The sequence below is a fragment of the Aquimarina aggregata genome (assembly GCF_001632745.1).
In the GTDB taxonomy this organism is placed as follows: domain Bacteria; phylum Bacteroidota; class Bacteroidia; order Flavobacteriales; family Flavobacteriaceae; genus Aquimarina; species Aquimarina aggregata.
Window position 1 is genome coordinate 115,344 of record NZ_LQRT01000004.1, and the last position, 57,671, is coordinate 173,014.

The window sequence follows — 57,671 nt, forward strand, 5'->3', positions numbered from 1 at the left end:
GATTTTTTTTATTCTTTAGATAAAACTACTAACGAAAAAAATGTAATTGTATCCCATGCAGGACCATTAAGAGCTTTGTTATCGCACCTTCAAGAGGTTCACCTTAAAGATTCTTTTGATATCAAAATCGAATATGGTCAAGTCATTGAACTTGATGTCAAGTAGTAGTATTTATCATCTAAAAATTAACCGCGCCTTTTTTATGAATTTTGTTTTTGTTCTTGAACTCGTCTCTATTTAGTATTTTTATTGAAATGATTAACGCTATGCGCAATATTACATATCTCTTTTTAATTGCTTTATTATTTAATTCTTGTAAAAAGACAATTAAAGAAGCTGATGCATTAACTATTCAACCACTCGCCACTCAAAAATTAGAATACGCGTCTGGTTTTACAATCAAAAACCTTGAGGGTTATAAAGAAATTGTAGTTTCTACACCTTGGCCAGAAGCAGAAAAAAAACTTAAATATATTCTATATCCGAAAGGAACTCAAAAACCATTTCAATCAGACAGTATTATCTTTATAGAAGTACCTGTAGAAAGAGTTGTAGTTACTTCGACTACAGATATTCCTATGCTCGAATATTTGAATCAAGAACAAAAACTAGTTGGATTTCCTCATACTGATTATATTTCCTCAGAAAAAACACGCGCATTAATTGATCAAGGTAAAATCAAAGAACTGGGTAAAGAGTATAACCTTAACACAGAAGTTGTTTTAGAGTTATCTCCAGAACTTGTTATTGGATTCTCTGCAACAGGTGACACCAAGGCCTATGATTTGATTCAAAAAACCGGTATCCCAGTAGTCATGAACGGTTCCTGGATGGAAGAACATCCTTTAGGAAGAGCTGAATGGATAAAGTTTGTGGCAGCTTTTTTTGGGAAAGAAGTTTTAGCAGAAGATATATTCCAAAATATTAAAAAAGATTATTTGGAAGCCGTAACTCTTGCAAAAAACACCAAGAATAAGCCTACTGTTTTATCAGGTAATATGTTTAAAGATGTGTGGTATGTACCTGGCGGAAATAGCTATTTTGCAAAATTCCTAAAAGATGCCAATACAAATTACCTTTGGTCTGATATAAACAAAACCGGAAGCATTACCTTAAGTTTTGAAAGTGTTCTGGAAAAAGCACAAAATGCGAATTTATGGATTCGTGCAGGAAGAGCCAAGTCACTTTCTGAACTTAAAGAAAAAAATCATCAATATGCTTTATTTGATGCGTTTAAAAATAAAACCGTATATTCTTCTGCAATAAAAACCGGTGCTACCGGAGGAACAATATATTATGAATTAGGTCCTATGCGACCCGACTTAATTCTCAAAGATATTATCCAAATTGCACACCCCGAAGTTTTAATAGATTACGAACCTTATTTTTTAGAAAAACTAAATTAATTGACCCCAAATAAATCATACAAAAAGGTATTCATTGGTATAATTGCCCTACTATTACTGTGCTTTATTGCCAATATAAGCTTAGGCTCTGTTTTTATCCCTTGGTTAGATACTTTAAGTAGTTTAATAGGTGCTTCTGTAGAAAAAGAATCATGGAGACATATTGTTATAGCATATCGATTACCAAAAGCTTTAACCGCTATAATTGTAGGTAGTGGACTAGGTGTTTCTGGATTAATGATGCAAACTTTATTCAGAAACCCATTAGCCGGCCCATTTGTATTAGGCATAAGTTCTGGAGCAACACTGGGAGTTGCCTTGTTAATATTAGGAAGTACTTTTACTGGTATAGCAGTTTCTTCGTTTTTAACATCAAAATGGGGATTGATTATTGCAGCAAGTTTAGGAAGCGTTATCGTTTTGTTTGCCGTTATGATTGTATCTGTTAGAGTTAAAGATACTATGGCTATCCTTATTATAGGTCTTATGTTTGGTAGTATAACCACAGCCATAGTAAGTGTACTCTCCTACTTTGCTCCTGCAGATTTATTGCAACAATATGTCTTTTGGGGTTTTGGAAGTTTAGGTAATTTATCTTGGTTTGAAGTACTTATATTTTTTGGCATCTCTTTATTTGGCTTGCTTCTGGCTATTGCTTCTATAAAGCCGTTAAATACGTTATTATTAGGTGAAAACTATGCTCGCAGTTTAGGGTTAAATATTAAAACTAGTAGATTTTTAATTATAATAGCAACTGGTTTACTTGCCGGCAGTAGTACGGCTTTTGCTGGTCCAATTGCATTTATTGGATTAGCTGTTCCCCATCTAACTAGGCAACTATTTCATACTTCGGATCATAAAACCTTGATTCCGGCGGTTATATTAATTGGCAGTATTATCATGTTAATTTGTGACAGTATTGCTCAATTACCATCAAGCGAATACACCCTCCCAATTAATGCAATCACATCTCTTATAGGGGCTCCGGTTGTAATTTGGCTTTTAGTAAGAAAGCGTAAAATGCTTTTTTAATTTCTTTTTTTTACTCAATTATAAATTTGAAATATATCATTCTTGTCCAAAAGAACTATCTTTAGTTTAATTTAAAGAATTATGACTGCATCTGTATATCTTGAAGGAATTAAAAAACAATTTAATTACTATAAATCATTAGGTGAGAAAACCATAAACCAACTTCCTGACGAGAAATTATTCTGGCAATACAATGATGAGAGTAATAGTATTGGCATAATTGTAAAACATTTATGGGGAAACATGAAGTCTCGTTGGACAGATTTCTTAATATCAGATGGGGAAAAAGAATGGAGACAAAGAGATGCAGAATTTGACAGTGATATTAGGACAAAAGAAGAACTTTTTCTTAAATGGAATGAAGGCTGGAGTTGTCTTTTTGAAGCGCTCAATAGTATAAATGACTCTAACTTTAATCAACCTGTTTACATTAGAAATATTGAACATAGCATAACTGAAGCTATTAATAGACAATTAGCTCATTATGCGTATCATATCGGTCAAATTGTATTTCTAGGAAAAATGAGTAATGGAACGAAATGGGAAAGTTTGTCTATCCCGAAAGGACAATCATCAGACTTTAATAAAAAACGTTTTGCAACTCCAAAACATAAAGCCCATTATACAGATAAATTAATGGACGATACTTCTAATTAATTACTAGGTTAAAGAATTTATATTTGATTATGCCTAATCTATAATTGTACACTATAGTCAATAACTCCTTAAGGTTTGTTAATAACTATGGTTTTTTGAATACCGAAATCCTTATAGATTACAATTATATTTGCGTAACTGTACATAATGAATCACACATGAAATGACCCGCTACAGTACTATATAAAACAATATAAATGCGTTGCGGTGAATTACATCTGAAAACTAATAAACAATAAAGAAATACAGATGAAATTTATAGTATCTAGTTCTTACTTACTAAAACAATTACAAGTATTAGGTGGAGTAATTAGTAATAGTAACACCTTACCTATTTTAGATAACTTCTTATTTGAATTAGATAATAATACGTTAGCAGTATCTGCTTCGGATTTAGAAACTACAATGTCTGCCAAATTAGAAGTCGAATCTTCTGATCAAGGAATCATTGCTGTACCTGCTAAATTATTATTAGAAACGTTAAAGACATTCCCTGAGCAACCACTTACCTTTGTGGCAGGAGACAACAACACCGTAGAGATAAGCTCTAATCATGGTAAATATGCTTTAGCGTATGCCGATGGAGAAGAATTTCCGAAAGCTGTAGAATTAGAAGATCCTAGTGCTACTACACTTTTAGGAGACGTTTTAGCTACTGCTGTAAGTAAAACTATTTTTGCAACCGGTAATGACGATTTAAGACCAGTAATGAGTGGTGTGTTTTTCCAATTCTCGACAGAAGGATTAACTTTCGTGGCTACAGATGCACATAAATTAGTTAAATATACTCGAGGTGACATAAAAGCATCTCAATCTTCAGAATTTATTATGCCCAAAAAACCGTTAAACTTACTTAAAGGAATTTTAGCAGGTAGTGATAGTGAGGTATTAATAGAATATAATGAATCAAATGCTAAATTCACTTTTGATGAGACACAATTGATTTGTAGATTAATTGATGGAAAATATCCAAACTACGAAGCTGTAATACCAAAAGAGAATCCAAACAAGTTAACAATTGCTCGTACACAATTTTTAAACTCTGTTCGTCGAGTTTCTATTTTCTCTAATAAAACAACACATCAGATTCGTTTAAAAATTGCTGGTGCAGAATTAAATATATCTGCAGAAGATATTGATTACTCTAATAAAGCAGAAGAACGTTTAACTTGTGACTACCAAGGCGATGATATGCAAATTGGATTTAATTCACGTTTCTTAAGTGAAATGCTTAATAACCTTAATGCAGATGATGTACAATTAGAAATGTCTTTACCAAACAGAGCCGGTATTCTTACACCTGTAGATGGATTGGATGAAGGAGAACATGTTACTATGTTAGTAATGCCTGTGATGCTTAATAGTTAAAATATAACAAAGATTAAATTGTTAAAAACCAATCATACTATATGATTGGTTTTTTTAGTAATAGAATTTACGACAACTAAACTTTGATAGTACTACTGAAGAAATAGAGTGATTTTTAGTTCATTTATATTACAAATATTTAAATTAGATTATTTAACTTATTATACAAAATCATGAATACTAAAATTTTAATCCTTCTTTTATGTTCTATTACATTAGGGTTTACAACAAATACTAATGAAAATGATGAATACACTTATTTACTTACTATTAGTTCGACAACAGATCAAATTGAAAATTTTAACTTAAAAATAATTAGCAAAACTACTCACAACTCAAAATCAAAAGAAACACTATTAGAAAACATCAAAACACCATTTGAGAAAAAACTTGATGTAGGAAGTTATGAAATAATTATACTCACAAATAAACCCGACAATTCTATTAAAGGCGTGGTTTCTGTCATGCTAAATGGAGAAAAATGGGGGTGGTCACAAAACTATAACAAAGAAAGCAAACTAATAAAATTACATGCAGGGCCTAATGGTGAAACCGGAACGGTTACTGACTAATCTGTACACAAATATCAATTTTTTAATATTTATCTTTCAACTATAAAATATTAAACTTAAGGATAATATAGTCTTAATAAATGATCCAAATTCCTGCAATAGACAATTACAGCCTTTCTGCTAAAGTATATTTAGGAAACAAAACTTTACAAAAAAATAAGGTTTTAATTATTAATTCAGCAACAGCAGTACACAAAAATTTATATCACCACTACGCAACTTATATGTCTAAACATGGTTACAATGTTGTGACCTATGATTATAGAGGAATTGCAGATTCGAGGCCTAAAAAACTAAAAGGATTTAAAACTTCATTTATTGATTGGGGTGAAAAAGACTTTTCTGGAGTAATTGATTTTGTAAAACAAGAATTTCCGAATGATTGTATTGTTACTCTTGGACATAGTATTGGCGGTACTATAATTGGTATGACTCCTAAAAACACCGAAATAAGAGGTATTATAACAATTGCCGCACAAACTGCATATTATAAGGATTGGTCAAAAGAACAAAAAAAGAAAATATACTTTTTATGGCATGTTATTTTCCCGCTAGTCACAAAAGTAATAGGTTACTTTCCGGGTAAAAGATTAGGGCTACTAGAAGATGTTCCCAAAGGAGTTGTAGATCAATGGCATACCAGAAGAAAACATACAAATATGAAACAACAAATGGAAGCTATGGGTGTACAATTCTTTTATAATACATATTCTTCAAAGCTTCTAACTCTCGGTATAGAAGATGATCCTATAGGTACAAAAATTGCTATTAAAAGAGTACATGATTTATTTGTAAGATCTGACAAAAAACTAGAAATCATACCAGTAAGTAGTGTTCCTACTAACAAAATAGGGCATTTTGGTTTTTTTAGCAGAAAATTTCAAGATACGCTTTGGAAAAAAACCTTACTATGGTTTGATGCAATAAAATAACTTTTGCAAACAATCGTTAGCTTTTACTAATTAACCCTACTAACAGTAGCGTGTAGTATTATGTAATTATCTCTAGGATAACAATAATACTTAAACTAAACTAGTACTCTAGAATAAGCTACTTATGAAAAAAATTTCCAGAAGAACCTTCAATTCTAATTTTATAAAAGGAATGGGAGGTATTATAATGGCTAGTCACATTCCTATGGCCTGCGGTATGAGTACCTATTCTAATTCAAAGAAAAAACTAGGAATTGCATTAGTGGGTTTAGGTACGTACAGCACGCATGAATTAGCTCCGTCATTGTTAGAAACAGAATATTGTGAACTAACAGCTATTGTTACAGGAACTCCTGAAAAAGAAAAACTATGGGCAGCTAAGTACGACATTCCCAAAGAGAACATATATAATTATGAAAATTTTGATACTATAGCTACTAATGATGCAGTTGATATTATATATGTAGTATTACCAAATGCCATGCATGCAGATTTTTGTATTAGAGCGGCAAATGCAGGAAAACATGTCATTTGTGAAAAACCCATGGCCGTTTCTGTAGAAGAATGTGAATCTATTATTGATGCTTGTGCAAAAGCTAATGTAAAACTTAGCGTTGGTTATCGTTTACACTCAGAACCATATACACAAGAAGTAAAACGTATCGTAAAAGAAAAAACTTTTGGTAAGGTTAATTATATATCCGCCGAAGCTGCTTACTTATCTAGAGGAAACTGGGATCAATGGAGGTTTAATAAAAAACTTTCTGGGGGTGGTGCATTAATGAATATGGGAGTATATGCTATACAAGGATTAATCTACGGCACAAGTGAGTTACCAATATCAGTAACCGCACAAGAGTTTAGTACAATGCCAGAAAATTTCAAAGATACTGATGAGACCATAACTGCTCAATTTGAATTTCCTAGCGGGACTATTGGCAACTTATTTACCTCGCATAATGCTAAAGCTGATCGACTTTATGCCTCTTGCGAAAAAGGTTGGTATGAACTGGATACCGCTTACACTTACGGGCCATTACACGGGAGAACCTCTGAAGGAACTGAAATAAAATTTCCGCATAAAAGACAACAAGCTTTACAAATGGATGATTTTGCAAAACATATCCTGCACGACACTCCAAATAAAGTACCCGGTAGTATGGGACTTCGTGATATTAAAATCGTAAAATCTATTTATAAATCTATAGAAGAAGGTGGAAAAAAGATCGCTATAAGATTGTAATAATTATTCTTAGCCTCCTTATCCATTTATTAAAACACGTAACATAACTTTAATTATATTTTAAACACAAAAACATGAATATTACTTTAGAACAAGCTCTAAAAATTACTGAAGCTGCAAAACAAAAAGCCGAGGCTTTAGATACAAAAATGAATATTGCAATTGTAGACTCTGGAGCTAACCTTATATCTTTTATTCGTATGGATCAAGCATGGTTAGGTTCAACAGATATTGCTATCAAAAAAGCAAAAACCGCTAGATATTTTGATATGAATACTGGAGCTATAGGAGAATTATCTCAACCAGGAAAACCACTTTACAATATTGAACATTCTAATAATGGTCTTATTACATTTCCTGGAGGTGTACCTATTAAAAATGATACAGGAGAAATAATAGGTGCTATTGGCGTAAGCGGAAGTACCGTAGAAAATGATCATGCAGTAGCAGAAGCTGGAGCATTAACATTATAATACTTTTTTTAGTAGAACAATGCCGATTGTTGTTATATTGTATCACAACAATCGGCATTTATTTATGAAAAAAATCGTAAGCCATATTTGGCCTCTGACCAAAAGAAAAACATCCAAAATAAATGGCCCTCTAGAGGTTACCTGGATTAATGGAAAAAAAGTACTTGATAGTCAAAATGCTAATTATTCTTACGGGGCATTGCAAAAAGTCTTAGAATATGGGCTTTTACAAATTGAAATGCAACAGGTTAATGAACTATTGATTTTAGGCCTCGGAGGTGGGTCAGTTATTAAATCTCTTCAAAATAGATTCAATTATCAAGGTAAAATCACTGCTGTAGAAATTGACGATACGATCATCCAAATCGCAAAGGACGAATTTGATATCAAAGAAAATAAACAATTACGTATAATTCATAGTGATGCTATACAATATGTTAACCATTGTAAAAAGTGTTATGATCTAATTATAGTAGATATTTTTATTGATCATACAGTTCCCGAATCCTTTTATGATCAAAAATTCTGGAGTTCTCTAAACCAACTAGTAAAATTAGGAGGTTATATTATTTTTAATGCAGGTATTTTTCTCGAAGATACTTCGAAAATAGCTCCAATAAAATCTATTTTAGAACCAAACACAATCTGTAAACAACATAATAAAGTAGAGGGTGTAAACACATTATTAATTGGAAATAAAGTAATGTAACCAATAGTGTAAAAATTATAATTTTGAAAACGTAACATCAATACAAATGACTTCACAAGAGTTAAAACAATGCCATGACAGAATTAAACCTTATATTCATAGAACAGCAGTGCTTACTTCTAGTTTACTAAATGAAATCTCTGGGGCTGATTTGTTTTTTAAATGCGAAAATTTTCAACGCATGGGAGCTTTCAAAATGCGAGGAGCTGCCAATGGTATTTCACAATTAACCGCTCTTCAAAAAGAAAAAGGTGTCGTAACACATTCATCAGGTAATTTTGCGCAAGCATTATCGCTTGCTGCCAAAAGCCTTGGTGTAAAAGCATATATCGTTATGCCTTCTAATGCACCGCAAGTAAAAAAAGACGCTGTAAAAGGTTATGGTGGTCAAATTATAGAATGCCCTCCTACCCTTCAGGATCGAGAAGAAACCGCTACAAAAATTCAAAATGAGAGAGGAGCTACTTTCATACATCCATCAGATGATCTTGATGTAATAATAGGTCAAGGAACAGCAGCACTAGAGTTGTTAGAAGATCACCCTGATTTGGATTATATTTTTACTCCTGTTGGAGGAGGCGGACTTATTGCCGGAACAGCCTTGGCTGCTCATTATTATGGAAATAATTGTAAAGTAATCGGAGGAGAACCATTTGAAGTTGATGATGCCTATCGTTCTTTGTTAAGTGGTAAAATCGAAACAAATACCACTACCGACACTATCGCAGATGGCTTGAAAACGCAATTAGGTGTTATTAATTTTCCTATTATACAAAAGCATGTTTCAGAAATCATTCGTGTTGAAGAACAAGAAATTATTGATGCTATGGGGCTTATATGGGAGCGTATGAAAATTATAATAGAACCTTCTTGCGCTGTGCCTTTTGCTGCATTACTTAAAGAAAAAGAAAAGTTTAAGCACAAAAAAATGGGTATTATCCTCTCTGGAGGAAATGTAGATTTGGGAAATTTACCTTTTTAAAAAAAGAGCACAAAACAGGGTACATAAAAATTTATTACCTAAGTAAGATCACTAGATATATCATGCATTTTGTCTTAACACCTATCGAGTAAAAATCTAATTTTAGATGATTTGATAATATGTTTGTAATCTATGAAACAACTGTTGTATCGATATCCAGATTCCCAGTTCGATGGCACTTTCGGGTTTCATATATGGTGTTATTTCTATCAAAATAGTTTTATTTACTTCTGCCGGGCTGGTAGACATTGCTTTTGCCAAAATAACAGCAGCGGCTTCTTCTTTGGTGAGACATGTATTTTCTTCGAAATCTGATAAAATACTTTTACAAACTTTAGACTCTTTAGGAGTGCATTGTTTCGCTATATTTTTAACTTTATCCAAAGTCATAAGACCTATTTCTGGTGTTAATCTTGTAACAATTACTTCTGCTTCTTTTGCCAATGTTATATTATTAATCGTAATAAAATAGACCAGACTAGTTAAATATTTGACTCTAATTCCCAATTCACTTTTAACAGGATCAAGATTATCTTTTAAGACAGTGGTCAAAGCTTTAATCACTCGTTTACTTTTTATTTTTTCTAAAATTGGAAACGTATATCCTGTATGCTTTTTAAGATATAATGCACTTTGTGTATAATTATCAGGAACCCCTTTTGTCCATTTTTTTTCTAATAATACTGCTTTCGGGGCAAATTTAAGGATACGCAAATAGGTCCAAAAATTATCTTTCTGTATTGGTGAAGAGATCAGTCCATCAAAATCAATTTCATCTCTTCTATGTTTACCTGGATGCCAACCTGTGGCAGAAAGTAATTTACCCACATCTTTAAGCGAGGAGTTCTCTAACTCAATCCCTACAGCATCCATAAATTTATTAAGAAATCCCATTAAAGCCACAGACAATACTATTTCCTCAATTTCTTCCTTAGAAATATGAGTATTTAATAGTATTAATTCTTTTTTAGTAATCTTGACAGGAACTTCGGATATCCCTTTTGCTAATTCTACAATAGCATTTTCTAATACTGTATATTTTCGTTTTCCAGAAATCACTTCCGGATCTAGCCCTCTACGAAGTGCAAAAGAACAGGTATGAGCAGAACAATATTGGCATTCTGCTACTCTACTTGAAGTATACATAGCAAGCCCTTTTAATGCTTTCAAAGGTTTATTTTTCCATAAAGAATGTGGCAAATTTAACAAATTCGGAACTAGTAAATTATATGTTCTGAATCCTGTAGGCCATATTTCCATAATCGGATCGGCATTAGGAATAACACCTATTAATTCGTTTACCAATGACAACATTGGACTATACTTTTTTTGTAAAACTTCAAAATCAATAGCAAGGGGCTCTAATTGTTGAGCTAGTGTATATATCATTACGAGGGAGTTTGGTTAATTATTCTTACAATTTAAAAAACCTTTGTGTTATTTCTAAATTATTAACAATAAGATCACATAACATAAAATGAGCTCAACAATATGAAATTTAACAATTTGCGATAACAAAAACTAATTGATTAGTAGAAAAACTAACTGATTAGTTGTTTAACTAAAAGATTAGTAGTATGTTTGTTTAATAAAATCAATACTATGCAAAAGTTAGCTAAGAGAGAAGAACAGATTATGCAAAGTTTGTGGAAGTTAGAGAAGGCTTTTATTAAAGAAATTATTGAAGAGCTTACAGAGCCAAAACCTCATTATAATACAACCGCGACAATTGTAAAAATCCTTGAAGAAAAAGGGTTTATTAATCATGTAGCTTATGGCAATAGTTTTCAATATTACCCTCTTGTATCTAAAGATGAATATCAAAAAGAAGTATTAGGAGATGTAGTTCATAATTATTTTGATAACTCACCATTAGCCTTGGTTAAATTTTTTGCTAAAGAAGAGAAAATAAACTCAGAAGAATTAGAAGAAATCATCAAACTGATCAAAAACAAGAAATAATGAATTATCTTATACATAGCTCGGCTTTGATAGGATTATCCTATATGGTCTATACACTTTTTCTTTCTAAAGAAACTTTTTATCATCTAAATAGATGGGTGTTATTATCCTTAATAGTTCTCTCACTAACATTACCCTTTATAAGTATTCCTGAGAACTTATCTTTTAAGTCACTAAATCATTCAGAACGTATACTGCCACCCACAAAAAATATAACAACAACAAATCCATCTATAACAGATAATTTAGAACCAATTTTAGATGATACTGTTACAAAAGACACTACAACCACAAGTAGCGCGAGCATTGATTTTGATTGGAGATCGATTATAAAATATATCTATATTCTAGGTATTTTAGTTTTTGGGATCCATTTCTTGATACAACTAGGTGTTTTACTGTATCGAATGATAAAATATCCTACCGTAGAAGTTGATAACTATAAAATTATTGAAACTAATAAAAAACATGCCCCCTACTCTTTTTGGAATCGAATATTTATGAATCCAAGTCAATATGCTCCTGATACTTATCTGCAAATTTTAAAACACGAACAAGTACATATAAAAGGTAAACATAGTATTGATATGTTATTGGTAGAATTACTTGTCATGTTGCAGTGGTTCAATCCATTTGCGTGGCTTTACCGCAAAGCAATTGACAATAACTTAGAATATCTTACCGACAATAACATGCTCAACATCGGTGAAGATCCCGAAGTATATCAAATGAACCTTTTAAAAGTCTCGACTCCCGATATGCCTACTGGCTTGGCAACAAGTTACAATCAATCATTTCTCAAAAAACGAATAATCATGATGAATTCAAAAAAATCAACAACAAAATCTGGGTGGAAATACCTAATCATTATTCCACTACTTGCTATTACAGTACTCTCTTTTAATCCCGTACAACCTAAACAAACTCTTAGCAGTACAATTGAAGGAAATGTGAATACCCAAGTACAAACACAAGTAAAAATTCTAAATCAAAATGATTTTACAAAAGGAGTTTGGGATGCAGAAGTTGGTGGAGGAAAGCTCTGTATAATGTTTAGAAATGCAGAACCTTTAAAACGTAGTTTTTGGTCCACTACCAGATGTTATGACCCTTCATTTTTCGCTAATTTTCCAAAAGGAGACAAACAGCAACTTGCTATCACAAAAGATGCCGGAACTTTAACATTTGTAGGAGAATTCGACAATACTCTAGGAGATGGTAGATATACCTTTACTCCAAATACAGCATTTATACAATCATTAAAAAAACACGGTTTGACTGTAGAAGAAAATGATCTTATTCATTGTTTTCTTACCGGTTTTGATACAGCTTATCTTGATTATCTAAAAAAAGAAAAATTGGATATCAATCAAGATGATTTTGAGGATATTATTCACAAATCTCTTCCTTTAGACAAATTAAAAATGTATCGAAAAGAGCTTGAAAAAATTGGGTATCAAGACTACACAATGGAAGAAATTAGTAAACTCAATTTATTTAATGTAGACATTTCCTATATAAAATTTATTAATAGTATTACTAATGACAAACAACCGTTAAAAACCATTACTAAAGCTAAAATTCATAATTTATCTAAAGAATTTGTAAACGCTTACAAAAAGAAAGGATTTAATTCAATAGGGCTTAAAGAATACATGAATTTAAGTATTCACAAAGTAACTCCTGAATATATGGATTCTTTCAAAAAAGCAGGATACACTGACGTTTCTATTAAAGAAGTAAAAAACCTAAAAATACATAATGTAACTCCAGAATTTATTGACAGTTTTAAAAAGATAGGCTATCCAAATATATCACTAAAGGATGCCAAGAAACTTAAAATACATAATGTTACACCAGCACTTATAAAATCGTATAAAAAAACTGGTCAAACCAATATCACACTACAAGAAGCTATTAAACTAAAAATTCATGATATCAATCCCTCACATGTAAAGGCTATCAAAAAGAATTCAAAAAACAAAAACGGGTATCAAGATCAAAAATCTAGTTCTACCAATAGTATGGGGTCAGGAGACTTAAATGATGATCAACAAAACCCAAACGAGTTTATTAAACGTTTTAAAGCATTAGGATATGAAAATGCATCAATAGATGAAATTATTGCCTTAAAAATACACAATGTAACTCCTGAATTTATAAAAAAGTATAATGATGCAGGATACAAAAACATACCTCTAGACGAGGTGGTTGGTTTAAAAATACATAACGTAACGCCAGAGTTTATTAATTCATTCAAAAAAGCGGGATATAAAAATATTTCTTTGGATGATGCTCGTTCTTTAAAAATCCATAATGTTACCCCTGATTTTGCAGCTGCCTATAAAAAACTTGGGTATACAAACATTTCTTTAGACGACGTCAGAAAACTCAAAATACATAATGTTACTCCTGAGTACATTAAGAAGTTTCAAAAAACACAATTTAGCAACCTTTCTTTAAATGAAATAACTTCATTTAAAATCCATAATGTAACTTCTGAATTTGTAAAATCTTTTAAAGACTTAGGGTTTACAAACGTTACAGCAGATCAAGCAAGAAGCTTAAAAATTCATGGAGTTACCCCAGAATTTGTAAAAAAACTAAAAGACGAGGACCCTAATATTTCATTAGATCAAGCCATTAGAATCAAAATTCATTTTTAAAAACAGTTTATCAGTAGCCAAAACACATTCAATCAATCAAAAAACGAAAAAGATCATTAGCTCATTTGTTAATGATCTTTTTTATTTGAAAATAGTTTTTATTAGATATCCTCATAAAATTAACAATAAACTCATTACTTCACCAAACCACACTACTGATTGTTAGTTAATTATGAATTATTATTTGTATCTTATACACTTAATTAATTATATATGAATTGCATTAAAAACAATTCTGGTAACACAAAAAACACTATACTCATGAAATTTAATTCTTTCCTAAGAATAGTAATGTCTATTCTTATCACTAGCCTAAGCTTTGGGGAGATGATTGCACAACCCAATGCCCCTTCTGGAAAAAAATGGCAAGCTGTAAATGAACTCACAGACGATTTTAATTCGTTTAATAGTAGTAAATGGCAAAAAGGACATCCCTATTGGGCAGGGAGATCCCCTAGCCAGTTTAATAACAATAACCTATCCTGGCAAAATGGAAATTTAAGGCTAAAAGGAACCTTACGATACCCAAACAGACAAGGGGATTTTATATGGACTGCATGTCTGACCTCTAAAGCTAAAAGTTTCAAAAAAGGCATGTATGCCGAGGCTCGAATCAAAAATGCCGATATGGCTATTGTATCATCTTTTTGGATGCAAGGAAATTATAGTGAGATTGATGTCATCGAAAATTGGGGTGAAGTTAAAAACAACCAATGGAGATACCTTGACTACACCATGGAAATGAACACCCATTATTATCCTAAACCATGCGGATGGCCATGTGATAAAAAAACACCAAAACATGCAACTAATCCAGGAAATGTAGGCAATTCTGCTGAATATGCAGTTTATGGCGTTTGGTGGGTGGATAGTCGTAATATACGATGGTATCGAGACGGTGTGCAAGTTGCAAGCGTTACATTATCTCATGATTTTAATGAAGATATGTACATGTTTTTTGATATGGAAGCCTTTACCTGGGGACCAGGTCTTCCTTCAAATAATGACCTAAACAACGGAAACAAAAACACAGCTTTTTATGACTGGGTTCGCACATACCGCCTTGTTAATGGTGATTCTCCAGGTGGAGGTGGTGGTTCATTATCAGCACTGAAAGGAAACAATGGTAAATATGTAAGTTCTGAAAATGGAACAAAACCTATGAATTGTAATCGAAATAGTATTGGAGCTTGGGAGAAATTTGATATTTCTGTTGTGGGTTCTACTAACGGAAACGATATTGTAACCCTTAAAGGTAATAATGGTAAATATGTAAGTTCCGAAAATGGAAGTAAACCCATAACATGTAATAGAAATAGTGCATTAGGTTGGGAAAAATTTGAACTCATAAACCACGGTAACAACGTTTATAGCTTTAAGGGAAACAACGGAAAGTACATAAGCTCTGTAAATGGTAACGGTGCAATGACGTGTAACAAAACAAACATTGGTGATCAGGAAAAGTTTGCCATTCAATTTGGTTTATCAAAAACATTTGCAAATGATACTAATGCAGGATTCACAATGTCACCAAATCCAAGTTTAGGAAAACAAGTCACCTTAAACTTAGGGCAAGCCGAAGAAACAAGTGCTTTATCGATCTATGATATTCAAGGAAGAGAACTAATCAATACTACTTTTAAAGGCTCACAATATCAAATTGATAAAAGTGTCCTAAGGTCCAGAGGGCTATATTTGATTAAAGTTAAAAATTCGTCTGGAGAATATTTAAAAAAACTAATTCATTAATAGTATAGTTATTTCTAAAACATAGTAAAGGCTGTTAACTCCCATATTAACAGCCTTTATCCTTCTTTCATTTAACACTCAAAAAACTTTGGAAATTTAAGTTTCCAAAGCTTAATCTTTATACTCTTGGTAAATCTCCTTCTCCTTTTAGTGGTAAATTTGATGCTCCCATTAAATATGAATCTATATGATGAGCCGCTTGTCTACCTTCTGCAATAGCCCAAACGATTAATGATTGTCCTCTTCGTGTATCACCTGCGGCAAAAACTCCTTTCACATTAGTTGCATAATCATTTTCTGTTGCTTTGATATTTGTTCTTGCATCCATTTCAATTCCCAATTGCTCTGCAATTGTAGGTTCTGAACCTGTAAACCCTAAAGCTAATAATGCAAGTTCGCATTTCCATTCTTTTTCTGTATTAGGAATTTCTTTTAAGGTAAATCTTCCATTTTCTTTTACCCATTCTACCTCAGAAGTAATCAATCCTTTTAAATTTCCATCTTTATCCCCTAAAAATTCTTTGGTCGAGATGCTCCAGTTACGCTCAACCCCTTCTTGATGAGAAGAACTTGTACGTAAGCGCATTGGCCAGAAAGGCCACGGCTGATTAGCCGGACGCTCTGTAGTACCTTTACCCATTATCTCAAAATTAGTTACAGAAGACGCTCCATGACGCACAGAAGTACCAATACAATCAGACCCTGTATCTCCTCCTCCAATAACAATTACATTTTTATCTGTGGCTAAAATTTCTTCTCCTAAATCTTTGATACCATCAACTCTTCTGTTGTTTTGTGGCAGAAAATCCATGGCTTGCACAACGCCTTTTAAATCTGACCCTTTAACTGGTAAATTACGGCGTACTGTAGCTCCTGTACACAACGCAATAGCATCAAAATCTTCTTTTAACTGATCAGCAAGGATATCTTTTCCTATTGCAGTATTCGTTTTAAATACAATACCTTCTTCTTCTAAAACTGTAATTCGGCGATCAATGACATTCTTTTCCATTTTAAAATCGGGGATACCATATCGCAATAATCCTCCTACTTTTTCGTCTCTTTCAAAAACAGTTACCAAATGACCCGCTCTATTTAATTGTTGAGCCGTTGCTAAACCTGCCGGACCTGAACCGATAACAGCTACAGTTTTTCCTGTTCTTTCTTTAGGAGGGTTTGCCTTTACCCATCCATTTTTAAATGCCTCTTCTACAATATTTTTTTCAATATTCTCTATGGTTACCGGGTCTTCATTAATTCCTAACACACATGCTTCTTCGCAAGGTGCTGGGCACAATCGTCCGGTAAACTCAGGAAAATTATTTGTAGAATGTAGTATGTTAGTCGCTTTTTCCCATTTACCACGATAAACAGCATCATTAAAATCCGGTATTAAATTTCCTAATGGACAACCGCTATGGCAAAATGGAATACCACAATCCATGCAACGTGCGCCTTGATCTTTAAGTTTTTTCTCTGGCATGGCCACAGTAAACTCCTTATAACCTTTTACGCGATCCTTAACAGGTTCGTACTGTTCGATCTCTCTTTCAAATTCTAAAAATCCAGTTATCTTTCCCATGTTTACTATCGTTTATGCTTGTGCTAATTTTTCTTCTTCTAATCTCTTTAGTGCTTGCTTATATTCTTCTGGGAATATTTTTATGAATTTTGACACTTCTTTTTCCCAATTTTCAAGAATTCGTTGCGCTAATGGACTTAATGTAGCATTATAATGATTCTCTATTAGTGTTTTTAGCTCTTCAATATCCTGTTGTTCAACAACTGGATCAAGATTTAAGGCTTCCTTATTGCAATGTGCTTCAAAGGTCTTTTTATCATCGTAGATATATGCTATTCCTCCTGACATACCTGCTCCAAAATTTCTACCAACTTCTCCCAATATAACTGCAACTCCACCTGTCATATATTCACAACCATGGTCTCCTATTCCTTCTACAACTGCTTTAGCTCCAGAGTTACGTACACAAAAACGTTCTCCCGCTTTACCATTAATATATACTTCACCGGCAGTAGCACCATAAAGAGTAACATTACCAGTAATTACATTTTCTTCTGGAATAATAGTAGCTTCTTCCGGAACTTTAATTATTAATTTTGCTCCAGAAAGTCCTTTTCCTAAGTAATCGTTGGTGTTACCATTTACAACCATAGTTAATCCTTTTGTTGCAAATGCTCCAAAACTTTGTCCGGCTGCCCCTGTAAAGTTTAATTTCAATGTATTATCTGGTAATCCCTGGGCTCCATATATTTTTGAAATTTCATTACTTAAAATAGCTCCTACTGCTCTATCGGTATTGCAGATATCGAAATCTATTGTTGTTTTTTCTTTTCTAAACAATGCAGGATGCGCTTGTTCTATAATTTCAAAATCTATTGATTTTCCAAGTCCATGATCTTGTGTTTCTGTATTATAAATAGCTACACCTTCTGGCGCTTCTACTTGGTGTAAAATAGGCGTAAGATCGATACCTGCAGCTTTATAATGTGCAATAGCTTTATTATGATCTAATTTATTTACTTGCCCCACCATCTCATCAACAGTTCTAAATCCTAATTGTGCCATAATCTCACGTAATTCTTGAGCGACAAAATACATGTAGTTTACCACGTGTTCTGGTTTACCTTTGAATTTCTTACGTAGTTCAGGGTTTTGTGTAGCAATACCTACCGGACATGTATTTAAATGACATACCCTCATCATTACACAACCTGAAGCCACTAAAGGTGCAGTGGCAAAACCGAATTCTTCTGCTCCTAATAGACAAGCTACAGCAACATCTCTTCCTGTTTTTAACTGCCCATCACACTCTAACACAATACGACTACGTAGATTATTACCCACCAAAGTTTGTTGTGCTTCTGCAATTCCTAACTCCCATGGCAGTCCTGCATGTTTTAATGAAGTTAATGGGGATGCTCCTGTACCTCCATCAAAACCAGAAATTAATACCACATCTGCTTTTGCTTTTGCCACACCAGCAGCAACAGTTCCCACACCCACTTCTGAAACAAGTTTTACATTGATTCTAGCATCTCTGTTAGCAGATTTTAAATCATATATTAATTGTGATAAATCCTCGATTGAATAAATATCATGATGTGGCGGTGGCGAAATCAATCCTACATATGGAGTAGAGTTTCTTGTCTTTGCTATTTCTGGGTTTACTTTTGGTCCTGGCAACTGCCCCCCTTCTCCAGGTTTAGCCCCTTGTGCCATTTTTATTTGTATTTCGGCAGCACTGGTTAAATAATTTGAAGACACTCCAAATCGTCCCGAAGCAACTTGTTTTATTGCGCTATTTTTCCAATCTCCATTTACATCTTTATAAAAACGAAGTGGATTCTCCCCTCCTTCTCCAGAATTACTTTTACCGCCAATACGATTCATAGCAACAGCTAGATTTTCATGAGCTTCTTTACTAATGGACCCATAAGACATTGCTCCCGTTTTAAAACGTTTTACAATCTCTGTCCACGGTTCTACCTCATCAATTGAAATTGGATCATAGTTAGAAAATTCTAACAATCCACGAATTGTCATTAAACTCTTTGATTGTTCATTAATCAATTCGGCATATTCTTTATATGTATTAGGGTCATTATCTCGAACTGACTTTTGCAATTTTGCAACTGACAATGGATTAAATTGATGCTTTTCTCCATTACGTCTCCAGCGATACTGTCCTCCTATTTCTAATTCTAAATCTGCTGCTACTTCTTGCTCTACGTATGCTTTTTTATGACGTTTAGCAATCTCTTTCTCTAATTCATATAATCCAATACCTTCAATTCGTGTTGCTGTATTGGGAAAGTATTGATCCACAACTTTGGTATTAATCCCTATACATTCAAAAAGCTGTGAACTTCTATATGAATTTAAGGTAGAAATCCCAATCTTATTCATCACCTTAAGCACACCTTTACCAACGGCTTTATTATAATTTTTAATAGCTTCGTCGACCGTTATCCCTGTGATATTATTTTCTTGGATCTCTTCCCCAATAATTTCATTTACCATATAAGGATTTATTGCACTAGCTCCGTATCCAAACAATAAAGCAAAGTGATGAACCTCTCTTGGTTCTGCAGATTCTATGATAATACTTACTCTAGAACGTTTTCCTAGTTTTTGCAATCCACTGTTTACATATGAACATGCCAATAATGCAGGAATTGGTCCTCTATGCTTACTTACATTTCTATCAGACAGTATAACTACATTAGTTCCCTTATCGATAGCATCAGACACATTGTGAAGTAAAGTTTCTAATGCATCTTCAAGACCATTTAGTCCTCTGTTTACATTATAAAGTATAGGAATAGAACTAACTTTAAATCCTTTATCAGTATATGTCTTTATTTTATCAAGATCTTCCTTAGAGATTACAGGATTTTGAATTTTTAATTTATTACAATGTTTTTCATTAATATCAAAAATATTATGATCAGCTCCTAATGTTAAACTTATATCTGTAATTAACTCTTCACGAATACCATCTAATGGAGGGTTAGTAACTTGAGCAAATAATTGTTTGAAGTAATTATATATTAATTGAGGACGCTCAGAAAGAACCGCTATAGGCGTATCAGATCCCATCGATCCTATTGGTTCTTTACCTAATTGTCCCATTGGGGCAATAATTGTATCTATATCTTCTTGCGTGTAACCAAAAACAGCTTTACGTTTTGTTACTGTTTCTTCACCTAAAAACAATGGGCAATCGTTATACGGAATATCTTTTAAATGAACTAAATTATTATCTAGCCATTCTCTGTATGGATGTTTAGAAGCAATTTTTTCTTTAATTTCTTCATCATTAATAATTCGCCCTTCACTCATATCAACCAAGAACATTTTTCCTGGTTCTAATCTACCATGATATTCTATATTACTAGGTTCAAGATCTACAACTCCAGTTTCTGAAGACATGATCACATATCCATTTTTAGTAACACTATATCTAGAAGGTCGTAACCCATTTCTATCTAGTACGGCTCCTATATAATTTCCATCTGTAAAAGGAATAGAAGCTGGGCCATCCCATGGTTCCATAGCACAAGAGTTGTATTCGTAGAAAGCTTTTTTTGCTTCAGACATGTCTGGGTTTTTTTCCCAAGCTTCTGGAACCATCATCATCATAACTTCTGGTAGCGATCTTCCTGTCATTAACAACAATTCTACGACCATATCCATAGAAGCAGAATCTGACTTACCTTTTAACACTACAGGTAATATGTTTTTAATATCCTCTCCAAACCAATCGCTCTCTAAGAGTTCTTCTCTGGATCTCATTCTTGTCACGTTACCGCGCAACGTATTGATTTCACCATTATGACACATATATCTAAAAGGTTGTGCTAAATCCCAAGTCGGAAACGTATTGGTTGAGAATCGCTGATGCACTAGAGCTAGCCTTGTCACCACCTTTGGATCCATAAGATCGGTATAATATAATTTAATATCCTCTGGCATTAAAAGCCCTTTAAATATTAAAGTCTTTGTAGACAAACTTGGTAAATAGAAAAATTTACTTTCAGAAAGTTTAGAACCATATATAGTATGTTCTGTAACTTTTCTTGCCGTGAATAGTTTTAAATTGAAATCAAAATAGCTTTGCTCATCACTTGATTTACCAATAAAAATTTGTTTAATAAATGGTTCTGTCGTTACAGCTATCTCTCCCAAATGAATATGGTCTACAGGAACATCTCTCCAACCCAATAACTCTAATCCTTGATCGACAATATTTTTTTCAAAAGTATCGATGCAAAATTTTCTTTGGTTTTCTTTTTTAGGAAGGAATACATTACTTACTGCATACTCTCCTGCCTCAGGCAAATCAAAATCACAGTTTTCTACAAAAAAATCATGAGGAATGTCTATTAGGATACCTGCTCCATCTCCTGTCTTACCATCTGCACTTACTGCACCACGATGTTCTAGTTTTTCAAGAATTTCTAATGCTTTGTGTATAATGTCATTTGATTTTTTCCCTTCTAAACTACATATAAATCCAGCACCACATGCGTCGTGTTCGAATTCTGGTAGATACATTCCTTGTTTCTTCATAATATTTTCCGATCTAATTGTGAACTATTCTTGAATTTTGATGTTTCAAGAGTTTGAAATTAACAAATCATTAAGGAATGAAAAAGAAAACAGAACCATTCTACTTCACTTTTTTGAGCTACATAAAAAAAGTGCCACTTATATAAAATAATCACAAAATAATGATCTCTGATTACGAATTTGATAACGCGGTTTTTGTTAAATAACCTCAATAAAATTAGGGTTTCACCAAAATTATAGCCTTTTGATAACCAATTACTTCAAATGAAAACGTTTTCGTATTTATCATCTACTAATCAAGTATGAAATCTTCAATTTTAAATAGAAAAATTACATACCCCCAATTTTTTAGGGGGTAAATATTATAAAATGATAAAAATTACGTCTTTACCCTATAAAATTTGGATGTAAAATATAATTTCACATATTTTTGACCTGAATTTAACATTAATTTTAACTTTTATTCTATATGAAAAAAATAGAAGCAGTCATCAGAAGGTCTAAATATCGAGTTGTAAAAGAAGCTCTTCACGATAAAGGAATAACATTCTTTTCATATTGGGATGTAACTGGTGTAGGAAACGAACAAAAGGGAAGTGTATACAGAGGAGTATCATACAGCACAACAGATATCCAAAGACGATATTTATCTATAGTAGTCAATGATGATTTTGAAGAAGCTGCTATTTCTGCTATTCTAGAAGCAGGAAAGACTGGAGAAGTTGGTGATGGAAAAATCTTTGTTTCGGATGTAAATGAAGCTTATAGAATTCGTACTTCAGAAAAAGGTGGAGGCACCTTAAATTAAGTCTTTATTATCATTAACCCAACTGAAAACAAAAAATAACTTTAATAGTATTTAAACAATGGAAATGTTAACTATAAACAATGTATGGATGATGGTGTGTACAGCACTAGTTTTTTTCATGCACTTAGGATTTTCTTTTTTAGAAATAGGATTAACTCGTCAAAAAAACACAATTAATATTTTATTTAAAAATGTCTTTATTATCTGCGTAGGTCTTTTACTCTATTGCTTAGTAGGATTTAATTTAATGTACCCAGGTTTTGAAGAAGGTGCTGCTGGATTTTTAGGTTTTGCAGGATTTGGATTAGATTCTCCATTAACTGCTGAAGGAGCACTTGACCTTACGTATAACGAAGGGTATACCTATTGGACAGATTTCTTATTTCAAGGAATGTTTGCCGCTACAGCAGCAACAATAGTTTCTGGAGCTGTTGCAGAACGTATTAAACTTGGATCATTTATGATATTCACTATCATATATGTAGGTTTAGTATATCCAATTGTTGGTTCTTGGCAATGGGGAGGTGGATTCTTATCTACATTCAAGATTGGTGAGACTGAAGGTTTTTATGACTTTGCCGGTTCTACGCTAGTACATTCTGTAGGAGGATGGGCAGCTTTAGTTGCGGTATATTTATTAGGATCGAGAATAGGTAAGTTTAGTTCTGACGGAAAGCCACAAGCTATCCCCGGGCACAACATACCTCTAGCAGCAGCAGGTGTGCTTATTCTTTGGTTAGGATGGTTTGGATTTAATGGTGGTTCTGTTCTTTCTGCAGATGCAGCAGGTACTTCTCTTACTTTAGTTACAACATCTTTAGCAGCAGCAGCAGGAGGTGTAGTTGCATTTCTTGTGTCTACCTTATTATATAAGAACTATGACTTAACTATGTTCTTAAATGGTATCCTTGGAGGACTAGTAGGTATAACAGCTGGTGCAGATCAAATGAGTCCAACAGATGCGGTATTAATAGGTGCAATTGCAGGAGCAATTATCGTTTTTGGTGTTGCCTTAATCGATAAATTAAAATTAGATGATCCTGTTGGAGCTATTGCAGTGCATTTAATATGTGGTATCTGGGGAACTTTAGCTGTAGGTATTTTTGGAGCTAAAGCAGGTTTCGATCAATTTTTAATACAAGGAGTAGGTGTATTATCGGCTGGAGTATTTTGTGTAGCAACTTCTTTTATCATCATCTTTGCACTTAAGAAAACTATCGGCATTAGAGTTTCTGAAAAAGAAGAAATTGATGGTTTAGATGGACATGAGCATGGTATGGATGCTTATCCAGATTTTAGAATTAATCAACACTAGATTAGATAGAGATTTATTTTTTATCTAGATAGATAGTATAAACCCGGGAGATCAATGATCTCCCGGGTTATTTTTATTTGATGATCTGTATTGATAAAGGGTATGATGGTGGTTCTCCATTACTGGCTTTAATTGCATTAAGTATTGGAAAAACAAAACATAACAAAGCGATAAGCATCAATCCTAATATACCAACGCCAAACAGTAATATTAAAGGCACACATACTATTGCATAAATAAACATACTAATCTGAAAATTCATAATAGATTTACCATGCTCATCCATAGCTAACACTTTTTCTCTTTGCGTTAGCCACAGTAGTAAAGGAACAATAAATCCTCCAAAGCCTGTTACAATATCTAATAACTGTGATAAATGGGTAATAACCAATACTGATTTGTCCTGTCTCATAATTTCTATACGTTTTTGATTGATTGATGAATTGCTAATATTATTAGCATATATCTATATGACGAAAGAATCTATATTTTGTTACAGCATAAAAAAATACATCCTAAAAATTAATTTAGGATGTATATTTAATAATCTAATGTCTTTTGTTTATTTTTTAATTTATTATTAATTTTTGAGTAGATAATCCATCCTCACTATCTATTCTAATCAAATAAATGCCTTTTCCTAATGATAAACTTTGCGCTGATACTATATTAACACCGGGCTTAAGTTCTTTTTGCCCCACTTTTCTTCCAAGAACACTATAAAAAGTCGCGTTAATATTACCTTTTACGTAATCATTGATATAAATTGAAAATCTAGATTTTGCAGGGTTAGGGTGAATTCTTGTATTCAATAAACTATTTTCGCTTTCATCTCCTAATATTGGTGTTACAGACTCTAATGCCGAAATTAAACTTTCAGCTGTAGCCGATTGTCCACAAGAACCCTCATAAATTTTCACATTTGAAAATATAGAAGTATTACCAGAACCTGCATCATTATCATTAATAAAAACTAACTGATTCATATTACCAGTATAAAAATTACCAACAGGAATTGTATATTTCTTTGTACCACTTGTATAATCATCATAATTTGTTACTCCATAATTCTGAGTACCATGTACTTTGAAATAACGATTTGCTGTTAATGCATTGTCATCATCAAAACCAACGGCATGAATCTCTCCTTCAGCACTACTACTAAAATCAAATTCAAGTACTGTGTTTGCTGTCACGTTATAATTAAGTGTTATATATTTCCAAGTGTTATTTGATAATGACAATCCCGAACCACCACTTACAACTGATGAATTATTACCTGAAGAATCCTGATTAGCATACGCATTAATTTGAAAATCGTTAAAGTTTAACGTTGGACAACTTGGATCTGGATTTCCTGTTCCGTTTTGAATAGCAACGGCATCTATAGCGATATCACTTTGCCAGCCTTGTCCACCATCACCAGTTACTGCATTAAATCGTAATTGCACGCTTGCTTCACCTGCATAAGAAGAAAGATCTACATCTGCAGCATTCCAATCTGAACCTTGCGCTCCCGTTCTATTAAATACAGATACCCAATTTCCTGTATTATTCGTTCTTGCTTCTACAGCAAGACTTTCTATTGCACTACCAACCATGTGATATTGAAATGTTAATTTTGGTGACGTTAAACTTCCAAAATCTAAACAAGGTGAGTTTAAAATTGCACGCTTATTAGGATAACCTGTTCCGTTTCCAGAAGCTTCTACATAAAGATAAGTTGAACCATCATTAGCTGCACTTGGACCTGTACCATTAGAAGGTGTTCCCCCAGAGTTTCTTGTCCAGTTAATATCATCTCCCGAAGTAGCTTGTTTCCATTGACCAAGATTACTTTCAAAACTTTCACTAAAAGGAAAAGAAGAAACATCACCGGTACACTCATCTGTTGGTGGATTACCTCCTCCATCAAGCCCCATAGCATCCCAAAATGCAGGAATAGTCGCTCTTTCTCCAGAATTAGAACCTCCTGATCCTGTACATCCCCCATAGGCATGAACTCCAATGGCATTTCCTGTAGCGGTATCAATTATAGGGCTACCAGAGTTTCCTCCTGTTGTATCTGTTCTATATCGCACAAAAGTATTTGTAACTGAACTAAGAGGTCCGGTATGGATTTGTTGTGTTTGATTATCAATACCAGTATCTGTACCAAAACCTGTTATTGTGATATTGTTCCCTGGTGCGCTTTGCACTACATTAAACGATTTACCTTGTGCTTGAATAGGTGTTTGGCCTGTTAAAGAATTTGCACTTGCTGTAAAAACTGCCCAGTCATTTGCTTGACTTGGTTGATTTGTATAAGGAGTCACAAAATTTCCTATTGGATATTGATCTTCTGGTCCAGGATGTACGATAGTTCGGTCAGGATTAGATTTAGGCACATTAAACTCTATAATCTCTGCTCTACTACTTACGCAATGTCCTGCAGTTACTAATTTACCATTGGTGATAATCCACCCAGTACACCCAATTGGAACTATTCTTCCAATTGCTGCATCGTTTGAATCTACTCTATCATCTACTGATCCACATTGAGATTTAATCTGAAGAGAAGGATCTCCAACTGCTAGTTCCATAACATCTAACCCAATAGCGGTTTCACCTGGAGCAATTGACAATTCTAAAATAACACTATCCCCGTTAAAGTAGGCACTAGAGTTTTTCCAATCTTTAATATTAGAGGTAGTTAGTATCTGTTTTGCACCATCAAGTTTGGAAGTAATAGTCAAGGTACTATTTACACCTAAATTAACATCTTTAAAGAATAAACGTAGCCAAATTGCATCTTTCTCTGAAATGGTTTTGGTTATAACCTGAGCACTACTTTTTCCAATGTTATCTCCTGCTCTCAATGTTAAGCTTGAAGCTTTAATATGCTGAGGCAAGCCTCCTGTTTGCCCCCAATTAAGTAATGGCAAACACATGAAAGCCATGAGCATAAGTACTCCAAATCTTCGAAAGGAATAACGGCCCTTAAATTTTGTTAAGTTTTTTGAGTTTGTGTTGTAAAAATTCATACGAATAAGATTAAAATTTATTGGTTAAGACATTAAATTCGTTAGTTAATTGAATGGTCATAACTTTTGTTACAACTATCTTGTATTCCATATTACGAACTAATTATCCAATATTTTAATCAGATAGAAAGGAAAATTTTTCTCTTATTTTTTTTCTTCCAGATGATATGGAAGATAGTAATGCAGTGCACACTATTGGAATTGAGTTACAATATAAGAAAGAAAAACAACTCTTCAAAAAAGATATCTTCCAAAATTTATAGTAATTATATTAATGTCTATTTTTGCACTTCATTGCATAAAAAATGATCACACAAGATACTATAGTAGCATTAGCTACACCTTCTGGAGCTGGAGCAATTGCCGTAATCCGAATTTCTGGTAAAGATGCTATTACTATATGCGCTCCCCTATTTAAATCCATTCATGATAAAGATCTCAGTGTTCAAAAAAGTCACACAATTCATCTTGGACATATTATTGATGGAAACAGAATATTAGACGAGGTATTAGTATCTATTTTTAAAGGAACTAGTTCATATACGGGAGAACCTACTATAGAAATTTCATGTCATGGTTCTACTTATATACAACAGGAAATTATTCAACTTTTACTTCGTAAAGGATGCAGAATGGCCAATGCGGGAGAATTTACTTTACGTTCTTTTATTAATGGCAAATTAGACTTATCTCAAGCCGAGGCTGTAGCCGATCTTATTGCATCAGACTCTGAAGCTTCACACCAAATTGCAATGCAACAAATGCGAGGTGGATTTTCTAATGAAATCCAAAAACTGCGAGAAGAATTACTCAATTTTGCTTCACTTATAGAATTAGAACTTGATTTTGCCGAAGAAGATGTTGAGTTTGCAGATCGAACTCAATTCAAAAGTTTAATTTCAAGAATTATAGATGTATTAAAACGTCTTATCGATTCTTTTGCCGTTGGAAACGTTATCAAAAATGGAATACCTGTAGCTATTGTTGGAGAACCTAATGTTGGTAAATCTACTTTGCTAAATGCTTTACTTAATGAAGAGCGCGCTATTGTTTCTGATATTGCAGGAACAACACGTGATACTATAGAAGATGAAATCAATATCGGCGGTATTGGATTTAGATTTATAGATACTGCTGGGATTAGAGACACTAAAGATGTAGTTGAATCGATTGGTATCAAAAAAACTTTTGAGAAAATTGAACAGGCTCAAGTAGTTATTTATTTAATAGATAGTTATAACCTGACTACAGAAAGTTTACTAGAAATAAAAACTGAAATTGGTAAAATTAAAAATCAACACCCGCAAAAACCTTTGATTATTGTTGCCAATAAAGTAGACAAATTAAATGATTCTCAAATTAATGTATTAACTACTGAAATTGAAAATATTCATTTGCTCTCTGCTAAGAAAAATATAGGAATTGATGACTTACAAAACAAACTCTTAGAATTTGTAAATACTGGTGCTTTACGTAATAATGATACGATAGTAACGAATACTCGACATTATGACGCTTTACTAAAGGCCTTAGAAGAAATTCAAAAAGTACAATATGGCTTAGACTCTGGATTATCAGGAGACCTAATGGCTATCGATATTAGACAAGCCCTATATCACTTTGGTGAAATTACTGGTGAAATTACGAGTGATGATTTACTAGGCAACATCTTTGCTAATTTTTGTATTGGGAAATAGATTTCACCCCGAGTACTTTTCGGATTTTAATTATCCAAAACAACAAACTCGCTTCTTCGATTAAGCGCATGTTCATCTTTAGAACATTCAACCCTATTACCACATTTATTGATCAATATTGTTTCGCCATACCCTCTACTTTTTACTCTTGATGAGTCGATACCTTTACTAATTATGTAATTAGCTGTCGACTTGGCTCTGCGTTGAGAAAGTTTCATATTATAACTATCTTTTCCCTTACTATCTGTATGAGATCCTATTTCAATCCTAATACTTTGGTTTTCTTTCATAAATGCTACAATCTTATCCAATTCTTTAGCTGTATTACCAATAACTAATGCTTTATTTGAAGCAAAATATATCGGTTCTAAATTCAATAATTTGGCTAAATCCGTCCCTTTCTCAGGAAGATTGCTTTTCAGATTTAAGATTTGTTCTTTCTTTGGTTCATCTCTGGAAAAAGAAATTTTTTGAACCTTTGTATCGAAATCTTTCTTGGCTAAAGTAATTTCATAAGCTTGATCAGCGCAATCTAGTTCTAACGAAAAAACTCCTTTAAAATCTGTCAATCCCTTATAAATAATTTCCTGCTCCTGGTTCTTAATCTCGACTTTCGTTTCTGGAATTACATTTCCCGATTTTTGATCCTTTACTATTCCTTTAAAACTCCCTTTGCAAATAGTAACCAAAGGTTTGGTTTCTTCAAACGAATAAATATCATCGCTTCCTTTCCCCCCAGATCGGTTGGAAGCAAAAAACCCCTTCTTACTTCTGTCATCAATAATAAAAGTAACATCATCGGCAGCACTGTTAACCGGTTCTCCTAGGTTATATACATTTTTATCTCGGTCGTTAAGGCCTATTGCAAAAACATCAAACCCTCCTAGCCCTAAATGCCCATCTGAGGCAAAATACAATATTCCAGATTTACTCATAAAAGGAAAAGAATCTCTTCCTTCTGTATTAATTCCAGGTCCCAAATTTTGTAAATTTCCAAAGGTTCCATCTTTATTAATCTCTACAACATATAGATCCGACATACCGTATCCTCCCGGCATATCCGAAGCAAAGTATAATTTCGTTCCATCAGCATTCAATGATGGGTGCGCAACAGAATATTGGTTATTATTAAAAGGAAGCTCCTTTATTGAATTCCATTCAAATTCCTGATTTAAAGATGCCTTGTAAATTTTTAAGTGGCTCACTCCCAAAGAATCTTTACCTAATTTTGCACCTGAAAGGTTATTTCTTGTAAAATATACCATCTTTCCATCTTTTGAGAAAGAAGAGGTAGATTCGTGAAATTTAGAATTTAAAGTCTCCGGTAATTTCAGAGAATAGTTTAATTCCAGGGAATCACTATTTGTAAACTTGTATAGATTCAGATAAGGCTGGTTTGTCCATGTATTTTTTTTAACCGAACTCTTATTACTTCTTGAAGAGGAAAAAACAATTTCTTCTTTATAAAATGAAGGTGCAAAATCTACCCCCAAAGAATTTTGAGAAATATTCTTTATACTATACCTACCCGATTGCAATGCTATTTTGTCCAGGTAATCCGGTTGTTCGATAAGTCTTTTTACACGTGAATCTTCACTACTAATTGACTTCAAAAGAACCATCAGGCTATCTGATGCCTTATATCTCTTCATAAATTTATATGATTGTGCAGTTCTAAAATAATATTCTGCTGAGATATTAAATGATTCCTCTGTTTGATCTTCTAGTGTTGAAACATCCTTAGCTTTAGTTTTTATTTCTTCTTGTCTTTTCCACATCTTATCATACCATCTGGCAGCATCTTTTAGATTAGAAGTATAATAATAACAATCTCCAAGCCTTTTGTATATTTCAAAGCTACCGTTTCCTTTTTTAATTATTTTTTTATAGGAATCTATAGCTTCAGAATAGGCAAAATTATTAAACAAATCATGAGCTTTTTTAGTAGATTTTTGTTGTGCATTAATTTGAAATACAGAACCTATCAAAGCTATCAAGAATATATATGTAATGAATGGTTTCATAGTTTTAGTGTAAAATTTAGCATTAAAAGAACCTTGGGTATACAACTTTTTCGCGTTTCTTGAAAATCTCATAACGCAGTATAAATTCATATGAACCTGAATTAAATTCTGTATTTCCTAACCCGGTTGTTTCCCAATCATAAGCAAACCCTAACATAAGGTTATCCGCAATCTGAAAACCTACCAATGCACTCAAAGCCGAACTCCATCTATAAGCTAATCCTAAAGTTAGTTTTTCTCTATAAAGAAAATTAGCTGACACATCTACTTGTAAAGGAGCACCTCCAACTACTTTAAATAATGTTGCAGGTTTAAATTTTAGGTTTTCATTAAGCTCAAAAACATATCCTGAAATTAGATAATAATTAATTCTTTCGGTTGCTAAAAAAGATGAAGCCAGATTTTCATTAGAAGATTCATTAAAATGTTTTGTCTGAAGCAAATTTGGGGCTGATATCCCTAAATAAAATTTCTCTGTATGATAATAAATTCCTACCCCAACATTAGGAGAAAATTTATTATCAATATTGGTATCCAAAAGAATATCTGAATTCGTAAATCTATTTAACTCATCAAAATTAACATCCAATAAGTGCCCGCCTGCCTTTATTCCCAAAGCCAATTGACCTTCTTCTGAAGTGTTTAAAGTATAGGAAAAATCAATATCAATATAGGTTTCCTGCGTAGGACCTATCTTATCATTAACAATAGAAAACCCCAATCCAACTTTTTCACTTGGACCAATAGGAGAATGTATGTTAAGTGTTTGTGTAACTGGAGCTCCGCCAATACCTACCCATTGATTTCTGTACAACCCAGTAATACTAATAGCATCTCTTGAGCCTGCATAGGCAGGATTTACACTTAGAGTGTTGTACATGTATTGTGTGTATTGAGCATCTTGTTGTGCTAAGATCTCTTTGGTTGTTATAATTAGTAAAAGAACTAGGATATATATCTTATTCATCTTAAAATATGGGGTTGTTATTTTGATATGGGAGTTTACTTTGCTCTCCATAGATTCTTTATTTATCGATTGATGTATAAATAATCCGATTTCTTCTTGGTTTCGCCTGTTGGCACTTTGTAGATAAGGGTATAAAAATAGGTCCCTACCGGAAGTTGTCGTTCTGTATTGACCGTAGCTCTACCGTTTGATTCACCTCTGAAGAATCTTCCATTTATGCCATAACCTTTTGTTTCATATACTACAACTCCCCATCTATTAAATATTTTCAATTCATTATCAGGGAAATTTTGAATATTTCTTATCACTAATACATCATGATCTCCATCACCATTTGGTGTCACTACATTGAATACCTCTACTCCATCTTCTGCATTGGGATCAGCATTATTTGCTTCTTCATTATCCGGAGTACCATCATTGTCGTCGTCATTCATCTCATCTTGATCAGGAATTCCATCTCCGTCTGTATCGCAAACATTAGAGACATCTGGGACACAAGGATCAAAAGGATCTGGATCAATGCAGTCGTCTACTCCATCATTATCATTGTCCACAAAAGGGACTATGCTTACTGTTTCAGCCAAACTACTTAAAGTCAAATCACAACCGGTCGTTGGATTGTTGACATTGGTCAGGTTTAATGTCGTATCTGAAGTTACTGAGTTAATTGTTACATCGACAGTACCATCTACTCCAATAATAGCCGTTCCGTTTTCTGCTCCTGTATAAGTTACTACATCTCCTGTAGTTCCTATGATCGTAAACACTGCATCTTCCATAAAACATATTGGACTATTACCAATCAAAGTAGCCGGTAATGGTAAATCATTGACTGTAACCGTTATCGCTGCGGTGTTTTCACATCCATTGCTATCTATTCCTGTAACAGTATACGTTGTTGTTATAGTAGGCACAAAGGCAACACCATCTGTAACACGATTGTTCCAAGTGTATGTAGCAGCTCCTCCTCCGGATAAGGTTACACTTTCTCCTGAACATACCTCAGTAACTGAAGCATTTGCCGTTACGGTGGGTAAAGTATTTACTATAGCCGTTTCACTAACACCGCTTAAGGGCAAGTCACAACCCGTAGTTGGATTATTAACATTGGTTAGGTTTAAAGTCGTATCAGATGTTACTCCGTTAATCGTAACATCTACGGTGCCACCTGCTCCAATCGTTGCTGTTCCTGTTGCAGCGCCAGTATAGGTAACTACATCGCCTGCGGTTCCACTAATCGTAAAAACTGCATCTTCTCCTGAACATACCGGAGTATTCGAACTGATCGTAGCAGCAATTGGTAAGGCATCTACAATGACCGTTTCACTAACTCCACTTAATGGCAAGTCACAACCGGTAGTTGGATTATTGACATTAGTTAGGTTTAAAGTCGTATCAGATGTCACTCCGTTAACCGTTACATCTACGGTGCCTCCTGCTCCGATGGTAGCGGTTCCACTTGCAGCTCCGGAATAGGTAACGATGTCTCCTGCGGTTCCACTAATCGTAAAAACTGCATCTTCTCCTGAACAAACAGGTGTGTTCGAACTGATCGTAGATACAATCGGTAAGGCATCTACAATGACCGTTTCACTAACACCGCTTAAGGGCAAGTCACAACCGGTAGTTGGATTATTGACATTGGTTAGGTTTAAAGTCGTATCAGATGTCACTCCGTTAACCGTTACATCTAGAGTTCCTCCTGCTCCGATGGTTGCTGTTCCTGTCGTAGCGCCAGTATAGGTAACTACATCGCCTGCGGTTCCACTAATCGTAAAAACTGCATCTTCTCCTGAACAAACAGGTGTATTCGAACTGATCGTAGCAGCAATCGGTAAGGCATCTACAATGACCGTTTCACTAACTCCACTTAATGGCAAGTCACAACCCGTAGTTGGATTATTAACATTGGTTAGGTTTAAAGTCGTATCAGATGTTACTCCGTTAATCGTTACATCTACAGTGCCTCCTGCTCCGATGGTTGCTGTTCCTGTTGCAGCGCCAGTATAGGTAACGATGTCTCCTGCGGTTCCACTAATCGTAAAAACTGCATCTTCTCCTGAACAAACAGGTGTGTTCGAGCTGATCGTAGCAGCAATCGGTAAAGCATCTACCGTCAAAGTAACTATTGTCGCTGTACTTTCGCATCCAATTGTTTGCGTAACATATACCATTGTTACACCGGTGGATACCGTATCGAACCCTAATTCAACAGCCGTTGGAGCAGCTGGGTTAGCTGTAGTAATGAGAGAAGTTAATGTAGCGTCACTATACCATTGTAGTGATGTACCTGTAGCAGTAGGTGGTGTAATGGTATCTCCAATGCAATAAGTGTTCGAGTTAAAAGTAACCGATGGGGCTGCTGGAGGTGTACAAGTTCCATCTATAGTTACCGTAAAAGGAACTGGTACAGAAATACAACTTGTACTTGAATTAATAACGGTTATTGTTCCATTATAAGTACCTGAAGGAGCTCCTGCCGGAACTGTTAATATAATAGGAGAAATGGGTAACGAAGTTGGTGTAGTAATATCGGTAAACCCGGCTGTATTTGCAACTTCATCATAATCCAAGGTATATTGATCAGGAGTATTAGTTATAGAAATATAGGGTAAATTAGCGGTTGTTACTCCTGAACTTACAGTAGGACTAGTTCCCAATGTAATAGTAGGGCCACTCAAATTTACTAATGTTGTTGGTCCGGGTATTGTATTTGATTGACAACTAGTAGCGTCCGAAATAGAGATATTAGTATAATTACCTGGTCCTAAACTTGTTATTTGAATTCCACTAGCTGAAGCTGTTAAAGATTGTGTCGGTTGAGGGGTTCCGTTAAAAGAAAAATTAACGTTATAGGTTCCCGAAACTACACCCGTAATTACAATTGTTCCATCCGGAGTAATACAATTAGTAGGATTGATATGAGTTCCTTCTGTGATCACTGCTCCTCCCGGATCACTAATAATAACAGGCCCTACTGTATTCGAATCACAACCATTTAATGTAACGATGATATCGGTATAAGATCCTGCATCTAGCCCTGTAATTTGATATGCTCCACTGATATCTGAAGTAAAGCTTCCGTGATTTACAGAAACTCCATCATCCTCATAGTTCAGGTCATCATACAGTGTTGAAGACTGTAACCCACTCAAGGTAATAAATCCATTCACTCCTCCACAGGTTGTGGGGTTTGTTGGCACAGCTGAACTAATTGAAACTCCATTAACGATTATTGTGAATGTTTCAGGCAAACTTTCACATTCGATAGAGTTTGAATTTTTTATGGTAAAAGTTCCCGTATACGTTCCTATAGGAATACTAGAAGGTATAGCGATAGTTATTGGGCTAGTAAAATTAGTGTCTTCTAAAATGTCAATAAACCCGGCTGTATTGGCATCCGCTTCAAAATCTATACTATAATTACTAGGTGGGCCGTTGGCAGCAACCAAATATTCTAAATCTACAGAAGTTTCTCCTTCACATACTTCTAACGAATTTGATGTTAGTGATATTTCTGGTAATACGTTAACTATAATATTAATAGGAGGAGATAAAACCGTTTCGCATAGGATTCCTCCAGTTTTTTGAGCTTTAACCGAAACACTTGTTACGGATGTTGACAGTGCAAAAGTTGTCAAGTTTAATGCAGAACCATCCCCTAAAGCAGCAGGACCGATACCATTACCAGCTTGATCCACTAACTCATAAATCACTAGATTTTCTGTTCCAGAAATATTGAAGTTAATAGTTTCTCCCTCACAAATAACAGTAGTTGAAGTAGCACTAAATGTTTGATTGATTGGTAACCTACAAACTATTGTTGGCCCCGTAACTAAAATACTTTCGCACAATACACCATTTTGAACTGTAACACCTACTACTCCCCCTGCGTACAAAACATCAAATCCAGCACTTACCGCATCTAATCCAGTAATGGTCCAAAGACCACCAGAAGCCAAGGCTGTAAAACCTGTTATTTCAGTATCGTCGATATAAAGTTGAATAATACTTCCATCTGGGGCAGTTGTGGTACCAGAAACACTCGAGTCTCCTTCTTCAAGTGGGGTTGCGTCAACTGTAATTGCATCAGTTGTTTGACTTAGCACCTCTACTTCATTAGAAAGGGCACTTTCTAATTCCCCAGTATTAGTTACCGTTGCAGCCAGAAAATTACCAACTGGTACAGAAATACTACCTACTGTCCAACTTCCGTTTGCTGTAACAGTTGTCATACCAATTGGTGTTCCTATCGTAACAGGAGGCGTTGCAGATATGTACAAATTAAGAGTAGCTCCACTTTCTGCTGAAATACCACTAATCTCGTTAATGATACCGGTTGAAGTACAATATTCTCCTTCAATAATCGGTGTTAAAGATTGTGTTTGAACATTAACTGTACCAGATTCTTGAGGACACTCTCCTACTTCCTGATTAAATGCAGAAATCACATCTCCGTTCATTAAGCCGGAAATACCCGAGATCGTCCAATTTGTTCCAATAGTAGTGGTAGTAAAAGAAGATGCTATCCCATTAATATACAATATGATTGTGGTTGTACCCGATGGTGTAGCATCTAACGTTCCAGATATAACTGTTGTATTTTCTAGTATAGGCGTGGCTGTTATAGTAGGAATTTGGGAAGAGGATGTACCTGAAATACAAATAAAAGGAGATGGATCGGATTCGCAATTCCCCGATTCTTGAACTGTAAAATAATACGTTCCGGACAAAGGAGTACCACAATTACCTCCCTGATTACAATTTGAAGTATTGAAATTACCATTACAACTAAATGCAAAGTCTCCAGTAGTTCCATTCTCAACTGCATCTCCAACGAATCCTGTAACAGTATTATAGAATCTAATGGTCGCTCCAGTTGGTAATCCAGTAACTACAATTCTTCTATTCGTATCCGCACAAAAGATATTGGCGGTTGTTGGTGTTGCAGAGCACGTTGCTCCGACAGTAATTAAGTTGCACGTATCGTAGGATTCGGATTTTTCTGTTGTTCCAGTTGCGGTTGCCACAGCTTCGGTTACCAGAGCAGTAGCAGTAAAAACCTGACCAGCAACAAACGGTGTTAATCCTGAAAGTGACCAAGTTCCCCCTGAAACAGTCGCTGTACTAACTTCAGCAATACCATCTCTATAAACTGTAATAGCAGCCCCATCGACTTCTGTTGACGTTCCGGAAACCGCAGTCGATCCCACTGCTAACGGGCCTGTAATAGTTGGACAATCAGCTCTTGAAGGTAAACCATTATTTATATCATCGAGATCTGTTGGAGGAAAAATATCTATCAAATCCTCGAACAAATCATCATCAATACCTGCCTGATCATCAATCCCTCCGATATCCGATATACCATTATTTCCAATAGCTTCATTCGGATTTATAATTGTAGTACCTACCATTCGTAAGGGTGTACCGGTCGTTACACCTGGAAAAGCAGCTGTAATATCAGCAAATGGAATATAAAAGTCATAGAAATAATCGTCATCTCCACAGATTTCTGAAAAAGCAATGGATTTTTGCGCAAAATCATCAAAAGGTCTATCTATGGTAGCATCACCTATTTCTGTAGGCGAAGTAGTTCCATCTACATCATACAATCCCACACCAAAATTAGTTAGCAACACAAGTTCAATTTCAAAACCAGGATTACCAGCGACGGCATTGGGATCAGCATTTATGCCGGTAAAACCGAATTTCTGATCTACATCTATGAGTATTGTGTATCCTTTGGAATTATTAGCTGTTCCTCCTAATCTAAAGCGGAACATTAAATTTTGGTTACCGTCAAAATGCGTGTATATCGTATGGTTATTATCGGATTTTACTAAATCGGTAAATCCGCAAGATGGTCCGGGTTGTAGATCGCTATCGGGTTCGAAAGCTCCAGCTGACGGAAGCGGAGTGTAAGCAATCTCGCTTTCGGCCTCATCATTACTCATGAAACCTAAAGAAGATGTAGAAGTATATCCATTTCCATCGGGGTCAAGTACTATCTGCCCTGTTCCGGCTGGATCATAAATGAGTCCTTTAGTTTGAGCTTGTACGTTTTGGGTAAAAACCAAAAGAAGAAAAAATATTATATAAATTTTATACAACGGTTTGACGATGGTAGATTTGTTCATGAACAAATGGTGAGGTTAGGACTTAATGTTAGCAAACTTGAAATGAATTTAACATTTGCTTAGCAAAATAAAGCAAAAAAGATTCATTTTACAAGCAAAATTATCGACAAAAAACCAAAAAACTCGATTAAGTAAGGTTTTACCTTACTTTGTTTAACATACTAATGAGATATCATCATCTTATCAAAAGAAAACAAAATCTAGCACCTCCATTTCACCTCCAACTCTCCTACCCCTTTATTTAAAAAGGTGTATTACATATTGTATTGGGGAAATAGGTTCCTTTTAGCAGGTTTTTGTTTTCCTTGTGTTTTACTTCTTTTAGATAAGTTTTAATTTCTCAATTCTGAAGGACACAAGATCTTCATCATCATCTTCGATATATTCTGAATAAGTAATTTCAAAACTCTTGTCCTTAAACCTATCTGATTTAAGATCGAATTTTCTAATAACATTAGGAGATACTTCCTCAAATACGATAATCTCTTCGTTATCCATTACAAATTGATAGTATCCGTCATAGTATTTCTTAAATACTCCAGACTCTACATTTTGATTAATAATTGAGCCATTCATGTTTGTTAATTTTCGTAATTCAGTTTACAAGGTTTAAATAAAGATTTCACTACTTTTTATCTGATTTTCCCATAAATTTTACGGTATCTTTCCAATACACCCACTCGATTTTTCTCAACTTATGTGGTTCAGCAAGCAAAAATGGTTTTGTATAATCACTACACAAAAAAAATTACATTAAAGAACCATATTGATTTGTTTTCTAACTCTTATATTTTGTAATAGTAATTTTTTAAAATAGAGTCCATTTCTTTTTCTCCCTTACTAATTTGTACTGCTAATTGCCATAGTTCTTCATCTAGTAACCCAATTAATGGTTGCTTTACTTTTGATATGTACTTAAAAGCTTTTAGTAATTTTTTATCCCAAGACTTATGATATCTTAATAAGTCATCAGGATACACAATTTTTCTTTTTGTTCCTTCGTCGATACCTCTAAAAGGATTATCAATATTTAAATAGCCATAATCATCTGTTAATTGTTCTCCAGGATGAATATCCCGAATAGCTAGTTCAAAATTATAAGCTGTAGTGAGACAATTGGCATTAAAGCTATGATTTACAAAGCGTCCATTATCCCAACATAACACCTGATTCCCCAAATTATTTTTATAGGCGTAAGTTTCTAAAATATTCTTATATACAGGTTCTAATACTTCATATTGATCTGGAGTGAACTCACGATCAAACTTATCTAATATCCAAGTAATCGTTCCAATGGGAATTATTTTTTTAGCAACTACACCGTAACCAATTTCATTGCTTATAAACCGTATTTCTGTATCGGGGTGTATCATCGTTTAAATTTTAATTTCTTTTCGATAGCTTCAATCATAATATTAGCTATATCCAATCCGGTAGCATTTTCTATTCCTTCTAGTCCTGGTGATGAATTCACTTCTAATAATAAGGGTCCTTTATTGGATCGAATAATGTCAACACCAGCTACTGGAAGATTCAAAATCTTAGCCGCCTTAATCGCTAGTTTACGCTCTTCGGTAGTTATTTTGATTTTAGAGGCCGATCCACCTTGATGAATATTAGCTCTAAATTCTCCTTTTGCAGCTTGTCTTTGCATGGATGCTACTACTTTTCCGTTTACCACGAAACATCGAATGTCCTGTCCATTAGCTTCTTTTATAAATTCCTGTACAAGAATATTAGTTTGTACACTTTTAAAAGCGTTAATAACACTTTCTGCAGCCTTATTTGTTTCTGCCAGTACGACTCCTTTTCCTTGAGTACTTTCTAAAAGTTTAATGATTAATGGAGCACCATTTACCATTTTTATTAAATCTTTTGTATCTAAAGGCGATTTTGCAAATCCAGTTATGGGAATATGGATATCATGTTTGGCAAAAAGCTGGGTTGCCAATAGTTTATCTCTGGATTGGGTAATCGCTTCTGCTGTATTCAAGCAAAAGGCTCCCATAGAATCAAATTGTCTTATTAAGGCGCACGCATAAAATGTCATTGAGGGTCGTATCCTAGGGATAATAGCATCAAACTCATCAATGATGTTCCCTCCGCGGTACCGTATTTCAGGTTCTGTAGCATCTAATTTCATATAAGCTTGCTCTACATTTAGAAATACCATTTCGTGACCTTTGGCTATACCTGCTTCAACGATACGTTTATTACTGTACAATTCTGGATTACTAGCCAGTAATGCAATCTTTAGTCCTGATTTTTCTTTAAAAAAGGGTCTATACTTTGTTAGAATTTCTTCATTTGTAAAATTTTGCTGTGCAAAACTAATAGATGGGTTTACAATGTATCTATTCATAAGGGCTTCACGTCCTAATAACATTCTAAATTCCATTGCGTCACGATTCGCAAGTGTAAGTTCAATATCAAAGGTTGTATCACCCAGATTCACAGGTGTTTTGATTACAAAACGCTGCTCGGAAATACCTGATGAACTTTTTACTATACGTTTATCGTGTATTTTAGTTTCACATCGAATCACGATACTTCTATTATCCTGAATAGGGTTTACCTCAAAACGTACCCATTCTTCGGTTCCTTTATGAATAAGTTTAATATTATTTGCTTGTATAGAAGAGGTTTTTGCTCCAGAATCCACACGTGCCTTTATTGCGGGTATTCCAAACTCTCCGAATACACACCATTCTTCACTTCCTATTATTTTTAGGTCGTTATTTATTAAAGTTTTTACCACTTGATTTGTTTTCTTATATATTTAGTTCCTGAGAGCTCTCGTAAAAGAGTTCATCAGTATCTTGGTATAGTAATTTTGACTCAAAGTTCTTTTCTATAATCCTTTATAAAAATTGCATCAGCAATTTGTACCGCGTATGCTTCTGTATTTATTTTTATTACACAGTAAATATTTCTCTGTGGTCTTTAAAACTTTTAAACTCTACCATATATCCATTGGGATCTTTCACAAAAAAGGAAAGGTGCTCTCCAACCTTCTTTTCAAAAAACGTTACTTCGGTAGTTACATCAAGATCCATAGAGAAGAGTCTAGAATACAATTTACCCCAACTATGGATATCTATGATCACGCCAAAGTGAAAAGAAGGTAATACATGATCTCCCAAACGGTAATTTTTGAAATCAAAGTTAAAATCTCCTACTTTGGTAAAAGTGATCTGATTTCCGTACAAATTGATATCTATCCAACCATCTGTAGATCTTCCTAATTTAGCACCTAGTTTATAGGTATAGAAATCTTTTGTTTTTTCTATATCCTCACAGGGAAGGGCCAAATGAAATTCTGCATTTTTCATTATTCTAAAGTTTTACGATTATTCCATTTCTGGTTCCTCTGGTAAATCAGTTTCTTCACCTTGGTCATCTTCATCTTCATGGCTTTCCATTGCACTAACCAGGCGTTTACTAACTTTAACCAAGTACAGGGTATCTTCTGTTTTTACTTCTACACATTCTACGATTTCGTTTTGTGCATTTCTAAACGTAATGATATTTTGATCATCATATCCATCAGGATATTCGTTTACCAATAGATCTAAAATAGTATTGTTTAATTTTTTATAATCAACAATTACTCTTTTCAAATTTGCGTTTCGTTCTGTTTTCATTTTGTTTACATATCTAATAAATAGGCAAATATTAATGGTGCCACAATGGTTGCATCACTTTCTATGATAAACTTTGGAGTATCTACATCCAGTTTACCCCAAGTGATTTTTTCATTAGGTACTGCTCCGCTGTAAGATCCATAGCTTGTGGTTGAGTCACTTATCTGACAGAAATAATTCCAGAACGGGGTATCTGTCCTTTCTAAATCTTGATATAACATTGGTACGACACAAATAGGAAAATCTCCTGCAATACCGCCTCCAATTTGGAAGAAACCTATTCCATCCTTAGAGTTTTTGGTATACCAGTCTGCAAGAAAGGTCATATACTCGATACCGGATTTCATTGTACTTGCTTTGAGTTCTCCTTTCACTACATAGCTAGCAAAAATGTTACCCATTGTACTATCTTCCCATCCTGGAACTACCAATGGTAAATTTGCTTTTGCAGCAGCATACACCCAACTATCTTGAATATCTATCTCGTAGTATTGTTCTAAAACTCCAGACAATAACATCTTATACATAAATTCATGTGGAAAATATCGCTCTCCCGCTTCTTCAGCATCTTTCCAAATCTTAAAAATATGTTCTTGTAATCTTCTAAAAGCTTCTTCTTCTGGTATACAAGTATCGGTTACACGATTTAATCCTTGCTCTAATAAACCCCACTCCTGTTGTGGTGTTAAATCTCGATAATTTGGCACTCTTTTATAATGGCTATGCGCCACCAGATTCATAATATCCTCTTCGAGGTTAGCTCCAGTACATGAAACAATATTCACTTTCTCCTTACGAATCATTTCTGCAAAAATTTTTCCCAATTCGGCAGTACTCATCGCTCCAGCAAGAGATACCAGCATTTTTGAATCCTTTTCTATTTGGGTTTCATATGCTTTGGCAGCATCTACTACGGAAGCTGCATTAAAATGTAGGTAATACTTTTCTAAAAATTGAGATATAGCTCCTTTATCCTTCATATTCATCATCTGTAAATTTTAGGGAGTTATTTTTATCATTTCCTTTAAGAACAAATAAATTTTCATTCTCATCATCAACATCTTGTTCTTCAAATTTGTAACTCAACATTTTATAATATAATTTGGCTGCAGCAAAATCTGAGGATTTATCATCTTTATTTGGACATAATTCTACAATATCAAATCCTACTACATTTTTCTCTTCAAATATTTTCTTAAGAAATTCAAGGGTTTCATACCATAACAACCCGCCAGGTTCTGGGGTTCCTGTTGAAGGTAAAATAGAAGGATCTAAAGCGTCCAGATCAAAAGTGATATAGACATTATCTGTCATTAGCTCGATAGCATTATCCATCCAATAATCATCTGTTGCCATTTCATGAGCAAAAAACACTTGGTCTTTATTCATTACTAAATTTTCTGAAGCATCCATACTCCGAACACCTACTTGAACAAGGTTGGTATTTTGATTAGCTTCATATAACGCGCAAGCATGATTGTACTTAGAACCTTCATATTCTTTTCTTAGATCCGCATGGGCATCTATATGCACTACTGTTAAATCCTTAAAACACTCATCAAAAGCACGTATAGCTCCTATAGAAATGGAATGTTCACCTCCTACCAGAGTCACAAATTTGTTACGTTTTATATTAGACTTGACAATAGCATGTACGCTTGTAACCATAGCTTCTGGAGAATCATTTTCATTAACAGCTTCTGTAAGGTAAATACCTTGCTTATATACTTCGCTATTGGTTTCTATATCATATAACTCCATATTCTCTGAAGCATGTAAAAATGCTTCAGGGCCTTTGTCTGCTCCTTTCCCCCAAGTGCTAGTTCCATCATACGGAACAGGTATTAATACTACTTTTGATTTGTCATAGCCAGCAAATCGTTCTGGAATTCCGGCATATGTTTTCTGAGTTTCCATTTTAACAATGTTTGGATTTAATAAATTAATTAGGATTTATAAATGTTTCTTTTTGTGAATATTCTACAACTTCTTCTTTTGTTATTTTTTGATATCCAAGAATGGATAATAATTGTTCTGAAGTTTGTTGCGGTGCAAAAACTTCTGTAGTTAAATTTCCATTCTCGTCACGATCTATCAAAATATGTTTAGGTTGTGGGATCAAGCAATGTTGTAATCCACCAAAACCACCAATAGTTTCTTGATATGCTCCAGTATTGAAAAACCCGATATACAACGGTTTATCTTTTTTATATTTAGGTAGATAAATGGCATTCATATGTTGTTCGGAGTTATAATAATCATCACTATCACAGGTTAATCCTCCGAGTAACACTCGTTCATACTCATCTTGCCATCTATTTACAGGAAGCATTACAAAACGCTTATTTATTGCCCAAGTATCTGGAATTGTTGTGATAAAGGACGAATTGATCATATTCCATTTTTCACGATCATTTTGCTGTTTTTGATATAGTACTTCATAAATAGCACCACCACTTTCGCCAACTGTAAAACTTCCAAACTCTGTAAAGATATTAGGAACATCTACTCGTGCTTCTTCACAGGCAATCTGAATTTGATTTACGATTTCATTAATCATATACTGATAATCATAATCAAATGCCAAAGAATTTTTTATGGGGAATCCACCCCCAATATTTAAGCTATCCAGCGACGGGCATATTTTCTTAAGACTTATATAAACCTTTAAACATTTTAATAATTCATTCCAATAGTAAGCGGTATCACGAATACCTGTATTAATAAAAAAGTGAAGCATTTTTAATTTCACTTTCGGGTTATTCTTGATTTGGTTATTATAAAAAGACACAATATTTCGATACCCTATTCCTAACCTAGAAGTATAAAACTCAAACTTTGGTTCCTCTTCTGAGGCAATGCGGATCCCTACTTGAAAGTCTTCATTGATTACGTTGCTTAATAAATCTAACTCCTCATAATTATCAATTATTGGAATACAATTACGATGGCCTTTATTAATTAATCGAGCTATGTTTTGGATATACTGGTCTCTTTTAAAACCATTGCAGATCACATATGCATTACTACTGATTTTGCCTTGGGTCTTTAAGTTTTCTACGATATCAATATCAAAAGCCGAAGATGTTTCTATATGAATATCATTTTTTAACGCTTCGTTTAACACGTGTCGAAAGTGAGAACTTTTAGTACAATAACAATAGCTATAATCACCAGCATAATTATTCGCTTTAATGGCACTCTTGAACCAGTATTTTGCTCGGTTAATGTTTTCAGATATTTTTGGTAGATAGGTGAATTTTAGAGGTGCTCCATATTGAGCAATCAGCTCCATAAGATTAATACCATGAAACTGTAATTGATTATCCTCTAGTTTAAACTCTTCTTGAGGAAAATGAAAGGTTTGGTCGATAAGATCGATGTATTTTGTTTTCATCTGTTTTATTTTTGTTTTGCAGATAAAAATCACCATTGCATGCACGGACCAGAGTAGTCCTGCGATCAATAGATCATTCCATTATAAGGGATTTAAAAAATCAGAAATAGATAAAATAAATGGTTAAATCATTTACATAAATTATTTCATATTCGAATAATGGAAATAGTATAGGGAACGAATGACATTCGTTCAAAAAATTGAAGTGCAATTGTATACTTTTTGGAAGTCAGCCTGAGAATTCGGTTCCTCATCCCTGAGGCAGCTTTTGGAGTAGACTTCTTTATGCTCCTAAGCCCGAATCTGAAAAACGTTTTCATTTATGTAGGCAATGCGTCCTTAGTGGACTCATTATTTGTTATATTCAAATGTAATAAAAAACTAATATCAAAAACTTTTTTGTGTACTTTTTTTTAAAATTCCGTTTTACATAAAATAGTAACTCAAGATTTAATTTAAGAATTAATAAAAATGCCCCAATAGTGTATACCAAAAAAATTAATCAGAAAATCCATGACTACTATTAAATGTTAACATCGTTAATAAAAGCATGAATGCTTAAAAGGTTAACAGACCAAGAGAATATACCTATAATAAAGGGTGAGTTTTATGAGCATCCACTTAACCTGAGAAACATGTCATGTAAATAGATAACCTCATCTTATTATCTATAATCATTCTGAAATAATTATTGTATTTTCATTCTATGAATGTAATTAACTATACCCAAGGAGTTTTACAATATATTCCTTTCTTTTATGTAATCTGGTCTGATGATTTGTTATCCTACTCTGAAATTTCTGTCATAAAAACGGCAATACATGAAGACGAAACACTGCGAAAAGATGATCAAGATATTTTGATTAGTTGGTTAAACCCAAAAGCCCCACCTAAAGATAAGGAACTTAAAAACTGGAAAAAAACAATAACAAATTCTTATATTAAACTTGTAGAAAGTGAAGTGCATCCACTTACTACATTCTGTCAAAAATTAGTCTGTTACTATCATGCTGATTGCCCTTTTAATGTTCGTTTAAAAGACATCGAAATAAATCTTGGCATTCAGCCCAACCACTATAAGCACTTATTTGATTTAGAAGTAGTCCAAGAAATTACATCTAATCATTATGATTCTTCTAAAATTGACTTAATTCTAAAAGGAAAACACACTACTGTTGTGGATGATTTTAGAAAAGTTCTTAAAGCCCCCATTTTTGATTGGGGTATTAAAAGAACAAAAGAAGAGTTTAGGGAACATGTTTTACAACAAGTAAAATTCCTTGCTAAAGAAGGATATGGCGCAATGGCATATCCAGAGGCTTATGGAGGTACAGAAAATATGCCTGGATATGCAGCTATTTTTGAAAACTTAATGTATGTAGATGGCAGCTTAGCTATAAAATTTGGGGTTCAGTTTGGTCTTTTTGGAGGAAGTATCCAAAAATTAGGAACAAAAAAACATCATGATCAATATCTAACAAATACTGGCGAAACAAAACTATTAGGATGTTTTGCCATGACTGAAACTGGTCATGGATCTAATGTAAGAGGTGTTAAAACCACTGCTACATATCATAAAGAAACAGATAGTATTATAGTACATACACCTGGCAAAAATGATAATAAAGAATATATTGGGAATGCATTACATTCTACAATGGCATCTGTTTTTGCTCAATTAATCGTTAATGGTAAAAATGAAGGAGTACATGCCATTTTGGTTCCTATTAGAAATAAGGAACACAAATTAATGCCTGGTGTTACTATCGAGGACAACGGTTACAAATTGGGGCTTAACGGCGTAGACAATGGAAAAATATGGTTTCATCAAGTGCGTGTTCCCCGAGAGAACCTATTAAATAAGTATGGTGATATTAATGCCAATGGTATGTATCATTCTGATATCAAAAATCCAAACAAAAGGTTTTTTACAATGTTGGGGACTCTGGTTGGAGGTAGAATATGTGTTGCTCGAGCTGGATTGGGAGGCGCTAAAAAAGCTCTGGCCATAGCAGTTAAACATGCCTTAAAAAGAAGACAATTTAATGACAGTATCAAAATACAAGAAGATCTTCTTATGGATTATCCAACACATCAATTACGATTAACACCTGCAGTTGCCGCCTGTTATGTATATGACGTTACGTTAACACATATGATGGAAATATACAGTGACAAATCCGTAGTAGATAAACGAAAAATTGAAACTCAGGCAGCCGGACTTAAATCAATAATTACCTGGTTTTCAAATAACACAATACAAGAATGTAGAGAAGCATGTGGTGGAAAAGGATATTTATTAGAAAATCAAATTGCCAACCTAAAGAATGATGTAGACATTTTTACCACTTTTGAAGGAGATAACCATGTATTACTTCTATTAGCAGCCAAAGGCATATTATCAGAATTTAAATCCGAGTTTAATAGTGCTGGTTTTACCGCAGTATTAAAACTGTTAGGTTCTAGACTTACTGATAAATTAAGCACTATCAACCCTGCATATACCAATAATACAGATAAGGATCACCTATATAGTTCAAAATTTCATAAACATGCATTTGATTATCGCACCAGAAGGCTTACCTATACACTAGCTATGCGAATTCGAGATTATGTAAAAAAAGGAATTCCTTCGTATCAAGCTTTTCTGAAAGTACAAACACATTTATTAGCCTTAGGAAAAGCATACAGTATTGAACTAGCATATACAACCTTCACAAATTTTACAGAAACCATCGAAGATGAAAAGTATCGACAACTATTTCAGAAAATGGGTACTATATATGCATTACACGAATTACGAAAAGATGCATCTTGGTATCTCGAACAACGATATATCAGTGGTACAAAATCAAAAGCGATACGAAGTCGTGTAGAACGACTTTCTACAGAATTGAGACCTCATATAAAAACATTAGTCGATGGATATGGGATACCAGAGCATTGTATGAATGCACCTATTTCAAAAAATTAATGATACACGTATATGCTAAATTTACTAGTTTTTTAAACTTTAGGTATGCAATAAAATCAGTGTTTTATTTTTAATAATTTGACAATAAAAAACCCATACATAAAAAGTGTTTTTATGTATGGGTTTTTCGATGACTACATCTATTGTTATTTACTTTTGGTCTGAAACTTCTTCTGTAGCTTTCTCTTTATCTTCCTTTATCATTTTTTCATCTTCTTCAGTAATTCGTTTATGTTCGGCTGCTACATTTTTGTGCTCTTTCTCCATATTTTCATGTTCAGCTTTCACAGACTCATGTTCTTCTTTCATTTGTTCTAAAGTTATCTGACCAGAAGCATGTTTAATTTCTATCTCCTTATGTTTTTCTATTAATGCTTTGTGAGCCGAGATAAGTTCACTGTGCTTAGCTAATAAAGTTGTGTGATTCTTTTCAGTAACTATATGTATAGAATCGTTCTCTATAGTTTTATGAGCATCTACCATTTGTTGATGATCATCTTTCATATCATTGTGCTCTTTGGCCATAGCTTCATGAGAAGCCTCCATTTCTTGATGCTTTTCTACCATTGCTTTATGCTCTGGTGCTTCGGCAGGGTTTTGTTTGCAAGAAACAAACAAAAGAACTGTTGCAACTACTGCTAATTTACTAAGTGTTTTCATGATTTTGATTAATTGGTTTACGTTTCAAATGTATAAAACTAATTTTTCACTAAATTATTTTAAGTCCTCTTTTTTTAAATTAAACACTTCGTTTATCTAACAAGGAGTGTCAAAAAAGTATTTACTTATAACCAAAATTAAAATTGTTAAATGATTTGTAATTTATTTTAAATAAAAGTTATTTTTTATTTAATCTTTTGCCAAAATTAGTTCTTTTGATCATCTTCAGGTAGGCGAACCTTTTTAATTATTATATTTACCAAATGAGATTGAACATTAATAAAAATATAATTTCTCTCTTTTTTGTTTCGGCTTTTATATTTCTTAAAGTTGTTAATGCTCATGCTTTTTCTCATTTTTCTGAAGACGATGATGATCAAACTCATTGTGAGCTATGTGAAATATTCACCACCACAAATCAGCTCACACCTTTTACCAATAATTCGTTAACGGAAATAGAACAAAAGTTCATAGTTGCTTTTCAGGAACAGAAGATTAATTTTTGTTACGAAACTTCTCAATATAGTATTACACAACCCAAAAGTATTTATAACAAACCCCCTCCTTCAAAGTCATAAGTATTGCTTTATTATTAGAACATTAATCTGTTTTATTACTTAATCATATTCTATTTTTTTTTAATCTGATAAATGCTTCATCCTGACTTTATAGGGATAAGCCTGCTTGTAGTAATTACATCTATTATATTCTAATATACAAATACTAGCATATTTTCTAACGGAATATCGTCTTTTGCAATACTTATTCTCTCCGTAATTTAAAAGATACAGCGGCAGAATGTATCCTTTTCTGCTATTTACAAATATAAATTCAGTAATAATGATTACAAAACAAGATTTAGAAAATGCTCAAAAAGTATGGGGGCAAGGAGTAGTGCATATCGGAACATTACAATCTGATAGAGTTCAATGCGAAAATTATACGCAAAATTTTGTAGATGAACTTTATGACTTTAAAAACAAACAGGTATTATTTAAACCTACTAAGGCTGCAATTGATCAATTCAGAACTACTAGTAAAAGTGCCATTTCGTATTTCATTGGCGGAAATTCAAAATATACAGAAGATAAAGGATTTGCTCTCCAACCCTGGACATAAGTTAGGTTTGAAAATGCTGCTTTGATCTTAGAAGAAAACCGAGCGCTAGCTATGGGTAATTATTTTTTCACTGATATAAATGGACAAGATACCAAAGTCGAATACACTTTTGGGTATCGCAAAGACACGAATGGAAAACTAAAAATAGACGTACATCATTCGTCTTTACCATTTAATATAGAAGAAAGTGTATGAGTTTTAATAAACTAGAATCCAGCAACTGCCTATTTCTGATTTGTCCAACAGATCATATAGAAATTATTTTAAGGCAAACTTGTAGTACTAATGCATTTTTCTATACGGCTCTTGGAGCTAATTTTAGGTGGGACATTGATACTCAAAAAAACCTTATTACCCTAATCGAGAATCAAAAAGTAGCCCAAATTGTTTTTGTAACAAAATACACGAACATGTTCTATAAAGAAATACTCGAACCCGAAATTGAACCTTTTTTTCATGTTAGTGAAACATTTTTACAACTGGATAAGACGTTACCGGACTACTTATTAAATCAAAGTCATCCTATTTTAAGAACAATGCTTTTAGCATCTCGGCATTTACAAACACAACAAAAGTATATGCTAGAAACTGCTATTCTAGGAAAAGTCTTGAAACATAATGAAGTCACTACCCAAAGTTTTGTATACCACCCTAATAATCAAATTTTTTATCCCCCAAAAATAATTGAAAATAAGGTGTTATCGCACGGGCAAATATCACTTAACTAAGATAATGTATAGAACATGTTTAGAGTTACAATTTTACTGCTTCTTATATATCATTTTAATGGATGGTCCCAGAAGGAAGAACAAAACTTTCCTCCTCAAAAGACACCTTTAGAAATTAAGGCAACAAAAACGGTAGGAAAAATAACAATTGATGGGGAGTTAAATGAAGCTGAATGGCAAAATACCGAAGCGGTCACAGATTTTTTTAGAGTAGAACCGATTCAAGGCGGATCCATTAAAAATGCAACTACAGTTCGTGTACTGTATGATAATAAGAATCTATATTTTGGTGTATTTGCCAAGGATTCTATGGGTAAAAAAGGTATCCGTATACAAGACCTAAGGCGTGACTTTAATAGTGGAGAAAATGATGTGTTTGGTATTCAAATTGATGCGCAGAATACCAAACAGTATGCCGCTTCTTTTCAAACAACACCTTACGGTAATCAATTAGATCTTCAGAACTTTAATGATAATAACACTGATAGAGATTGGAATGCACTTTGGAGCGTACGAACAAAGCGAACAGATATAGGATATTATGCCGAGTTCGCAATTCCGTTTAAATCTATACGTTATGATAAATCTATTAAAGGAGTTCCAGTAGAATGGGGCATTACCTTTTATCGACTTGCAAGAAAAGATTTTGAAAAGACAGTTTTTCCGGCAATTCCACAATCTTTCTCACAAAACAGGATGGTTTATGCAGCCAAACTTATAGGTTTAGAAGTACCTCCCCCATCAGCTAACATTCGCATCGAACCATATACTTTGTATCAATATGATGAAAATAAGACTGGTAATACCATTACAAATAAATCGAATGACCCAAAAATTGGAGGAGATGTAAAATGGGCGATCAATCCTAATGCCGTACTAGATTTAACTTTAAATACTGATTTTGCACAGGCAGATGTTGATAGGGCTGTAAATAACCTAGAACGTTTTACAATTTTCTTTCCAGAAAGACGGCAATTCTTTCTGGAAAATTCTGGTATATGGGCCGGAGGAGGTAACTCTCAAGTTCGTCCTTTCTTTAGTAGAACTATTGGTCTAGAAAATACTTTTAATGCCGCTCCCGCTCCTTTAGATGTTGGTGCTCGTTATACAGACAGAAACGAAAACAGGACAATCGCTGCGCTTGCTGTTCGTCAACGAGATACCGATAATAGTCCCGCTAGTACTTTTGGTGTAGCCAGATACACCCAAAACTATGGCAAAGAAAATAATATCGGAGCTATGGTTACGTATCGATTAGACGATTCTTCTAGAGATTTAGGAGTTTCTTCACAAAATAACACAACCATTTCTATTGATGGATTTATCCGCCCTAAAAGCGAAATCACACTTTCTTATTTACTATCTACATCATTAGATAGTGAAACTGGTGATACAGGTTATTCTGGAAGAGTATTTGCAGGATCTCGAACTAACAAATATTACCTTGGTTATGTTAATACTTTTGTAAGCAATTCCTATGCTCCGGATATGGGTTTTGTATTTCAAAAAGACGTCATGTATCATAGTCCGGGAGGATACGCTATTGTTCGACCTAAATGGTTACCTTTTGTACGAAGATGGGATCCTGGGGCCTTTTTAAATTACTATCATGACTTTGAAGATTTTGGTAATTTTCAACAAGCAAGTATTTATATCTTTCCTATTTATACATGGTTTAAGGATAATAGTTTTATCGAAGCTTCTTTTACTCCTACTTGGCAAAATATAAATTTTAATTTTGCTCCTCTAGGTCTGGAAATTCAAGAAGATGAATACCAATATACTAGGTTTCTATTGAGATACAATACAGACCAATCTAAAAAGTTATCAGCATCTATTCGGTATGATTTTGGGAATTTTTATAATGGTACGCGAAATACTGTTATAGCCGGATTACGCTATGCTCCTGTTCCGCATATTGCACTCTCTGCAGATTATGAACACAATGATATTAATGGATTAGGAATATTACAGGAAGACCTAGATACCGATTTGTATACTGCAAATCTGCGATTGGCTCTTAATCCTCGCATGCAACTGTCAACTTTTTATCAATACAATAGCTTTAACGAACAAGGTAGATGGAATGTTCGCTTTAGCTGGGAGTATATGCCATTGTCGTTTATTTATTTAGTGTTTAATGATACACAAACTGATGTATTTGACCCGCTACAGCGCAATACACAATTCATTAGTAAAATAACCTTCTTAAAACAGTTTTAATATGTTAAATCAATTTAAAATCTACACTTTTCTTCATGATTTTTTGGGTATAGAAAAGAATAAAACCGAGCTAATCATAAAAAACGTAATAATCAGTACAACTATAACAGTATCGCCAAAAAACCCCTACAAATAACTAACACATATTAAAATGAAACTATCAACAAAATTTTATACCATATGGTTACTAGTAAATGTAGTATTTTTTTCTACCTCATTTACAAGTTCACATCCTATTAAATTAACCTCATCTTTAATTGAATACAATCCTAAAACATCTCGTTTACAAATAGAATGCAGAGTTTTTATTGATGATTTCACATACAGTATAGATGGTACATTTACTAATAACATAAATCTTTCTAACCTCTCAAAAGAGGATAAAAAAGGAATTGAAAGGTACTTTGAAAAATTTTATCCAATAACCATTAATGACCATAGATTTCCTCTAAAATACGAGAATTCTAAGGTTCTAGAAGAACACAATGTATTTATTCTTAAGTTTTCGCAAGAGGTCTTACCCATTAAAAAAGGCGATCAACTTTGTGTAGAAAATACTCTTTTTTTTGAAGAATTTGCATTTATGCAAACCAATATGATTACAGTACGTGTCCCTCCTTTTATTAATGAAAATTACTTTGAAGCTACATTTGACGACTTTTCTTTACCTATAAATTTATAAACATATTTACTAATGAATAATTTAAGTTCTTTTTTTACTAATGGATGGGATCATATTGTTGATATACATGCGTATGACCATCTGTTATTTGTTATGACGTTATGCGCAGCATTCAAATTAACACAATGGAAACAAATACTGGTAATTATAACTGCATTTACCATAGGACATAGTGGAACTCTTATACTAAGTGCTTTAGATATTATTCCTGCAAATTCTACAATAGTAGATATGCTAATTCCCTTTACCATAATGATCACAGCACTAGCAAACATCATTAATTATAATAAACATGGTAAATTTTCTGATACGAAAGTAAAATATGGAATCGCATTGGTTTTTGGCTTAATTCACGGACTAGCATTTGCAAGCAATTTTAAATTCATGCTATTTAGCGACAGTATTATCATGCCTTTATTAGCATTTAATATTGGTATCGAAGTAGGGCAAATATTTATTGTGTTACTTTTTATGACCTCACTTTGGTTATATACAAAATTTATAAATGGAGCACATTTTAAATGGAATTTATTTATCTCTGGAGCGGGTTTTGGTATTGCCGCAACCATACTACTAAATGCTGTTAACGATGTACAATAATGAATCAATAATTGTTACTACGAAAACTAATTATTTAGCAAAATTCACTTTTAAAAAATGATTTCAATTATGTTTCAACGTATAGCTATTTGTTCGATTCTTTTACTATCCTTTGGTTCTTGTATTACACAAGGAAAAAAAGAAAATGACAATACTATTATCGATCGAAAAAAGATTGATGCAGTTTTTAATAAGGATATATCTAAAGTATTATTGGACCATTTATATGTGGTTGTAGATAGTATTACATATACCAAACTAACAAAAGATAATCAATGGAAAAATAAGTATGGTTCTCTAGATTCAGGATTACCAGATTTTGCACCTGTTCATGATAAGGCACTTACTTGTTTTTTACGTGGGCATCAGCATTATATTGAGATTTTGAGTCCAAAAAATTCATACAATGAACCTATAGGGAAAAGTGGTATTGGTTTCTCTTTAAAAAACAAAAATGAACATTTTCATTTAGGTGTCAAACCTAGATTGAAAATAACTAAAAACTCATTTCTTTATGCTACCGAAACTGTAAAAATGCCTTTGAGAAACCATAAACATACGTGGTTTAAGGCTTTTTATACGCCTAGTCCCGGTACAGCTTTACATACCTGGTATGGTTTCTATAATCCTACTTTTTTAGATAGTCTTTATGGAAACTATCATGCTACATATTCACGCGAAGCATTCCTTGAACCGGTATATACAGATCAAAAACTTTTTAATGCAATTAAAGAAATTTACTTAAACTGTACTTTAAATGATTATCGTCGTATTATTCAGGAATTGAATTATTTAGGATGTAAATTCTTAGAAAAAAAAGGCAATATACTTACTATTGCCAGTGAGGATATTATCATTAACATACAACCTTCTGATCAGATTGAATATAGTAGAATCACTAAAATAATTTGTCGACTGAATGATAAAGATGATAGTATTACCCAATTAGGTAACGTTACCATCACTAATCAAGGAACTGAATCGATCTGGGACTTTGATGAGCTTTACAGAAATAATCCTTAAAAGACTCTAATGTATAACTCCTGTTTAAAAAGTAATACATAGAATTTTATTAAAACATTAAAATTTACAACGAAAATATTCAAGCAAATGAAAAAACTACCTGTAACTGTATTAAGTGGCTTTCTTGGTGCAGGAAAAACAACATTATTAAATCATATTTTACATAACAAAGAGGGACTAAAAGTTGCTGTTATTGTAAATGACATGAGTGAAGTCAATATTGATGTGCAACTTGTTGAAAACGAAAACACACTTTCTAGAACCGAAGAGAAACTTGTGGAAATGTCAAATGGATGTATCTGCTGCACCTTACGAGAAGACCTTATGCTAGAAGTAGAAAAACTAGCAAAAGAACAACGGTTTGATTATTTAATTATCGAAAGTACTGGAATTTCAGAACCAATTCCTGTAGCACAAACTTTTAGTTTTGCCAGTGAAGATGGACAACTAGATCTAAGCCGATTCAGTTATGTTGATACAATGGTTACTGTTGTAGATGCATATAATTTCTTAAAAGATTTTTCAAGCTCACAGTATTTAATAGATAGAGAACTCACCAATATTGAAGGTGATGACCGAACTATTGTTAACCTACTTACCGATCAAGTAGAGTTTGCGAATGTAATTTTGTTAAATAAGGTGGATTTGGTAACAGAATCAGAATTAAGGAATTTATATGATATTATTCATAAATTAAACCCAAATGCTCATGTTATTCCTACTCAAAATTCTAAAGTTTCCTTGCACGAAGTAATTGATACAGGTCTATTTGATTTTGAGGAAGCAGAAGCATCGGCAGGATGGATTCAAGAACTTGAAAATGAACACATCCCCGAAACCGAAGAATATGGAATTGGTTCTTTTGTTTATAGAAAACGTAGCCCTTTTCATCCTAATCGATTTTTAAATTTTGCTACACATCACTTCCCTTCAAATATTATTCGTAGTAAGGGATTATTTTGGCTTGCCTCTCGTCCCGACCAAGCTCTAGTTTGGGGTTCTGCTGGAGGATCACTTAAAACAGACCCTGCAGGAGTTTGGTGGGCTTCTATGCCTTTTAGCGAACGAATTAGTTATGCCTCATTTTTAGATAATCAAAATACAATAGAAGAAGATTGGGATGTTTCTTTTGGCGACCGTAAAACTGAATTAGTATTTATCGGTCAAAATATCGATGTAAAATTGGTCACTAAACATCTGGATGACTGTTTACTCACAGAACCAGAACTTGCACAATGGAAAAAAGGAGAATTCTCTACAAATGATAATTGGCCAATTCCAAATTATCAAGAGTCATCAATGTAATGAATTCAAAATAGAATAATATGCAACAATGAACAATCCGGTTTGCCTACAATCTTACCGGATTTGTTGCTACAGTATTTTCTGCATCTAAAATCTTAATCTTATTAAATTTATATGTGTATAAGCTAATTATTAGAATTTTACACCATGAGGGCTCGTCCATATGAAGCTTTATTTTTTTGACTATCAAAATAAAAATCTATTCTTCCTAAATACAAACCATAGCACCCAACTTGATTTACAAGCACATCTTTATCCTTTCTATTCTTTACTAAAGTCGGTTCTTTAAGGAAAGTATGGGTATGTCCGCCAATAATAAGATCAATATTATCTGTAGCTTTGGCAAGACTTAAATCACTTACTTTATTTGATTCATTTTTATAATCATACCCTAAATGTGATAGACATATAACCAAATCACATTTTTCTTCATTTTTTAATGTAGCACTCATATCTTGAGCAATTTCTATAGGGTTAAGATATTTAGTTTCCTTATATAAATCTTTCATTACTAAACCTTCCAGGGCAATTCCCAAACCAAATATTCCTATTTTTATATTATCCTTTATGATGATTTCATAAGGTTTAACAAACGTATCCATAACTGTATTGGTAAAATCATAGTTGGCAGAAACAAATTTAAATCCGGCATACGGCATTTGGGCATGTAACCCTTCAATCCCGTTATCAAAATCATGATTACCTATAGTGACAACATCATATTTAAGCATACTCATTAATTTAAATTCAAGTTCACCCCCATAAAAATTGAAATAAGGAGTTCCTTGAAAAATATCGCCAGCATCTAGTAATAAAGTATTTGGGTTTTCTTTTCTAATATCTTCAATAATAGTCGCTCTTCTTGCCACTCCGCCCTTATTTGCATTTCTACCATCATCAGGGCCAAATGGATCTATATGGCTATGTACGTCGTTTGTATGTAAAATCGTTATTTTTTTTGCTTTGTTATCAGCAAAAGATGATAAACCAACTCCTCCTATAGTCATCAAACCCGTGGTTAATGCCGTATGTTTTATAAATTCTCTTCGTTTCATTTCTTTATTTAATTAGTTGATCTGTGAAAATCTATCATCAATCTTTGGTGCAATTGTATCTACTTTTTTAAAATAGTCAATCATTGCATTTCGAATTTTATAATTTAATTTATGAGCTTTGCCTCCTTCTTCAAAAAAATACATCTCACTACCACCATGATACAGATAATCATTGGTTGCAACAAAATACACCTCTTTGTCATCAATTTCCTTGTTATTGATCAATGCTTGTACAATATTATTATCTGCATCAATAGTCAATTTTAATCCTGAAATTGGATGTGCTTTTTGAGATTCTTGTAAATAAGTAATCAATTTCCAAATATGAGTACCTTTCATTTCAACTACTACAATACTATTCTCAAATGGCATCACTTGATAAGCGGTACGTGCAGTAACATTACCTTTTGGTATTGGTGCTCGTATTCCTCCGTGATTT

Annotated in this window: 46 protein-coding genes (2 of these 46 cut by a window edge); 27 read left to right on the forward strand and 19 right to left on the reverse strand. The window is 33.5% G+C overall.

Annotated elements, in window-relative coordinates; all coding sequences use genetic code 11:
• From cobC to AWE51_RS07875, 11 genes are all read left to right on the forward strand, one after another.
• Positions 1-165 carry the end of an alpha-ribazole phosphatase gene (gene cobC / locus AWE51_RS07825; RefSeq protein WP_066311883.1) on the forward strand. It extends 363 nt beyond the left edge of the window, so 165 of the gene's 528 nt are visible here — the last part of the coding sequence; its start codon lies beyond the left edge, outside the window; its stop codon occupies positions 163-165.
• Positions 166-266: 101 nt separating this feature from the next.
• Positions 267-1,406 (forward strand): ABC transporter substrate-binding protein, encoded by a 1,140-nt coding sequence (locus tag AWE51_RS07830; protein WP_066311886.1) that lies wholly within the window; start codon positions 267-269, stop codon positions 1,404-1,406.
• The gene (locus AWE51_RS07835) at positions 1,407-2,438 is read left to right on the forward strand and encodes a FecCD family ABC transporter permease (RefSeq protein ID WP_066311888.1); all 1,032 of its coding nucleotides are present in this window, start codon (positions 1,407-1,409) and stop codon (positions 2,436-2,438) included.
• A gap of 81 nt (positions 2,439-2,519) precedes the next feature.
• On the forward strand, positions 2,520-3,095 hold the full coding sequence (locus tag AWE51_RS07840) for a DUF1572 family protein (RefSeq protein WP_066311890.1): 576 nt from the start codon (positions 2,520-2,522) through the stop codon (positions 3,093-3,095).
• A gap of 249 nt (positions 3,096-3,344) precedes the next feature.
• Positions 3,345-4,463, forward strand: a complete 1,119-nt coding sequence (dnaN, locus tag AWE51_RS07845; protein WP_066311892.1) for a DNA polymerase III subunit beta — start codon at positions 3,345-3,347, stop codon at positions 4,461-4,463.
• 173 nt (positions 4,464-4,636) lie between these two features.
• A complete protein-coding gene (locus AWE51_RS07850) occupies positions 4,637-5,035 on the forward strand; it encodes a hypothetical protein (RefSeq protein ID WP_066311894.1) in 399 nt (132 codons plus the stop codon).
• An 80-nt stretch (positions 5,036-5,115) separates the two neighbouring features.
• Positions 5,116-5,967 (forward strand): alpha/beta hydrolase family protein, encoded by an 852-nt coding sequence (locus tag AWE51_RS07855; protein WP_066311897.1) that lies wholly within the window; start codon positions 5,116-5,118, stop codon positions 5,965-5,967.
• A 124-nt stretch (positions 5,968-6,091) separates the two neighbouring features.
• The gene (locus tag AWE51_RS07860; protein WP_066311899.1) at positions 6,092-7,210 is read left to right on the forward strand and encodes a Gfo/Idh/MocA family protein; all 1,119 of its coding nucleotides are present in this window, start codon (positions 6,092-6,094) and stop codon (positions 7,208-7,210) included.
• A 74-nt stretch (positions 7,211-7,284) separates the two neighbouring features.
• Positions 7,285-7,683, forward strand: coding sequence for a GlcG/HbpS family heme-binding protein (locus tag AWE51_RS07865; protein ID WP_066311901.1), 399 nt, complete (start codon positions 7,285-7,287; stop codon positions 7,681-7,683).
• 64 nt (positions 7,684-7,747) lie between these two features.
• Positions 7,748-8,392 carry a spermidine synthase gene (locus AWE51_RS07870; protein WP_066311904.1) on the forward strand — a complete coding sequence of 215 codons (645 nt, stop codon included), beginning with the start codon at positions 7,748-7,750 and terminating at the stop codon, positions 8,390-8,392.
• 46 nt (positions 8,393-8,438) lie between these two features.
• A complete protein-coding gene (locus tag AWE51_RS07875) occupies positions 8,439-9,374 on the forward strand; it encodes a pyridoxal-phosphate dependent enzyme (protein WP_066311906.1) in 936 nt (311 codons plus the stop codon).
• 102 nt (positions 9,375-9,476) lie between these two features.
• Here AWE51_RS07875 and AWE51_RS07880 read toward each other — a convergent pair whose 3' ends face one another.
• Positions 9,477-10,763, reverse strand: coding sequence for a carboxymuconolactone decarboxylase family protein (locus AWE51_RS07880; RefSeq protein ID WP_066311908.1), 1,287 nt, complete (start codon positions 10,761-10,763; stop codon positions 9,477-9,479).
• A 213-nt stretch (positions 10,764-10,976) separates the two neighbouring features.
• Here AWE51_RS07880 and AWE51_RS07885 point away from each other — a divergent pair, with 213 nt between their 5' ends.
• From AWE51_RS07885 to AWE51_RS07895, 3 genes are all read left to right on the forward strand, one after another.
• Positions 10,977-11,336 (forward strand): BlaI/MecI/CopY family transcriptional regulator, encoded by a 360-nt coding sequence (locus AWE51_RS07885; protein ID WP_066311911.1) that lies wholly within the window; start codon positions 10,977-10,979, stop codon positions 11,334-11,336.
• Positions 11,336-14,002: a M56 family metallopeptidase gene (locus tag AWE51_RS07890; protein WP_066311912.1), complete on the forward strand. Its 2,667-nt coding sequence runs from the start codon at positions 11,336-11,338 to the stop codon at positions 14,000-14,002. The genes AWE51_RS07885 and AWE51_RS07890 overlap by 1 nt, the downstream gene beginning before the upstream one ends.
• A gap of 261 nt (positions 14,003-14,263) precedes the next feature.
• Positions 14,264-15,751, forward strand: coding sequence for a T9SS type A sorting domain-containing protein (locus AWE51_RS07895; RefSeq protein WP_066311913.1), 1,488 nt, complete (start codon positions 14,264-14,266; stop codon positions 15,749-15,751).
• A 118-nt stretch (positions 15,752-15,869) separates the two neighbouring features.
• On the opposite strand, the gene AWE51_RS07900 is transcribed toward AWE51_RS07895, so the two are convergent.
• Complete coding sequence (locus tag AWE51_RS07900; RefSeq protein WP_066311915.1) at positions 15,870-17,333, reverse strand: glutamate synthase subunit beta; 1,464 nt, start codon at positions 17,331-17,333, stop codon at positions 15,870-15,872.
• A gap of 12 nt (positions 17,334-17,345) precedes the next feature.
• Positions 17,346-21,845, reverse strand: coding sequence for a glutamate synthase large subunit (gene gltB / locus AWE51_RS07905; RefSeq protein WP_066311918.1), 4,500 nt, complete (start codon positions 21,843-21,845; stop codon positions 17,346-17,348).
• 469 nt (positions 21,846-22,314) lie between these two features.
• Here gltB and AWE51_RS07910 point away from each other — a divergent pair, with 469 nt between their 5' ends.
• Together AWE51_RS07910 and AWE51_RS07915 are read left to right on the forward strand one after the other, a co-directional pair.
• Complete coding sequence (locus AWE51_RS07910; protein WP_066311920.1) at positions 22,315-22,653, forward strand: P-II family nitrogen regulator; 339 nt, start codon at positions 22,315-22,317, stop codon at positions 22,651-22,653.
• A gap of 58 nt (positions 22,654-22,711) precedes the next feature.
• A complete protein-coding gene (locus tag AWE51_RS07915) occupies positions 22,712-23,968 on the forward strand; it encodes an ammonium transporter (RefSeq protein ID WP_066311922.1) in 1,257 nt (418 codons plus the stop codon).
• A gap of 73 nt (positions 23,969-24,041) precedes the next feature.
• Here AWE51_RS07915 and AWE51_RS07920 read toward each other — a convergent pair whose 3' ends face one another.
• Both AWE51_RS07920 and AWE51_RS07925 read right to left on the reverse strand, forming a co-directional pair.
• Entirely contained in the window at positions 24,042-24,380 is a 339-nt protein-coding gene (locus AWE51_RS07920) for a DUF4870 domain-containing protein (RefSeq protein ID WP_066311924.1), read from the reverse strand.
• Between the two features lie 157 nt (positions 24,381-24,537).
• The gene (locus AWE51_RS07925) at positions 24,538-26,991 is read right to left on the reverse strand and encodes a trypsin-like peptidase domain-containing protein (protein WP_082832359.1); all 2,454 of its coding nucleotides are present in this window, start codon (positions 26,989-26,991) and stop codon (positions 24,538-24,540) included.
• Positions 26,992-27,296: 305 nt separating this feature from the next.
• Between AWE51_RS07925 and mnmE the strand changes: the two genes are divergently transcribed.
• Positions 27,297-28,688, forward strand: coding sequence for a tRNA uridine-5-carboxymethylaminomethyl(34) synthesis GTPase MnmE (mnmE, locus tag AWE51_RS07930; protein WP_066311928.1), 1,392 nt, complete (start codon positions 27,297-27,299; stop codon positions 28,686-28,688).
• A gap of 26 nt (positions 28,689-28,714) precedes the next feature.
• Here the strand turns inward: mnmE and AWE51_RS07935 are convergent, their stop codons facing one another.
• The 11 genes from AWE51_RS07935 to AWE51_RS07985 form a co-directional block, all read right to left on the reverse strand.
• Positions 28,715-30,712: an OmpA family protein gene (locus tag AWE51_RS07935; RefSeq protein WP_066311999.1), complete on the reverse strand. Its 1,998-nt coding sequence runs from the start codon at positions 30,710-30,712 to the stop codon at positions 28,715-28,717.
• Between the two features lie 22 nt (positions 30,713-30,734).
• Complete coding sequence (locus tag AWE51_RS07940; RefSeq protein ID WP_066311930.1) at positions 30,735-31,679, reverse strand: PorP/SprF family type IX secretion system membrane protein; 945 nt, start codon at positions 31,677-31,679, stop codon at positions 30,735-30,737.
• Between the two features lie 62 nt (positions 31,680-31,741).
• Complete coding sequence (locus AWE51_RS07945; RefSeq protein ID WP_066311932.1) at positions 31,742-37,822, reverse strand: T9SS type B sorting domain-containing protein; 6,081 nt, start codon at positions 37,820-37,822, stop codon at positions 31,742-31,744.
• Between the two features lie 321 nt (positions 37,823-38,143).
• On the reverse strand, positions 38,144-38,398 hold the full coding sequence (locus AWE51_RS07950) for a hypothetical protein (protein ID WP_066311934.1): 255 nt from the start codon (positions 38,396-38,398) through the stop codon (positions 38,144-38,146).
• A gap of 209 nt (positions 38,399-38,607) precedes the next feature.
• A complete protein-coding gene (locus AWE51_RS07955; protein WP_066311936.1) occupies positions 38,608-39,195 on the reverse strand; it encodes an SET domain-containing protein in 588 nt (195 codons plus the stop codon).
• On the reverse strand, positions 39,192-40,580 hold the full coding sequence (gene rimK, locus AWE51_RS07960) for a 30S ribosomal protein S6--L-glutamate ligase (RefSeq protein WP_232517359.1): 1,389 nt from the start codon (positions 40,578-40,580) through the stop codon (positions 39,192-39,194). Before rimK ends, AWE51_RS07955 begins: the two co-directional genes overlap by 4 nt.
• 157 nt (positions 40,581-40,737) lie before the next feature.
• Positions 40,738-41,154, reverse strand: coding sequence for a VOC family protein (locus AWE51_RS07965; RefSeq protein WP_066311938.1), 417 nt, complete (start codon positions 41,152-41,154; stop codon positions 40,738-40,740).
• 18 nt (positions 41,155-41,172) lie between these two features.
• A complete protein-coding gene (locus AWE51_RS07970) occupies positions 41,173-41,466 on the reverse strand; it encodes a hypothetical protein (RefSeq protein ID WP_066311940.1) in 294 nt (97 codons plus the stop codon).
• 5 nt (positions 41,467-41,471) lie between these two features.
• The gene (locus AWE51_RS07975; protein ID WP_066312005.1) at positions 41,472-42,446 is read right to left on the reverse strand and encodes a deoxyhypusine synthase family protein; all 975 of its coding nucleotides are present in this window, start codon (positions 42,444-42,446) and stop codon (positions 41,472-41,474) included.
• Entirely contained in the window at positions 42,436-43,383 is a 948-nt protein-coding gene (gene speB, locus AWE51_RS07980) for an agmatinase (RefSeq protein ID WP_066311942.1), read from the reverse strand. Before speB ends, AWE51_RS07975 begins: the two co-directional genes overlap by 11 nt.
• Positions 43,384-43,408: 25 nt before the next feature.
• Positions 43,409-44,863, reverse strand: a complete 1,455-nt coding sequence (locus AWE51_RS07985) for an arginine decarboxylase (RefSeq protein WP_066311943.1) — start codon at positions 44,861-44,863, stop codon at positions 43,409-43,411.
• Positions 44,864-45,569: 706 nt separating this feature from the next.
• On the opposite strand from AWE51_RS07985, the gene AWE51_RS07990 reads away from it, so the two are divergent.
• Complete coding sequence (locus tag AWE51_RS07990; protein WP_066311945.1) at positions 45,570-47,837, forward strand: acyl-CoA dehydrogenase family protein; 2,268 nt, start codon at positions 45,570-45,572, stop codon at positions 47,835-47,837.
• Positions 47,838-47,987: 150 nt separating this feature from the next.
• On the opposite strand, the gene AWE51_RS07995 is transcribed toward AWE51_RS07990, so the two are convergent.
• Entirely contained in the window at positions 47,988-48,497 is a 510-nt protein-coding gene (locus tag AWE51_RS07995) for a hypothetical protein (RefSeq protein ID WP_066311947.1), read from the reverse strand.
• 263 nt (positions 48,498-48,760) lie between these two features.
• On the opposite strand from AWE51_RS07995, the gene AWE51_RS08000 reads away from it, so the two are divergent.
• The 9 genes from AWE51_RS08000 to AWE51_RS08035 all read left to right on the forward strand — a co-directional run bounded on the left by AWE51_RS08000 (position 48,761) and on the right by AWE51_RS08035 (position 56,177).
• Entirely contained in the window at positions 48,761-49,075 is a 315-nt protein-coding gene (locus AWE51_RS08000; RefSeq protein ID WP_066311949.1) for a hypothetical protein, read from the forward strand.
• A gap of 262 nt (positions 49,076-49,337) precedes the next feature.
• The gene (locus AWE51_RS26970; protein WP_232517360.1) at positions 49,338-49,616 is read left to right on the forward strand and encodes a hypothetical protein; all 279 of its coding nucleotides are present in this window, start codon (positions 49,338-49,340) and stop codon (positions 49,614-49,616) included.
• A gap of 21 nt (positions 49,617-49,637) precedes the next feature.
• Positions 49,638-49,811, forward strand: coding sequence for a hypothetical protein (locus AWE51_RS26975; RefSeq protein ID WP_232517361.1), 174 nt, complete (start codon positions 49,638-49,640; stop codon positions 49,809-49,811).
• Entirely contained in the window at positions 49,808-50,344 is a 537-nt protein-coding gene (locus AWE51_RS08010; protein ID WP_066311950.1) for a hypothetical protein, read from the forward strand. Before AWE51_RS26975 ends, AWE51_RS08010 begins: the two co-directional genes overlap by 4 nt.
• Before the next feature lie 15 nt (positions 50,345-50,359).
• Positions 50,360-52,567, forward strand: coding sequence for a DUF5916 domain-containing protein (locus tag AWE51_RS08015; protein ID WP_066311952.1), 2,208 nt, complete (start codon positions 50,360-50,362; stop codon positions 52,565-52,567).
• Between the two features lie 151 nt (positions 52,568-52,718).
• Complete coding sequence (locus AWE51_RS08020; protein WP_066311953.1) at positions 52,719-53,249, forward strand: DUF6702 family protein; 531 nt, start codon at positions 52,719-52,721, stop codon at positions 53,247-53,249.
• Between the two features lie 12 nt (positions 53,250-53,261).
• Complete coding sequence (locus tag AWE51_RS08025) at positions 53,262-53,849, forward strand: HupE/UreJ family protein (RefSeq protein WP_066311954.1); 588 nt, start codon at positions 53,262-53,264, stop codon at positions 53,847-53,849.
• A gap of 69 nt (positions 53,850-53,918) precedes the next feature.
• Entirely contained in the window at positions 53,919-54,872 is a 954-nt protein-coding gene (locus AWE51_RS08030) for a DUF5829 family protein (protein ID WP_066311956.1), read from the forward strand.
• Positions 54,873-54,959: 87 nt separating this feature from the next.
• A complete protein-coding gene (locus AWE51_RS08035) occupies positions 54,960-56,177 on the forward strand; it encodes a GTP-binding protein (protein WP_066311958.1) in 1,218 nt (405 codons plus the stop codon).
• 140 nt (positions 56,178-56,317) lie between these two features.
• Here the strand turns inward: AWE51_RS08035 and AWE51_RS08040 are convergent, their stop codons facing one another.
• Together AWE51_RS08040 and AWE51_RS08045 are read right to left on the reverse strand one after the other, a co-directional pair.
• A complete protein-coding gene (locus tag AWE51_RS08040) occupies positions 56,318-57,232 on the reverse strand; it encodes a bifunctional metallophosphatase/5'-nucleotidase (RefSeq protein ID WP_066311960.1) in 915 nt (304 codons plus the stop codon).
• A 12-nt stretch (positions 57,233-57,244) separates the two neighbouring features.
• Positions 57,245-57,671, reverse strand: the 3' portion of a protein-coding gene (locus tag AWE51_RS08045) for a 5'-nucleotidase C-terminal domain-containing protein (RefSeq protein WP_082832361.1). Its footprint extends 368 nt past the window's final position; 427 of the gene's 795 nt are visible here — the last part of the coding sequence; the start codon falls outside the window, past its right edge; it ends in the stop codon at positions 57,245-57,247.

Excerpts from the sequence above, each read along its gene's own strand:
- dnaN (WP_066311892.1), top strand. The coding sequence starts at position 3,345 with ATGAAATTTATAGTATCTAGTTCTTACTTACTAAAACAATTACAAGTA.
- AWE51_RS07920 (WP_066311924.1), bottom strand. The coding sequence starts at position 24,380 with ATGAGACAGGACAAATCAGTATTGGTTATTACCCATTTATCACAGTTA.
- AWE51_RS07915 (WP_066311922.1), top strand. The coding sequence starts at position 22,712 with ATGGAAATGTTAACTATAAACAATGTATGGATGATGGTGTGTACAGCA.
- AWE51_RS07855 (WP_066311897.1), top strand. The coding sequence starts at position 5,116 with ATGATCCAAATTCCTGCAATAGACAATTACAGCCTTTCTGCTAAAGTA.
- AWE51_RS07950 (WP_066311934.1), bottom strand. The coding sequence starts at position 38,398 with ATGAATGGCTCAATTATTAATCAAAATGTAGAGTCTGGAGTATTTAAG.
- AWE51_RS07870 (WP_066311904.1), top strand. The coding sequence starts at position 7,748 with ATGAAAAAAATCGTAAGCCATATTTGGCCTCTGACCAAAAGAAAAACA.
- AWE51_RS26970 (WP_232517360.1), top strand. The coding sequence starts at position 49,338 with ATGATTACAAAACAAGATTTAGAAAATGCTCAAAAAGTATGGGGGCAA.
- AWE51_RS07865 (WP_066311901.1), top strand. The coding sequence starts at position 7,285 with ATGAATATTACTTTAGAACAAGCTCTAAAAATTACTGAAGCTGCAAAA.
- AWE51_RS07840 (WP_066311890.1), top strand. The coding sequence starts at position 2,520 with ATGACTGCATCTGTATATCTTGAAGGAATTAAAAAACAATTTAATTAC.
- AWE51_RS08020 (WP_066311953.1), top strand. The coding sequence starts at position 52,719 with ATGAAACTATCAACAAAATTTTATACCATATGGTTACTAGTAAATGTA.
- AWE51_RS08040 (WP_066311960.1), bottom strand. The coding sequence starts at position 57,232 with ATGAAACGAAGAGAATTTATAAAACATACGGCATTAACCACGGGTTTG.
- AWE51_RS07975 (WP_066312005.1), bottom strand. The coding sequence starts at position 42,446 with ATGAAGGATAAAGGAGCTATATCTCAATTTTTAGAAAAGTATTACCTA.
- AWE51_RS07880 (WP_066311908.1), bottom strand. The coding sequence starts at position 10,763 with ATGATATATACACTAGCTCAACAATTAGAGCCCCTTGCTATTGATTTT.
- AWE51_RS07985 (WP_066311943.1), bottom strand. The coding sequence starts at position 44,863 with ATGAAAACAAAATACATCGATCTTATCGACCAAACCTTTCATTTTCCT.
- speB (WP_066311942.1), bottom strand. The coding sequence starts at position 43,383 with ATGGAAACTCAGAAAACATATGCCGGAATTCCAGAACGATTTGCTGGC.
- AWE51_RS07995 (WP_066311947.1), bottom strand. The coding sequence starts at position 48,497 with ATGAAAACACTTAGTAAATTAGCAGTAGTTGCAACAGTTCTTTTGTTT.
- AWE51_RS07860 (WP_066311899.1), top strand. The coding sequence starts at position 6,092 with ATGAAAAAAATTTCCAGAAGAACCTTCAATTCTAATTTTATAAAAGGA.
- AWE51_RS08030 (WP_066311956.1), top strand. The coding sequence starts at position 53,919 with ATGTTTCAACGTATAGCTATTTGTTCGATTCTTTTACTATCCTTTGGT.
- AWE51_RS07850 (WP_066311894.1), top strand. The coding sequence starts at position 4,637 with ATGAATACTAAAATTTTAATCCTTCTTTTATGTTCTATTACATTAGGG.
- AWE51_RS07935 (WP_066311999.1), bottom strand. The coding sequence starts at position 30,712 with ATGAAACCATTCATTACATATATATTCTTGATAGCTTTGATAGGTTCT.
- AWE51_RS07900 (WP_066311915.1), bottom strand. The coding sequence starts at position 17,333 with ATGGGAAAGATAACTGGATTTTTAGAATTTGAAAGAGAGATCGAACAG.
- AWE51_RS08035 (WP_066311958.1), top strand. The coding sequence starts at position 54,960 with ATGAAAAAACTACCTGTAACTGTATTAAGTGGCTTTCTTGGTGCAGGA.
- AWE51_RS07970 (WP_066311940.1), bottom strand. The coding sequence starts at position 41,466 with ATGAAAACAGAACGAAACGCAAATTTGAAAAGAGTAATTGTTGATTAT.
- AWE51_RS07885 (WP_066311911.1), top strand. The coding sequence starts at position 10,977 with ATGCAAAAGTTAGCTAAGAGAGAAGAACAGATTATGCAAAGTTTGTGG.
- AWE51_RS07910 (WP_066311920.1), top strand. The coding sequence starts at position 22,315 with ATGAAAAAAATAGAAGCAGTCATCAGAAGGTCTAAATATCGAGTTGTA.
- AWE51_RS07830 (WP_066311886.1), top strand. The coding sequence starts at position 267 with ATGCGCAATATTACATATCTCTTTTTAATTGCTTTATTATTTAATTCT.
- AWE51_RS07925 (WP_082832359.1), bottom strand. The coding sequence starts at position 26,991 with ATGAATTTTTACAACACAAACTCAAAAAACTTAACAAAATTTAAGGGC.
- AWE51_RS07965 (WP_066311938.1), bottom strand. The coding sequence starts at position 41,154 with ATGAAAAATGCAGAATTTCATTTGGCCCTTCCCTGTGAGGATATAGAA.
- AWE51_RS07875 (WP_066311906.1), top strand. The coding sequence starts at position 8,439 with ATGACTTCACAAGAGTTAAAACAATGCCATGACAGAATTAAACCTTAT.
- AWE51_RS07955 (WP_066311936.1), bottom strand. The coding sequence starts at position 39,195 with ATGATACACCCCGATACAGAAATACGGTTTATAAGCAATGAAATTGGT.
- AWE51_RS08015 (WP_066311952.1), top strand. The coding sequence starts at position 50,360 with ATGTTTAGAGTTACAATTTTACTGCTTCTTATATATCATTTTAATGGA.
- AWE51_RS07990 (WP_066311945.1), top strand. The coding sequence starts at position 45,570 with ATGAATGTAATTAACTATACCCAAGGAGTTTTACAATATATTCCTTTC.
- AWE51_RS07940 (WP_066311930.1), bottom strand. The coding sequence starts at position 31,679 with ATGAATAAGATATATATCCTAGTTCTTTTACTAATTATAACAACCAAA.
- AWE51_RS07895 (WP_066311913.1), top strand. The coding sequence starts at position 14,264 with ATGAAATTTAATTCTTTCCTAAGAATAGTAATGTCTATTCTTATCACT.
- mnmE (WP_066311928.1), top strand. The coding sequence starts at position 27,297 with ATGATCACACAAGATACTATAGTAGCATTAGCTACACCTTCTGGAGCT.
- AWE51_RS08000 (WP_066311949.1), top strand. The coding sequence starts at position 48,761 with ATGAGATTGAACATTAATAAAAATATAATTTCTCTCTTTTTTGTTTCG.
- AWE51_RS08010 (WP_066311950.1), top strand. The coding sequence starts at position 49,808 with ATGAGTTTTAATAAACTAGAATCCAGCAACTGCCTATTTCTGATTTGT.
- AWE51_RS08025 (WP_066311954.1), top strand. The coding sequence starts at position 53,262 with ATGAATAATTTAAGTTCTTTTTTTACTAATGGATGGGATCATATTGTT.
- AWE51_RS07945 (WP_066311932.1), bottom strand. The coding sequence starts at position 37,822 with ATGAACAAATCTACCATCGTCAAACCGTTGTATAAAATTTATATAATA.
- AWE51_RS07890 (WP_066311912.1), top strand. The coding sequence starts at position 11,336 with ATGAATTATCTTATACATAGCTCGGCTTTGATAGGATTATCCTATATG.
- gltB (WP_066311918.1), bottom strand. The coding sequence starts at position 21,845 with ATGAAGAAACAAGGAATGTATCTACCAGAATTCGAACACGACGCATGT.